Source organism: Thermoplasmatales archaeon (assembly GCA_026127925.1).
Classification (GTDB): Archaea; Thermoplasmatota; Thermoplasmata; order Thermoplasmatales; family Thermoplasmataceae; genus JAKAYB01.
Window position 1 is genome coordinate 1 of the sequence record JAJSLM010000008.1, and the last position, 49,589, is coordinate 49,589.

The window sequence follows — 49,589 nt, forward strand, 5'->3', positions numbered from 1 at the left end:
AGAGGATATTGAAGAACAGAATGGAGAAGAGAAGGAGGTTGAAAGAAAATGTCTCATAAAACAGCGGAAAAACTGTCCAAAATTAGAGGGCGCAGATCAATCCTGTTACTTATCTAATCAGCAACACAGTGGCCGATTTCGAGTGTTGTGGCATTTACTATTCCCCGTGAATTCCTCCTAATGATTCCTGCATATTTTCACTATCTTCCTTATGGTTGACCTAGCGTCATATGCGATTCATTTCTCCAGGGAGTTTTGCTATGGCACACAACATTCGAAGTGCAATTCTGAAATGGTATGTCCTTCATGTCTAAAGATCAAAAACGCGTATCCCTGACCAGTTCATGGAATCAGAACTGGCTAAAAAGAATATACAAGATCAGAGAACAGTTCCATATACCGGTTATATGTTAAATAGATCCTGGTATTCCACAACGTTAAAAAATTTTATCTAACGGATGAATACCTTCTGCATGATTCTTGCACTTGATGGAGGTTCCACTAAGACTCTGGCGGTGGTTATGGACGAGAAATCGCTCGAATTGAAAGGGGTTGGCCTCGGTGGATCAGCTAATTATACCACCGGCTCTCCTAAACATGCCAGCATTGAAATGGAAAATGCAATTAAAGGAGCTTTAAACATGTCGCATATTAAACTCTCGGAAATAAAGAAGAGAATTTTTGCAATCGCTGGAATTGGTGACTCATTAGATGCCACTAATCAAGGCAGATCGATTGTCAATGATCTTATAGGCGATAATTTCGAGGTAATGAACGATGGAATAAGTGCTTATTATCTTGGGAATCTGAATCATGATGGAATCGTGTTTGCTCCAGGAACAGGGAGTGTTGGATATGTAAAGAAAAGAGATAACATGCGCAGAATAGGAGGTTGGGGATGGGCAATAGGCGATTTTTCGGCTGCTATATGGATTGTCAAAAAAGGGATCGAGGTAGCAATGTTTGAAGAAGATTCGGGCGAAAAAGATCGATTAATCTCTAAAAGGTTAAACACTTTTTTTGGGTGTAGCTTAAGGGAATTAGTATGGAAAGTTGAAACGAAAACAATACCAAAGGATAAACTATCAAGTTTTGCTCCAGAATTAGCAAAATTAGCTAGTGAAGGCTACCCACCAGCTTTTTATATATTCAAGAAGTCAGCCGAATATATATCATCACTCACTAACGAAATAATTAACGAGTTTAGGGAGGAAGAGATAGAAGTATCACTAGTGGGTGGTACAATGCTTGCCGGAGATTTTTATTTAAATCTTCTAAAAAAGAATATGACACACAAATTTCAAACCTTTTTTGGTTATCAGGTAGTAATTGGTGCCCTAATCTACGCGCTGAGAAAATTTGATTCTGGATTGAGAGAAAGTCTCGCCAAGCAATTAGATACTATCTTATTAGCTGTCCCACAAAAAAAACTTCAAGAGTACCTTAAATTCTAGCTCTTTTTCGGTATTTGTTATTTTTTTTTGATCTCTAACCGATACCGATTCTTATTGGTACCCTTCAGGAATATCCTGCCCAATAACCAGGATATCGAAAATTTATTTTCCACACTTTGCACTTTAACGCGTTTATACATGACAACTTAAGTTACTACGCATATGTTTCTTAGTTCTTTGTTGGGTTTGAGATGTCTGTTGAATTCATCTGAAAGTGCAGTCCTTAGGTTGCTCAATAACTGGAAATACCTGTTGTGTGTTGCGTGCTTTTTTACGAGCGTCAATACCCGTTCTATTGGAGTCAACTCCGGTGAATCCGGGCCAGGAAAGAGCAGATCAATACCGGCGAGGTATGCATAATCAGTAATTAAACTGGCATGGTGGTACAGTGCGTTGTCAAGGACAAATATACAGTCCGGGAATCTTTTGCGATCCAGGGAGAGGAACTCCAGGAGTGTTAATGCATTGTACTTTTCCGTGATCTCCGACAGGGGACTGCCATCGCTTATCCTCACTGCACCGAATACACTTATTCCTTTTCTGTTTGGTTCATGCAGTACTATAGGATCTGCGTCTTCGGGCGGATACCATGCCCTTATCCTGCTTCCATGCTGGTAGAAATGGCATTCGTCAAAAAAAGCGACTTTCCTTCAAGAAGAAGAGCTACTATTTTTTTCTAAAAGACTCTCTCTTGACATCATCACCTTTTGCGATTACAGGTTTGGGTTTTCTTAGTCGAAAACCTAACTTTCAAAATATCCTCTGGCACTGTCTTGTTCCAAGAACAATACCGTATTTCTCCTTAATGTGATGGCTAAGGATTTGCCGTCCCACGGATTCTGCTTGTAACCAAGATCCATAGGATTCTTCCTCAGGTCTCTTCCTATGGCATCCAGCATGTTTGACAATCTTGGGGACCTGCCCGATCTGATTGGTTCCCTGATGCCTTTAAAACCTTCTTCCAAGAATATATTAACCCATGTCTCTACACTCTTTGGGCTGTTTCAAAGGATATCGGACACCTCATATGGACTCATCCCGTTTGCCACGAGTAGAAGCCCATGAAGCCTATGATCATACTTGGAATCATCGCTGTGTCTTATCTCCGCTATGATCTCGCTTTTTCTATCCTCAGGAATTGCTAGTTTCTTCATGGTGTAAGTAAGTGATTGAAGTATTTAAACTACCGAATTAACTTATGACGCTATGTATAATAGGATTGCCTACGAAAAAATGATTAAATAGCAACAGATGATTATACCGTGTGACGGTCAGAATTCTAGAAACAGTAGATTATTATAAAATATCAATTAATGGGTATACGCCAATTGTAAACTTTTCTTTGAATCAAGAAGAAAAGGAAATTAATAAGGACATTCAAATACTCCAAGACTATGGATTTAAGATAGACAACTCAGGAAACGATCTAGAAATATTTTTCTCATTCGAAATAGGGACTCATGTTATTGGACTCGGAGAGAAAGCCTACGGTATCGATAGGAAACGAAAAAAATTTGTTTTTATCAACACAGATCCAGCTGGTTACGTTAGGGATAAAGATCCCATATATTTGTCAATACCTTTTTTTATGCAAGTACTAAAGGGAAAAGCCTTAGGAGTTTTTGTCAATTACCCAGGAGAGGTTGCATTTGACTTTGGTGTAGAGATCTATAATGAAACTAAAATAACAATTAAAGACTCTATGGCCGAACTATTCATATTTAAATATTTTAACGTTCAACAGATATTAAAGGCTTATTTTCGGCTAACTGGAAAGCCGTTTCTCCCACCTAAGTGGAGTATAGGACATACCGTTTCCAGATACTCATATTACCCAGAATCGGAGGTTATAAAAATTCTAGATGAATATCTAAAGACAACACATGTTGAGGCTATATATTTGGATATTCATTATATGAATGCTTATAGATTGTTTACATGGAACAATGAGCTATTTGGCGATGTAAAACACTTGATAGAAGAATTGCACCGGAGAGGAATAAGGATACTAACTATAATTGACCCAAGCATAAAGTTTGATCAAAAATATAAAATATTTAAAGAAGGATTGGGGCATTACATAGAGACTAAGAATGGAGATGTTTACCATGGACCGATGTGGCCCGGAGATTCTGTTTTTCCTGATTTTCTTAATGATGCTGCAAGACAATTTTGGAAAGCAGAAATCAAAGAATGGGTCTCTCAAGGAATCGATGGCATATGGCTTGATATGAATGAACCAACTGTTTTGACAGAAAGTCATTTGTTCTCCGAAAACGCCATTCATAATTTAGACAACGGAGAAAAAATTCAACATCTAAAGGTCAGAAATTCCTATCCGTATTTTCAAAACATGGCAACATATGAAGCATTCAGTGATATTTCCAAAGAGCCATTTATTTTAACTAGATCAGGTTATGCTGGCGTTCAAAAGTATGCAGCAGTATGGACAGGAGATAATGTGTCAAGTTGGGATGACATTAAAATGCAAATTTCAATTGTGACAAGTCTCTCTATTTCTGGGATAACAGTTGTGGGGTGTGACTTGGGAGGATTTTTTGGGGATAGCTCTCCCGAGATGATTTCGGCTTATTACAAAATGGCCCTTTTTTTCCCCTTATTTAGAAATCATAAGATAATAAATGGTAATGACCAAGAAATTTTCCTGTTACCATCAACTGCAAGAAAACAGATAAAGGAGAGTGTTGATTTAAGATATGATTTTATTGATTACATATTTAGTGTGCTTTACATGTCGCACAAAGAAGGTCTACCGTCTGTAAGCCCATTGGCATATGAGTTTTCGAGTGATGATGACACGTATTATGTTGAAGATGAATATATGCTCGGGGGGGCTCTTCTTTATGCGCCACAAATATATAAAAATCAATCTTTGCGCGAAGTGTACTTGCCCAAAGGAAGGTGGATCGATTTCTGGGACAAACAAGCTATAGAAGGACCAGTATATATCAAAACCTCTGAGGACTACCCGATTTACATGCGAGAAAATTCTTGTGTTATTTATCAGAAAAAGATATTTGTTTATGGAATAGGTAATTTTCTATTATACTTGTCTGACAAAGAAGTTCATGTGACTTCAGATGGAAAGAGCATAAAGCTCAGTCCCTTTATTTCGGGTTATTCGGTTGAGCTGGTTGAGTCTGGCAGATAGACAAAATAGCCTAATGATACCGCTTCTGTAAATTTTCGAGGTTAAATGCCTCCAAAGCATCTTCTTATATTTTGTAAATTTGCACTTTGAATGGTGCTTCCTATGATATGGCGCGGGAATGAAATGTTTTTCTCAAATTTCTCATGTCGACTTAATAATTATGGGTATTCTAGGACACATGCTCTCTTCAAAGTTCTTATACCAAGTGCTTTTCTAGCTCTATGGTGGGTCGCATCAGGACCATACACAGATTACGCTCTTGCTGGGCAATTCCTGACAAGTGCACATCTTTACACGATGGCCATCGGAATGTACTACGTTTCAACGGGAACAGTGTCAATGAATTATAACGTCTTCGCAGCGTTTGCAGTATTGATGGATATTCCAGAAGTACCTTGTATCAGGATTCTCAATTGGTAAGTATAAATTAGTAAAGAAAAATACGATGCACAATCGATTTGGAACTTGCTAATGAGATTTAAATACTGTGGCTTTCAAATAAATAATACAGCAGAGCTATCACTTGTTGCCCTGTATGAATCAGTACCTTTAAGACACCCCAAGACGCTGGCACTCCTATAACGCGGCATAGAAACGCAGACATCGACCATAGTAGTATTAAGGAATTTTAGGTAATTGTTATTTAACATCTCGGGATATGTTCGATGGTGAACTTCATCAATCACTTTTTGCAGTGATATTGGTACTCTTCGTATTTAACCTCAATTCAATCATTCTGGCGTCTTCCAATCTCGCGGTTCTTCCACCAACTGAATAAATCTTATCGCGAACTTTAATGAAAAATGTGTGCCTCATACCCAATATCCTTTTGGTTCCGGTGATTATTCCGCTAAGTGTTTGCTCTCTTTTATCCATTATGCATTTCATAACTGCGTAGATATTTGATCCTTCTTTTTTGATTTGATCAATAGCTTCACATGCTAGCCAGGTTGTTGATAAAAGTACCGGTTTGGTTAGATCAAAAGCTGTTACCTGTTTTGAAGGTACCCAGATTGTGTGAAAGAAGTAATAATTGGAGATGTGGATCAGCTCACTGTCATCGAAATAAAGCGCATACTTACGATCTGAAACATCGTCTCCGACATTGAGTAAAGCAGAATTTCTGTCAACTATCAATACCTCTGAAGCAGGCGAGGGTCTAATTCTGGATACCGATCCCTTCAGTTCCAGTAATTTTTGAACAGGCGTGTCAGGAAACATGACTAAGGCAACTGTAACCCCTCTGGCAATTGCTTTTTTCAGATGTTTAAACGCCAGATCAAATGTGTCGGAGTTTGCAGAAAAAATGACTTCTGTTGAAGCAGAATCGATCATCTTTCTTATCCTTGAAGATATTTGTCTATCATCTTCCACCAGCCACACAAAAGGTGTAGGAACCCTGTTCCTGCTTTTATGCAATTCTACGAAATCATCTATTCTGGTGCTCAAGTCTCTGAGCTCATCTATTTGCCTTTTTGAAGAAACAGACAGGGGGACAGCGCGGTATATCTTTTTCTTTCCAGGGCTGACCTCTATGAATCCTTTCCGCTTGAGTGAATCAAATATATCATAGATTCTTGGTTGAGGGACCCCGGAAGCTCTAACAACCTGAGTTGAAGTCTGTTCTCCTTCTATCAACAGTGTCGAAAGAACTTTTATTTCGTACGGGGAAAGACCAAATTTTGATAGCCCTTCAAAAATATTATCCGCAGACATAAATAAGGATTCATGTAAAGTATAAAAATGATCTAATTTAATACTTCACTTCTGAGAAAATTGATATGGCGTCAGAATAGGGCTAGATTTTCCTGTCATTTCTTTTCATGAGAGCACATGAGGAATGCCTAAATAACGTGGTTTTTCATAGAACTCTGAGACACATCGGTAGTTTATAATAGTAGTGTGCATATACACTACTACAATGTCGTTCAAAAGAAGAATAAAGAGGGGTGACCGGATATATTACGACGAAGTTGAGAACGTCAGGGTCAACGGAAAGGTTGTTCAGAAGCATCTGAGATATATAGGAACCAATCCTGACGAACCCACCAACTTCCCCATCGATCATGTTCATTTTGGCTACATCGCCATGAGATTAATGCAGGGTGATCTGTCGGCGAATGAGATCCTTGACATGATAGAGAAGATGGGGCACCATGTCCTCAGGGATGACCTCGAGGCTGTCGGGATAAGGTACCGTTTTAAAAAAAAAGATATTACAGTCTCCCTTTACTACGCCAGGAAATCGAGGAGGCGCAAAGATGCAGAGAATGCGGGAAAAAACTGAAGAGTGTGAAGACACGTGAAAGGTGTGTCAGAACACTCTCAGGGGAAACACATCTCCGCTTCACACTGAAAAGATGCAGCTGTCGCGGTATCGATAACAGGCAGATCCTGAAGGCAATTGTTCCGAAAGATTCCAACTTGGACACGAAGTTGATGATCGGCATAGGCATTCTTCGGTGGATCATGGACTACCAGAGATCAGAGATACAGACACTCATGGAATCCCGTGGAGTACGTGTATCCACTGGAGAGATATCGAATATGTCAAGGGAATTCCTTCTCCGTTTTTATTGCATCCACAGAAGGCACATGAAGGATCTCCATCTGGATGAATACATCCTACACCTGTGATGCGACCCATCATTGAGCTGGAACATTATAAGGATACTTATATAGAAAAGAGGGAACAGATAGGTTTATATAGGGGGAGAGTCAAGAGAGGGGGAAATTTTAATCTCCTCCTGAATTCTCTGGAGGTGCACGCATGACAGGCAAGTTCACAGTTGAACAGAAGTACGAGATCTTGATGGAATCGCTCAACTCTGACGAATCGATAGCAGAAATATGCAGGAAACATGGGGTGGCGCCTGTGAACTTCAGGAAGTGGAGGGAACGTTTCCTCGAGGGCGGAAAGAAAGCCCTCGCAGATGGACCTTTGGGAAACGAGTACGAGAAGAAGATCGATGAGCTTACAAGGATCATAGGGGAGCAAACACTTGTTATAAACGAGTTAAAAAAACATCGGCAGGGAGGAGATCAAGATGATATTCCTTAATCTCTCTGAATTCATGACTGTGAGGGAGATTTCAAGGATATCCGGAATCCCCCTGTCCACCTATTATTATCAGCCAAGATCGAGAACAGTTAACAGGATCGATTCGGTGAGAGCCAAGAGAATCACAGATCTCGCCCTTGAGAGGCCCACATACGGCTACAGGAGAATATGGGCTGTTCTCAGGAATGAGGGGACCCGGGTCAACCGAAAGACTGTTGCGAGGATACTGAATAAAAACAATCTTTCCTTGCCGGCGGCAAAGCACAAGAATCGGACAAAGAGGAGGAATCTCTTCACTCCAGATGCTCCCGATCAATTGTGGGAGACGGACATAACCTATATCCCAACCCTTTCTGGAATGACCTACCTGATGTGCATCAAAGACTGTTTCAGCAAGGAATGGCAGGGGTATCTCGGTTCCGCGGCATGCACTGCTTCTGATGCTGTCGGATCTGTGGATGACGCTGTGTCAAGAACGTTTGATGGCAGCTTTGCATACGGCTCGCTCAGAGTTGACAACGGACCTCAATATTGCGCGCCGAGGAATATATATGACTTGCCAATGGAAGTTTGGTTTCGGAAAGTGTGGGAACATCCGAATAGCTACGGGCACGGTTATGTCCGTGAGGACATGGCTGAAGCTGCCCGGATGCAAAACCGCAGGCCGCATCAAAGGAGAACGCATACCAGCACCGTTAGGCCGTATATGGGAGAGCCGAGCAGGTTGTATGCTGCGAAGGCCATACTGCATTTCTCTAATTCCCACAGAAATGCAGCCTCCCCGGTGTCGTGGCGGTGGCATGCGGTGAAAGCGATGTGTAATAACTCGGGAGACCTTGCAGTGTCCATGAACATGCCCCGAGAGGTGGTTGAGTAATGGTAGCCCAGTCTATAACCGTAAGGGAAGTGATGGGCGAAGCACTTCAAGGAGTCGGAGGAGCCCATAGTACCGCTGATCCCGGAGACAGCACAACTCCGGAGAAGGAAAGGGGCTCTGCTTGTCTGCATGAGCATTGGGATGTCATGAGGAACTCCATTCCCCAAAGGGGTACGAGGATATGAAAAGGCTTGAAGACATTCAGAATGCCCTGTATCAGGCAGCCAAAACAGATAGGAAAAGAATATCCTATCTGCATGATGCTGCCAGATGAAGCAGCTCGTAAAGCCGTATGACGGAAAACGTCCCGTACGGTTTGATGTGGAAGGGTCTGGAGAAATCCAGACCTTTACCCTACCATCGAAGCTGTTCAGGAAGGCAATGAAACTCCTTGGAATAAGACTGGAGTATATACAGAAGCAGACACTGGAAGACAACGGCAATATCGAGTCCTTCCACAACTCGATAAAGACTGATTACATCTGGCCAGTAGACATCAGCGATTTCCAGGAGAGGAGGGACATTATCGATCATGCATTCGTGGACTATAATGAGAAGAGACCACACTCATCAATAATGTTCCTGAGTCCAAGGGCGTTCAGGAAGAGATGGGATTCTGATCCTGGATTCCGTCTTGAATACAAAAATTATGTGAAGAAGATGAAAGATAAAGAAATGGAAAGGAGAAAAAATAAAAAGAGGACGGAGGTCGAAAGAAATGGAATCTTATGAGATGCCAAAATGTTCCAGTTTTTCCTGGGTCAGATCAAATTAAACAAAGCGAAGAAACTCATAAGACCGATCCCACGAGAATCGATCATACGCAGGGACGAGAACAGGAAGCCCGTCCTTACCGCCTTTGTGAAGATTCTCGAAACGAACGAAGACCTGCCAGAGGAAGCGGTCAAAGTTTGGGTGAAGTCAACAAACATCTAACCGAATTCTGACGCCATATTTTTTGGCATAAGGTATAAAAGTTGACTTAATAAACCGGGCAAGGATAGAGATACTATTTCTCGTCTTTGACAAGTTAGCTGACACCTTTAAATGATCGTAATTTTTATTCAATTACGAGCAAACAAGATAAATAGTAGAGTCGCAGGTACGGTAGAAGATTTATATCGGATTTATGCAACTAAATCTTATACTTTCCTTCAATTTAGGCATTAAATGAATCATAAGAAATTCGGCGCCGCAGAAAAGATTCTAAGGTCTCCCATATTTATTATTGTCGTTATTCTGTAGGTACTCTTCTCCATTTCTCTAGCTGATGTACCGCAACCAGCATCATTCTATACCGATTTTATAAGTGATTCTGGAGGAGTTCCGCAGTATCAATCATCGGTTTTAACAGTCACCCACGGTGCTAACATGACCGTATATAGCCAAACATTTAACTTGTATGGAAACCCGGCCTCAGGCTGGGAAGTCAACTACAATCTCTCCCTTATTTCTCAAGGAAAAAACGTACATATTGAATCAGGTTTTGCAGGTATCACGAATAATTCGGGCATGCTGCGTTATAACTTAACTGGAGTTTTTGACTTTAACATGTACCTCCTCTCCGAAACCGTAAGTAATCATAATGGAAACTGGGCTAACTATAGCATGACAATAGTTTCCTTTTTAAATTCTGGGCCACATTATTTATATGCTAGTCTTAGCGCTCTCTCTATAACTCCAGTCCTTTCTACAAGTAACTCAAAATATTTTGCTCTTCATATATGGAAGGTCCCACAGAATGAGAGCGAAAATTATTCTATAGTTTATGGGATAGCTTCAGGTAACAGCCTTTCTACTGCTTATAACTGGACTCAAACAGGAACGTTTCCTAACAATCTTCTCAATTTCAGCATGAAAACTCAAAAGAATATTCAAACGCCCTTCGATTATGTTGGAGAGCCTTACTATTATGGAGTAGGTGTTAAAAGTGCAAACGGAAACATCGTCAGAACAGTTGTATTCGGTTCGATGGTGAGTAATCATTCCAAGATGAAAGATTATGAATTTCTCTCATTTATTTCTCTTTCAGTATTTTTAGCTTTTATAACAAGCAGTGTTAGCATTTATCTCTGTATCACGCCCAAAAATGCTCAGAAAATTGGGAGAATAAGGAAATTTTTGATCAGGGGGGTCTACAGGCCAAAGTATAGTACATCGTTAGAGAGATTTAAAGGGACTTTGTCCGCAACTTTACTTCTATCTGTTCCATTCGTCCTTATAACATCAATAGTGGTCTATGTATCTAGTAAAAATTTTTATGGCGAAGCCCCTGACATTGCCATACTTTTATCATATTCGCTCGCCGCTTTCATGACAGCAGCGTTCCCTGCTTCTTTAACAGTACTTGTCATTCAATCTAGGCTCGGCAAAATTCTAAGACTGTTTACTGATAATGTCGAGGGAAAGTCCGGCATTAAAATCCTGGCATTGATTTCCTTGTATCTTCTCACATATTTCTATTTCAGCCTTATTATGAATGCTGGATTATTATCTGCTTTTATAAGTTCTGCAAAGACAGTTGAAATACTAACGGTCATTCTTTACTCAGTGAATCCACTTTCATACCTTTGGCTACTTGGTTCATATCTAAGCAAAAGTCTTTCTTCAAATGGTTTATTCATCTTTGATCCTTCATCAATTTCCCTCAGTCCCATATACATAGCATCTATAGGTATAACCTGGATTATCTTGCTCATAGTCCTACCCTGGGCTATTTTCAAGAAGGGAGATGGACCTAAAAACACAACCACAACGTAAAATAGGTCTCGAACATGGATCGGTTCATCACAACGAAAAAATTTCACTCGCATTTAGAAGATCTCCTTTTGTTTACTGCAAATCGAGTACACTATCTGATTATATATGAAACATTACAATTTTTCGCCGATTTTTGGAAAAATTTTATACTGCAAACCATTTAGAGAATCATGATGAGTGTAACGGTATCAGGGGCGGATAGATCATCGTGATCTGGAAAATATTTTTAGAGGTAATGTTTAGGAGGTATCGTATGTAAAAGTCAATAAATCCGACAATGTAAAAGCATTGAACATGACTGGTTTAAGTTATTTCCTCAGAAGTAACGGCACAATAGGATTCATCCTTCTTTCCTTCTACAATGGTTCTGAGCAGAGGATAGATTTCGGCAGAGTAGGTGGAGGGTCGGATCTGGTTAACATAAGATGGGGTGCAGGAAATAAGATAAAAGAAAGTGTACTACAGGACATAAAGCAGGCCGCAGAAAATATAGGTGCCAATGTGACCGAATCCAGAATAGAATAAATCTCAGTGAGTGAACGATTTATCTAAGTTTTCGCAGTGAAAGCCACTGGAGGGTTTCGATCCCCCGACCTGCTGATTACAAATCAGCTGCTCTGCCAGGCTAAGCTACAGTGGCGACGTACCGTCATTCCCAAGTACGTCATAAATTTTTCAATAGAAGGCATTGGAATTCCAGCTCTTGTAGCATCGTTATTACTTTGCTGTTATCACTACAAAGGGTTTATGAAATAGGATGAATTGTTAAATTTAGAATGGAAACAACGCTAATAGATGACGTTCTACCCCCATCTGCGAGGCTTGTTTTGAATGTGCTTATGAATCGGAAGATTCTCCGATTCGAGGAAATCATGTTGCTGACAGGGTTGTCCAAGAGATCGCTACTATACGCTATAAAGGTGCTTCGTGAAAAAGGTCTTGTAGAGGTTGAGGTTTGTATGAGCGATACCAGAAGAAGATTTTACTGTCTTGAGCCCTCGAAAACATGAATGATCGAGTGAAACAAATTAATAACAATTAGTCATCGTTATCTATGGATTTTGTTTCTGAACTTAAAAAAATTCTCCCAGGGAAAGTTTTAACAGAAAAAGAGAGAAAGATACCTTATACGGCCGATGCTTCATATTTCACTGGAAACGAACCTCTCGCAGTCGCGCTGCCTGATTCTGCAGAGGAAGTATCTAAGTTGCTTAAATTCTGCTATGATAACGGAATAAACGTTGTTCCCCGAGGGGGAGGGACATCGTTGACCGGTTCTTCTGTTCCTATGAAAGATTCTGTTGTTCTGAGTATGTCGAAATTTGATAAGATCTTGGAGATCAGACCGGAAAACATGTACGTTATTGCGGAACCAGGTGTCAGGCTGGATGATCTGAATAATAGTCTCAAGAAATTTGGATTTTTCTATCCACCCGATCCTGCAAGTTCTGTTGCGGCCACTGTTGGTGGTTCGATTTCTACCAACGCAGGGGGCCTCAGAGCTTCTACTTACGGTACAACAAAAAACTGGGTACTTGGTCTTGAGGTCGTCCTTCCGGATGGCGCATTAATAAAAACTGGAGGAAAAATCCTGAAGATCTCGGCAGGTTATGATCTTACTGCATTATTTATTGGCGCGGAGGGGACTCTTGGTATTGTCACAAAGGCAATACTTAAGATATGGCCGATTCCGGAGGCTGTTGGGCGGATGCTCGCTTATTACGACTCCATAGACAAGGTTGGGAAAGCCATAGCAAAGATGAAAGAAATGGGCATAATTCCACTCATTGCTGAATTTCTTGATAGGATAACCATGGATTCCCTTGAGAGAACAAGAAAGATCGAATTCCCGAAGGATGCACAGTTTGCACTTATAGTTGATGTTTCTTCCACGACCGAAAGTATAAAGAGTCTCATGGAAAGAACTAAAAAAATTCTTGAGGATTTTCAACCGATTTCTATCACCGTTACAACCGATCCAGACGAAATGCAAAAGGTTTACGAAGCGCGGAAAGGAGCTTATTCATCCCTTCTAAGTGAAAGGAACAACGAAAATGAGAGGGTCATTATAGGTGATATTGTCGTACCAGCTTCCGAGCTGCCAATAACTCTAATCGAAGCCGAAAATCAGATCAAGGAGCATGGTCTGAAGGTTGCACTTTTTGGCCATATAGCGGATGGGAATATTCATATGAACATATACGCAGATCTGAGCAATAAGAATCAGATGGATTCTGTTGATTCTTTCCAGAGCACAATGGGCATGATTGCAGTGAAGCATGGAGGCTCTGTTTCTGCTGAACACGGTATAGGATTGGAAAAGAAAGGGTTATTGGAAATGCAGGCCAATGAAGAAAATAACGAGGGGGAGCTTCTGCTTATGAAAAATATAAAGAAGCTCATTGATCCGAAAAATATTATGAACGGAGGAAAGATTTTTGACATTTGATCTTGTGGAACTTTTAAAGGACGAAACTGGAAAATGCATAAACTGTGGCTTCTGCGAGACAGTCTGCCCTACACTTGAGCCATCGGGGTATGATTTATGGAAAGGGGCCAGAGGGCGAGTCATGGAAGCTAAGGAGCTGGTAAAGGCCGTTGAGTCCGGGACGGAGTCTCTGAGATCTGGTGACAGTTTCTATTCATGTCTTGACTGCCACGCCTGCTTTTACATCTGCCCTGCGGGTGTCAATGCAGGGATTGCAAGTCATCTTTCGAGAGAAATCATAACTACTAGGCACATAAAAAAGAATGAAAATCCGACAGCTGCCATGATGACTTCTGTTACAATGAAATACAATAACCCACTGGGTATCAGAAAAAAATGTGCGTCCTGGTCTAATGGCTTGCAATTTGACAGAGATTCCACCGATCTTCTATTTACAGGAAACATGTACCAGTTAATGTCTTACGAGAAAGGCATGAATTCTCTCAGAGGGATTATAGGCAAAGGTCTCACTCAAAGAATCGCCTCTATGGTTACAAAGCACCCCTCCCTGATAAAATTGTCTCCAAAGCCAAAAGATAAAGAACTCGATAAAAAGATGTCGACAAGCCTGAAAAACATTGTCCGCATACTCAATATGTCTGGAATTTGCCTTAATTATCTTGGCGAGGATGAACCATATCCAGGTACGTTTCTTTACGATCTCGGTTACCTCGAAGAATTCAAAGAGTATGCAAAGAGAATCTCGTATATCTTTCACAGGGCCAAAGCCAGGCGAATAATAACCGTCGATCCACACAGTTACGATCTATTAAAGAACGTTTATCCTCTGTATGTGAAAGACTTTGATTTTTCTGTTGTTCACTATCTGGATCTAATAGATGTTCCACTGCTCTTCAAGGAGAGAAATATAACCCTCCATGAGCCATGCCACTTCGCGATGAGATCACCAGAATACACTGCGGAAATAAAAATACTCAGGAGCACTGCAAATCTCGTACTTCCAGAAAGAAGTGGAAAGAAATCGAGATGCTGTGGCGGTCCAGATGAGCTTCTCTTTCCAGATATATCAGAAAAGGTATCTCAGGAAAGGTACGCTGAACTTGAAAAAACAGGAGCATCGCAGATCATAACTGCCTGCCCGATCTGTTTTTCCAATCTGGCTAAGAGCGATAAGGTAACCGATATAAGCGATTTCATCGTTCGGTCTGTGCTTTAGTGACTCTATCTACCTTTGTACTCCGGCTTTCTCTTCTGGACAAAGGCGGATATCCCTTCCTTTAGGTCATCTGTTCCAAATAGGAGTCCCATAGCCATCGATTCCATCTCAAGGCCATTGTCCGCTGGCACTTCCGATCCCTTATTCATGAGTCTTTTCGCAAGAGCGGCTGATATCGGTGCAACAGATGACGCGAGGGATGCTGCGAATTCGGAGGTCTTTTGTTCAATCTCATCCGCAGGGAAGACCTTTGAAACAAGGCCAATATTCTCAGCGTAGTTTCCATCAAACCTCTGCCCGCTGAGTATGAGATATGATGCTCTCGATAGTCCCAAAAGCTTTGCTAGTCTCTGGCTGCCCCCCCATCCAGGTACTAGGCCGAGTGTAACTTCCGGGAAACCTATCACCGCATCGGGAGTTGATACCCTTATGTCGCACCAGGTTGAAAGTTCAAAACCGCCACCAAGAACGTATCCTTTCATCTCCGCTATAGTGATCTTAGGGATCTCGGAAAGCATTCTGTAAGTTCTTTCGCCATTCCTGGACATTTCTGCAAAATCCATGGGGCCACTGACAAATTGTGTTAATTGTGCACCTGCAGAAAGGTTTTGTCCCTTGCCGCGGATCACTATGACATTGATCTCTTTGTCGTTCCACAAAGTTTCCAGATGCCCTTTTAATGCATTCATAACATCTACGCTTATCAGGTTATTTCTCGTGCTTGAAATTTCTAGATAAGCTACTCTAGCAGTGGTGTCTCTAATCAGTGAGACGAGCGATTCTTCGGATTTCGCTGTTTCAGGCTGTGCCTGTACCTTTTTCTCTGCGCTTACTGGTTTACTTGATATTATTTGTTTCAGCTTTCCATCTTCTATCGATTTTGCCGGAGAGAATATATCGGTTCCAAATTTTTTGCTTAGAGCCATAAGACGGTTCTTTACTTCGGAGTTTGTCAATCCCTCGGCGGCAGATATAGGGCCGAATGGCCTGTTCATACCCAATTTTATACCAGTCTCTATGTCATTCGGGCTCGTGATTCCCTCCTCGAGCACCTTTACTGCCTCATTAATCTCTATGCAAATTATGTCCATCATATCTATTGCTGAAGTTGGATTTGCCTGCGGTACCTTTGCGTGCCCATTTTCCCATATATAGAATCCTTTTCCTGATTTTGCGCCAAGTGTTCCGTCCTTCATGAATTTATCATAATAGCTGCACTTATTGTAATCTGGGCTCAACGTATCCCCATAATACTTTAAAGAATGGTACATCGTGTCGATTCCAACATAATCTATGAGCTCATAAGGACCCATGGGAAGACCCATCGATTTTCCCAAAGCGTCTACCTCTTCAGGTTTGGCAAAACCGTTCTGGACGACAAGACATAGCAACAGTGCTTCTGGGGCATTAATCCTGTTAACAACAAACCCGGGCGTGTCTTTTAATACACTTATTGGCGTCTTTCCTATCTTTTTGATGAAGTCAAAAGTTTCGTTGAATACTTTATCAGAGGTTTTATCAGATTTTATGACTTCAACAAGTTTCAGTACAACAGGAGGATTAAAGAAATGTGCACCGAGTATTCTTTCAGGTCCGATTGCGTCCTCTGATAGAGTTGATATAAGGATATTTGACGTATTTGATGCAATTATTGCGTCTCTCCGGCATTTTTCGCTAATTTCCTTCATTATCTTAATCTTTAAATCTGGTATTTCAGGAACTGCTTCAATGATCATGTCAGAGTCTTTAACGCTTTCACCCAGATCGCTGCTGAATCTTATATTTGACATAATTCGTTCTGATTCGCCCTGCTTTATTTTTCCGGATTTTTCAAGCCTCTGCAAACTGTTATTAATGGACGTTTCAGCTTTTTTCAGTGCCTCTGGGTATGCATCTTCTATCACAACAGGAATACCAGATATCGCTATGACTTCGCCTATGCCATGACCCATCGTTCCAGCACCGATAATGGTGATCTTTGAAATAGCCATAAAATCACCTTTTGATCTTTGATGCAAGGGTGGTGATTTTTTGGGCAGACATTATATCGCCCGATACCTTCAGTTTTCCGGACATAAAAGCAGAAACTGCGTTGAGCTGTCCTGATAGAACATCTGAAATAACTTGATCAGTCGCAGAAACTGTTGCAGATGCCCCTTGTTTCTCTCCCTTTTCAAGAACTATTTCCCCGGATTTGAACTCAACATAATATGCGGGCTGATCCGATGGCTTAAACTGGAAAGATTTATTCATACCAGATACTTCCTTCATCGCGCTTTCAGAAGCTTTTACTTTTGTCACTAAATCTTGTAACACTTCAAAAGATGTCATAGTTAGATAGCGTTACAAGAATTAAATATCTTTCTGAAAGTTATGTAGGTTGAAAATATTAGGCAATAACGATATAGTCCTTCTATCTGGATTCAACCTTTGCTAGCACAGGCAGTCCATTCGTTAGGTCGAGGTATCTTCATATAGAGGACCGCTTTCCTAGGGGATTTTAAATTTTTAGGTAGATAGAGATAAAATTGAATTAAATTGAGCGATGTTGATCGAGTATTGAAATTCTGATATCAAAGGTTAAATAATGTAAAAAAATGCACGTGTATGGCTTGGATTAAAGAAGAAGATCAAAAGTACCTGAAACAGGAGTTTGAAAAATATCTTAAGGATGACGTTGATTTGAATCTTTTCGTCTCCCGAAACGATGATTGCAAGTACTGCAAGGAAACAGAAGAGCTATTGAACGAGCTCGTTGTAATAGATAAGCGTCTGCATCTCAACGTTTATGACTACAATAATTCTCCGAAAGAAGTAAAAGAATATTCTGTCGAGAAGTATCCGGCAACGATTATTTCAAGACACGGTATTGTTGATGGAAGGATAAAGTATTACGGTATGCCCTCTGGTTATGAGTTCGGTTCATTGATAGAAGACATAAAGAATGTCTCGAAATGGGAAGTTGAGGTTTCCTCTAAGGCACTTACCTTGCTGAAGGAAGTCAAGAAACCAATAACCATCAAGGTTTACGTAACACCAACTTGCCCGTACTGCCCGAAGGCGGTAGGCACAGCGCATAAGTTTTCAATTGTGAACGAAAACATAACCAGTGAAATGATTGAGGCCCTTGAGTTTGAAGAAGAGGCTGAGGAAGTTGGGGTCTCTAGTGTCCCTCATATAACAATCAACGGAACAGTGCAGTTCGTGGGAGCCCAACCCGACGATAATTTCGCTGAATATGTATCAGAAGCTAATAGCTCCTGAGGAAACAATATTTTTCTAAATTTTTAACAAGATTTTATATTCTTTTTATTTCAGTACTATAATTATTACTGCTTCCACGACTTGGTTATTTCTGCCGATCTTGAAACAATAACTTGTGTCCTCATTACTTCTAATGCAGCTTCGTGCATATCTTTGTTGGAGGATGAAACGCAATCTTCAACCACGACAGGGTAGAATCCACGATTCCCTGCGCTTCTAGCAGATGATTCAATGCCGAATTCAGTAGCAATGCCTGTAAATATTATTGTTTCTATTCCTGCATTCCTCATCATTAACTCAAAATTTGTTCCGACAAAAATGTCTGCAGTATTCTTCGGAAGTATCAAGTCGTCCTTCTGAGGTTCAAATTCCATATAGATTTCTGCTTCTGGTGAACCAGGTTCCATAAATTTCATCTTTTTTGGATCTCTTGCGCCATACCTTTTCATTGATGAATAAAGACGATAGCCAGACTCAAACCTGAATGGGAGTGGCGTTATTTTTGTATAGGTAATTGGAACACTGTTCTCCCTGGCCTCTCTGATAAGGCCTTTCAAAGACGAAACAAAGTCATTCTTATTGAATACAGAATTCACAAGCGCATTCTGAACATCCCACACAACAAGTACAGAATGTTCAGGATTTACAATATCTTTAATTTCTTTGTAAATAACTTTTTCTTCAGTCATGATTAGTAATTACAAAATCATATTTTAGGTTACATGTCTGAAAGAGTGTGGGAAAACCTCAGTGCGCTCTAATAGAGTAAAAGCAATGCACGAAATATCTATGGGCGTAAACTACGATAGCCATAAAATGAGAAATATTAGCCTCTACGGACAGGATGCTGGGATGCATTCTTGAGTGAAAATTTAAATTGTTCGTACACCAAGGGATCCAAGTAAGACTGAGCGTTTTAAGTGATATCCATTTATTTTTTATACAAAAAGTTTTACTAATACCAAGCATTCTATTCAATATGGGTGATAGAATAAAAGTGCTAGATATTGCAATCAGGGCAATTCGTTTAACTTTTGCAGGAGGCGCTGTTGAACATGACCAAGAGAAAATTTTTGTGGGTAGTTACCGTCTTGTTTATGATACTTACCCCCACTGGTGTCTATGAGTACTATACTTTACCCTAGCCTATATCGTTAACCTCCGAGAAAACAACTTCAGGATTAATAGACAACAATTCATATTCTACAAAGGCTATAGCTAATTTGAGTGCTCTTGTACGCAGTGAATCTGTGCTTATCGGAGTCGATGAAGCCAAAAATATTGGAGTGGCTGAATACTCGGGGATATCCATATTTGTGACAAAAATATCACAGAACGTTAACTTTCCATTAACCGGTCTCAGTTACGTTGTTAACCATGTAAGTTTAAAGTATGATGATTTAAATTCTACATTGCCGTCTCCTGTTAGGACAAAATATACTGGGTCCGGTCTGGAAAATATTTACATGTACGAATATGATATACCTGGGAGTTTCACATTAACCTTCTATGTGCACATTACTCCTATCGCCGAATTAGGCATATTTCACTTTCCCTCGGAAACAGTAACTGCCAACGTATCTGTTGATGTTGCAATTAGTAGCTGAAACTTTTGATAAATTGCTCAAATTATTTTATTGGAAAGTGAATCTTCGCGTTTTGCTCTTTCTTAAGGCTTCTAGTGAAGACAATTTAATGTTAACTTCATGCTTTTTTTTGGTGAATGGAACTAAACTATCGCATCAAAGAAATAACAACTAGCTATGGTATTACATTATAATATTTCAGGAACGGTAGAAGTGTGACAACGCAAGCATGTTCAGTCGAGAAAAAGGACACTCGGATTCATGCAGACATTGATGGATTCTCTAGTTTTTGGGCGTGAAACAGATGATTACTACCAATATGGACGTTAATAGGTCCTATGAAAACCATAATCTAGAAACAATAAATAAGATGAACTGTTAACTAACACATGGTAGACAACAAGAAAAAGAAAGTCCTTATTGTGGGTGCAGGATTTGCAGGTTTGAGATTTTTTTATGATTTGATAGAAAAACTTTCTGCGGATACTGAAGTTACAGTAATAGATGAAAGAACTACAAGTTTAGAAAAGCCATCTCTTCCTGAAGTTGCTTTGGATGGAAAACCAGTATCACTTGTGCAAATCGAACTCGAGAACATAATCCATTCTCGTGGTGCCAGTTTTGTAAATAAAACTTTAGTCGAGGTTAAACCTGATGAAAACACAGTTGTCTTCTCAGACGGGCAGTCGATGAGTTACGATTACCTTGTGGTTGCAACAGGTGCAGTAAAGGATTATGATGCCATTCAAGGGTACAGAGAATTTGGTTATTCGGTATGTGACGATACCGAAGCTCCAAAACTGTGGGGTGCATTGAAATCCTTCAAAGGCGGGAAAATAGTGATCGGTTCGGCCAAAACAGACTGGAGTCCGGAAACTACTGATTTAAGGCTTGCAGCCCCTTGTGAGGGCCCCATTGGTGAGATTCTATTCATGATCGACCATTATCTTAGAGAAAAAAATCTTAGGGACAAATCATCAATAACCGTTTTCTCCCCCGGTCATATATTTTTCGAGGATGTAGGAGAAAACGTCCATTCAAAAATAGAACCTCTTCTTGCTGAGCGTGACATAAAAGTGTTAACGGACAAAGTTCTAAAAAATATAAAAGCAGACAGAGTGGGGTTCGAAGATGGTACGGATCTACAAAGCGATTTCACCATAGTTATCCCTCCATATACAGGTACGGATATCCTTAAAAAATCTGGCCTTGGAGACGAATTCGGATTTGTGAGAACAGATCTTGAAATGCGTTCCATAAAATTCAGAAATATATTCGTTATAGGTGATTCAAATGCTAACTCAATGCCAAAATTAGGGCACATAGCAATAATGCAGGCTGATGTCGCATTTTCTTCCCTTGTAAAAGAGATAAAGGGCGCTGGTTACATAAAGAAATTTAAGCCTGAAATATTCTGTATTATGAACAGGGGAGGATCAGATGCAACTCTGATACTTTCCGACGTGCTTTATGGTGGAGCAACAGATGTTACCTTGGACGGTTCTATTGCACATACAATGAAGTGGGGTTTTGATTCATATTATTATTACATGAGGGGTCGCATGCCCCCAGAAATTCTACAGGAACCGCTGGAGAGGATATTGAAGCTGGTAGAAGAAAAAGGTACATAATTCAATTTCATGCATTTGACAGGATTTCTCGCCTCTTTCGAAGATCACGCTCACATGTTGGACAACATGCGTAGTAAGTCCTGCCACCAACTTCTACTATTATCGGCTTGCCAGTTATGTCATTTCCGCAGTAGTCACAGTGTAGGTGAGCTAATCTTCCGGGGTTATCGCCCAAGACTCGTCCTCGCACTACCTTGACGTCAAGGATAGGCAAGTTCTCGACATCCAATAAATCCTCGTAATACATTACGAGCATGAAAGTCTGATCGATCAGTTCAAAGTATTCTACAATGCGGTTTAACGGAACTCCCGTTAAATCATTAACATGAACAAGAACCATGTCGCGTAGATCGTCATCAACGGTAACTGTGAAGCTCTTTATTTTTTTCTCAGCGATGAGGTTGTCCATGGCCTTCTTTGCGGTAATCCTGCTTATTCCCAGTTCTTTTGAAAGGTCAGAAATGCTCTTTCTGGAATCTTTCTTTAATATTACTATCATTCTTTGCTCTATTTCTGTAAGATTTCTTTTCATAATGTATAATTGACTTAGTCTATTAATACATTTTGTATAGTTAACTGTTATTAGCTTATAGACAATAGTGTCAATATGGCAATAGACGTTATTTGTGGAATGAAAGTGAAAGAAAGTACAGAATTTAAGAGCGAATTCCAGGGGAAAAAATTCTATTTTTGCAGTCAAAGATGTAAAGAAGAGTTTGATAAAAATCCTTTGAAGCACTCAAGATGATCTGAATGCCGACAGATCCTGTTTGTGGCATGTTTGTTTCGGAGGATTCTGATCTTTTCTTGGATGTGGATGGTCAACGGTACTATTTTTGTTCTAAAACTTGTCTTTTGAAATATTCATCCCCTGAGAAGGAGTCTCGAAGGCTTAAAAATAGGTTGATTGTCGCGTGGTCTTTGGCAATACCAATCATAATCATTACATATCTTCTACCATACACTGTTGTCTTTCGAGACTACTTGTTACTTGGATTGGCTTTACCAGTTCAGTTCTATTCAGGTTATGGATTTTACGAAGGTGCGTATCACTCATTAAAGAGCAAATCCGCGAATATGGACCTCCTTGTGTCCTTGGGTACGCTTACTGCTTTTGTATTCTCCGTGTTCGTTACTTTCTTTCCAAAGGCAATTCCATCATCAAGCGTTTATTTCGATGCCTCGTCGTTCATAATCACTCTAATACTTACAGGTAATTTCATAGAAAATCTAACCAAGATAAAAGCTAACAAAGCTGCAAGTGAACTTATAAATATAATTCCGAACACCTCACACATTATTCAGGAAAACGGCGAAATTACAGATAGAAAAACAAGCGAAGTGAAAGTCTCTGACAACATTCTCGTGAAACCAGGAGAAATCATTCCTGCAGATGGAAGAATATACGAAGGAAAGAGTGAGATTGATGAATCTATGCTCACAGGTGAGCAAGAGCCAGTTGTCAAGGCTTCTGGAAATGAAGTGTCATCCGGAACAAAGAACCTGAACGGAATCCTGAAAATAAGCGTTACCAGAACTGGAAAGGACAGCACCGTTAGCCAGATATACGAGCTTATACAAAGGGCATCGTCTGGGAGAGCAAAAATTCAAAGAGTTGCCGATGTTTTTTCATCTGTTTTTGTTCCCGTAGTCCTCGCAGCCGCTATCGCTTCTCTATTATTCTGGTATTTTTATCTCGCGAGTATTGGCAATTCCATTTCTATCGAGATAGCAATCCTAGCATTTGTCTCGGTCGTAGTCATAGCGTGCCCATGCGCCATAGGTCTGGCGGGACCAATAACGCTTTTGATTGCATCAAATATATCCTCAGAAAATGGGATTATAATAAAGAACTCAAGCGCGCTTGATAGGCTCTCCAAGATTACTAGGGCTGTTTTTGATAAAACTGGAACCATCACAGAACCCGATCCAACGGTTAACGAAGTACTGGTTACGGGTGGCAATTCTGAAGAGACTGTGCTCACTTTAGCTGCTTCAGTCGAATCATTTTCGAACCATCCCGTCGCAAAAGCGATCGTCAAAATGGCTTTAGAGAGGAAGGTGAATATACCTGAAGCAAGAGATATTAAGGAAAATCCGGGGATAGGCATTAGTGGAACTGTAAATGGAAAATCAGTTCAGATTTCCAGATCAAAGCATAATGGTGTTTCCGCGGTTTCTGTAAGCGTCGCTGGCGAACAAATAGGCTCATTTGTACTTTCATACCGCATAAGAGAAAGCGCGGCCATTGCGATAAGCGAATTAAAGGCAATGGGCGTTAAAGTCTCAATGATCACGGGTGATTCGGTTGAAGAGGCGAAGCGTATTGGAAAGATAGTAGGCATAGATGACATTCACGCAGAGGTGCTTCCTGATCAGAAATCAGAAATAATTAAACAATTTCAAATGGATGGAGACTATGTCATGTTCACTGGTGACGGGATAAACGATTCAGTTGCTCTGGAAACGGCCGATGTTGGTCTTGCTATGGGGTCCGGCACAGATATCGCGAGGGATAGCGGTGACATAATTCTTCTTAATAATGATCTAGAGAATGTCGTCAACGCTAAGATCATAGGAGAAAGGACAATAAGGAAGATAAAGCAAAATATAGGCTGGGCGTTTGGATACAATACTGTCCTGATACCTATTGCCGCAGGAGCCTTGGTACCGATATTTGGCTTCTCTGTTTATTCTATTCTCCCCATGCTAGCTGCACTGGCTATGGGAATGAGTTCCACATCAGTTGTTACGAACTCTTTACTTTTGAGAGGTAAAGTGACCCGTTCCCTAAAAAGATCATCTCAAATTAGAGCACACTCAACTGCAACGGTATAGAATCACATGAGAAGGAACAATGATGGTAAAAACGGAAACGACACGAGTCTCAGGGAAGGTACAAATATTAGAAAACTTTATTTTTACCTTTTATCCCTCTTTCTCGCTGTGATTTTGATCCTTATCTCCATCACGATTCTCGTAACCGTGATTTATTTGAATGGACATATAGGTGCAACAGCGCTTTACCTGTTGCTCGCGGTAGTGCTTTCAAACATTTCCATAGCCGGAATTTCACTGAGGGGCATAGCTATAAATTATTCCAACATACTTTTCCTGAACAAGAGGACAAATATAGTTGTAGTTCAGAACTCGGATAGTCATGTTTTTACAGAAAAAATTCCAGGTAATGAGAAATTAACAACTGAATTTTTTACAGAAACTGAGCTCGAAATAATCGATCTTCTTATGAAAAACAACAACCGAATGCTCCAGAATACCATAGTACAAAACATTGGGCTCTCAAAAGCTTCCGCTTCAAGAGCCATATCCTCCCTCGAGAACAAAGGAATCATAATCAAAACAAGAAGAGGAGTGACAAACGAAATCATACTGCCTGAAACCTATTTCAAATAGTTTCATGAAACGTGTTTCAAAGATAGATTAAGAACCTTTTCAGTATTCTTAACTTTATGGAAAACAAGATAAGGAATTTAATATTCGCGTTGGTCGGCTTGGTGGCTATAGTTGCAGTAATTTCTGTAGTAGCGTTTGTTGTATTTGGTGGGCGCTATTATAATGGGTATTACGGACCTTATGGGATGATGGGTGGCTATGGATTCTTTGGTATGGGTATCCTAATGCCTATAATAGCAGCAATAACACTTATATTCATTATACTGTTTGTATATCTCATAATTGGAGCATTTCACGAGCCAGAAAATGAGGATCGTATCACCCATTCTTCGCAGGTAAAAGATGCGGAACAGATAGCAAAACAGAGATTTGCGCGTGGAGAGATAACAGAAGAGGAATACACAAAAATAATTGAAACTCTTAGGAAATAAGCTGATTGGCCATGGGCGGAAAGAAAATCAAAATGTCTATCGGGAAAGGTAATATCTACGTTGATAAGTCAGTGGTAGAATCAGGCAATAGCCCTAATTTAATTCTCGAGCTTGAGAAAGAACGGGGACCGTGCACAGATGTATCCTGCCAGATCATTGTTAAGCTTTTAATCCATAAGGCAGATGGAGAAACGGATCCCAGCTTTGTACATATAATGAACGATTCAATATCCTTATATCTCAGTCCAGAGGTTTATGATTCTATTGACAAGGGAAGGCAGGACGTGGAGATTACTACAACACTTGGGAAAAAATTTGTAGCTAAAGGATTCATTTACACACCCTGATACTCCACGTTGAGTGAAGAGTTCAACAAGTAATTCGAGTTAATCGAATTTTGAATTGTAAAAAATTACTGAATTGCAGATTTTATTACTCATAGAACATTCTCGCATTTAATTACAAAACTAATTTATACGATCTACCCGATTATTTGCTGATGGGCTCAATTAAAAAGATTGTTTCTATAGTGATAGTCGTTGCTGTAATTGCGGTTGCTGGGTACGGTATTTACCGATTTGTTAACAACAGCAATACTTCTGTCTACAATTCTTCTCCGAAGAATTCAAGCGAATTGATAGATGTAGCACAGGTAAATTTGCCGGATGCACTTGATCCAGCTACCGGATTTGAAGATCAGGACGAGCCGGTTTTCACATCGGTATTCCAGGAGCTCGTTGATTTCAATGGAACAAACTACACGCAGATCGTTCCGGTGCTTGCATCTCACTGGACCGAAAAGAACGATCAGAATTACACTTTCTACTTGAGGCCCTACCTAAAATTCAGCAACGGTCAACCCGTTAACGCCTCTGACGTATGGTTCTCATTTTACAGGACAATAGTAATGGGGCAGGGTCCTGGGGTAACAAACTACGAGGGCATACTTTTTAACACAACAGAGTACTCAAACACATGCATACCAGTTCCATTTGGGGTGAGGCATGCTATGATCTCGGCCGGGGTTGACATCTCTGGAAACTATACTCAGCAGATCAACGAGACTGCAACGTACCTGGCCAAGATGCTATCTGATTTTAATTTTAATGCAACGGAAAAAAAGATTATGGAATATCCGGATCAAGCCGTCGAAGTAATCAACAGTACGATAGTGAAGATAAACTCTATCCAGCCTTACATGTATCTTTTGGACAGCATAGCGGGCGAAAGCTGGGGGGCAATTGTAGATCCATCCGCAATCGACAAGGAGGGAGGCGTTCAGGTCAACTCCCAAAATAGCCAGATAAACTCCAACTCGACAATCGGTACCGGACCGTACATGATAGAACACATTGGCGCAACCTTTTCAACAATCGTTCTGGTCAGGAATCCAAATTACTGGGCGAATACTGAATGGAACACCACAGGCCATGATGGCATCCCTGCTGTAGCACAACCTGCACACATAAAAACCATAGTTATAGACTATTCACTGGATCATACGGGAAGGGTATCCGAATTTATTGGAAACAGTGCCCAGATCAGCTATGTAAGTCCAGGTAGTATAACTTCAATATCTTCTGCATTTGCTAAGAGTGTTCCTTATTCCTCATATTTCAGGTCTTTCGCCAATCAACCGGGCATGAATTATCTCTCAATGAACAACGGTCGTTATCCATTGAACATAACAGCCCTAAGAGAGAGTATAGTTCATGCAATTAACTATTCCCAGTTGCTCCAGTTGTACGATGTTAACGGGAAGGCTTTAGCGAGTGAATTCCTTGGTCCAATTTCCCCAGGTTTTGGGAACTATTCGGATCCTATTGGTGTTTCAAATTACTCCTACAATATGGCACTGTCTCTTAGCTTCATGAAGGAAGCTGCTAAGGAGGGAGATTTCTCTGTAACCCTTCCGAACGGTACAAAGATCGGGACCGGAAAACAATTGCCATCAATTCCACTATATACCGAATCTCCCGTTACAACACTAAATGAAGCTGAACTTACTATGATTGCTGGCTATCTGCATAACATAGGACTCAAGACCTCTATAAAAGAGGTGTCTGCAGCGGTTACTGACACATGGACAAACTCAAGCAATACGCCACGCTTGCTTTTCTGGAACTGGGTTCCGGATTTTCCTGATCCGGTTTACCAGGAGCTCATGCCGTTGACAAACATTGTAGGTGGGGGCTACGGTGGTGATATGGCTTATGTTAACAATACAACACTTCAGAAATATTATGTGAACGATAGTCTTCCGTTCATTAATAACAAAGCTAAGCAGCTTGAACTCGTCAAGAAGGCATATCAAATCATATACGATCTGGCACCTTATGCCTGGTTGCCTTATCCTGAACAATACTATTTCTTCCAGCCATATGTCCATGGTGTTCAGTACAACTCATTTACAGGTTACATCTATAACATGATGTACTATTCACCGACGTAATCTCAACATACAAAAAAATCTTTAACATTTACTGCAATGAATTTACTTTCAAGAGAAAATTACTAAACCGAGCTAGAAATCTTTGAGGGAACAAAGAGCCTGTAAACTGTAAGGGAAAAATTGCTGTATAGAAAGGTCTTTAAAATGCAACTTTTTTTAACGCTAGTTAAATACAGTATCTATGACCGAGAAGCTGTTTTGGCCAGATATGTATCTTAAGGAGTTCGATGCTAAAGTCTTGAAGATTAATGGAAATGAGATTACTCTCGATAAGACAGCCTTTTATCCAACAGGGGGCGGGCAGCCGAATGATACTGGATCGATCGCCTCAGGTAGTCTTTCCATTAGGATAACAGATGTTAGGAAAGAAGGAGACGATGTTATTCATGTTTCCGACCAAAATGTGCCATTCAAGGAAGGCGATAATGTTCACGGCGTCGTTGACTGGGCAAGAAGATATGCCCATATGCGCTATCATTCTGCAATCCATGTTATTGATGGAATCGTATCAGTAAGGCATGGCTACTCTGGACTGCTTACAGGAAGCCAGATATACGAAGATAGAGCCAGAGTGGATATAAATATGGACAACTTTACAAAAGAATTTATAGACCAGATCATAGAAGAATGCAATGAGTTTAATTCAGAAGGGCACAGGATATATCAGAGGGAGATCAGCAGGGAGGAAGCGCTCAAACTTCCAGAACTAGCAAGGACTGAGCCCGGACGCGATCTAATCAACTCGCTCGATGTGGTAAGGACAATAGTTATAGAAGGCCTGGATGAACAATCAGACGGCGGAACACACGTAAAGGACACAAAGGAAATTGGGAAAATTGTTGTAGACAAGATAGAAAACAAGGGAAAAAGGAACAAGAGAATCAATTTCCATTTGCAATAATAATTATAAGTAAAGCCGAAGAGACATGGCAACTGGAAACTCGATCTTCATTGTACCGTTTGGACCAGTTAGCTCAATGTCGTCTGCATCTTTTATGACATAGACTTCCTGATCAGGAATTGCGCCGATGGAGGCCAGTTTCTTCAACAGGCCTATTTCCTCGAATGAAACCCTTCTTACGAGATATTTTCCGTCATCAGCAAAAGGGAGCGGTATCTCCTTGACCTTGTATTCCGGATTTATGGGGTTTCCATGCGGACATGTTTCCGGTCGTCCAAGATTCTTGTATAATGCTTCTCCCTTGTTTCCAGAGAACAGGTGCTCAAGTTCCATAACTGAAACGTGTACGTCTTCCCACGGGATTTCAAGGAATTTGTAGGCAAATACTTCAGATATTCTGTGCATTCGAATCAGCTTCAATGCAAGATTTTTTCCACTTTGGGTAAATTCTATATTCCTTCCATTTCTGCTTATTATACCCTCCTCCTGCAATTTTGTGAGATATTCATAAGCAGTCGGAGGACTTATGTGGAGTCTATTCGAGATATCTTTCTCCTGAACCTTGTCAAAAGCTTCAAGATACTCCCATATGACGAGCATGTAGTCTTCACGATTAAGCATTCATTTACAATTTTCTCTTTGTTAATAAACATTGCCGCTTAGGATCAATTCATAGATGATTTAAGTTGGGTAGCATTCTTTTCGATCTTAGGAAAGGACAGCAAAAGAAATATATCCTCAGATTGTGTATTGAATCTATGTTTACGAGAAAAGGTGATCTTGGGGCAACAGACACAGGTTTGAAAGAACGTGTTAGTAAATCGTCACCCCTTATAGATGTCGAAGGTACAATTGACGAACTTAATTCATTCATAGGTTTTGCTAAGTCGAACACCCAGTGGGATGACATAAGAAGTGATCTTGAAACATGTCAACGTGACCTCTTCCTGCTTGGTGAGCACCTCACGGCACATGCGCAGAGAAGAACAATAACGGAGGATCGCGTTACTTGGCTCGAGGAACGAACAATGGTCTACAAGAGGGAAATAGGACCACTTCGCCTTTTCGTTATTCCTGGCGGATCAAAAGAATCGACAAGCGCCCATATGGCAAGAACTGTAGCAAGACGCCTTGAAAGAGCTGTGGTAGAAGCCTCATCCGACATAGAGGTAGATAAGGTAATCCTCTCATATCTAAACCGGATTTCCTCACTCCTTTTCCAGATTGCAATAGTATCGAACAAGCGTCTTGGAATAAGTGAAGAGATCTGGGACATCCGACGGACGATCTAGCTGAATAGCTGAGTTATTTGGAATTTTCCGGAAGCAGATTATTTAAGCGATATTTGCTGAACCATATTCTTGAACTTATCAACTTCTATGAACTGGAATTCCCCAAATGATTCATTAAAACTCCTTAAGAGGGCAGATATCATTTCTTCCCTACTGGCATCAATATATCCCATGACTTCCGGATCCATACCACACGGTCTTATTTTATTAAACCCTTCAAGAACCTCGCTGGAAAGATTTATCGATATGCCATGGTAAGATATCCCCTGGTCTATAGCCATTCCGATTGATGCTACCTTCTTTTTGCTTCCGTCAACTTCTATCCATATCCCAGGTTCTTCGCCCACAAATGAATGCACCCCCAGATAGGATAACGCATTCATTATGGTCTGTTCTATTGAAGTCACAAATTTGCGCACATCAATCCTGCTCGGATCGCCAATGTGAAAAATTGGATATATAACAAGTTGTCCCGGCCCATGGTACGTTACATCACCACCTCGATCAGTTTTGACTACGTCAATACTTCCAAAATTATTCACGTCAAATTTTCTTCCCACAGTGTAAACCGGTTCATGCGTCAGAAAAAGCAGTATCCTGCTATAGACATTGCTACGTACCTTTTCAATGCACTCCTTCTGCAGAGCGAAAGCCTCATCATAACTGATCCTGTTGAGATCAACTGCGAGGTTTGAAGTGTAAGGGTTTTCCATAAACTCCCTCTGCGGATTCCTTTACTCCCTCAGATATAGTGGGGTGCGGATGTATGGTAAGTCCTATATCCATGGCGTTCAGTCCTGATTCAACGGCAAGTGACAATTCGCCCATTAGTTCAGAGGAATGCGGTGCTACCACAGCTGCGCCGGACACATTGCCCTTCTCGTCGTGGTAGATCCTGTAAAAGCCCAGTGAACTGTTCATTCCCAGAGCCCTGCCATTCGCTGCAACAGGAAAGTAGCTGAAGTTGCCTTCAAGGTTCCCTGTATATGATATCTCCGGATCGGAGTAAATTACAAATGGCATTGCCCTGTAGTCAACGATCGTATCTATGCCACATATATTGTCCGCAGCAACATCAGCATCATAGTACGCCTTATGCGCAAGCATCGGTCCACCGGAGACATCACCCACAGCGTAAACATTGCTGACGCTCGTCATCTTTCTGTTATCCGTCTTTATGAATCCGTGATCGAGCTCCAATCCCAGATTCTCAAGACCAAAACCTTCTGTGTTTGGTTTTCTGCCAACACTGAGAAGCACGTAGTCTGCCTGTAGTTTCTCCCCACTCTCAAGCGAAACCTCAAAGATCTGTCTCTTGGCTGCAGGCCCTTCCTGAGGTGCCTCATACTCTTCGTTCTTCTTAACGGACATCACCTTAGTGGAGACCCTTACATTGATACCAAGTTCCTTCAACTTTCTCTCAACCGGAACTGCAAGATCATGGTTTACTCCAGGAAGTATAGTGTCCATTATTTCTACTATCGTAACGGAAGAACCGAGTTTTGCGAATGCAGTACCAAGTTCGATTCCTATGTATCCCGCTCCAATTATTACAAGATTCTTTGGTATCTCCTTCAGATCAAGGACGTCTCTGTTTCCCAGAGCTTCGTTCATGTTATCAAAAACGCTCTGTCTGGAGCCAGTTGCTATGACAAGATTTTCGCATTCATAGTCTTTCCCGTTGACTGATACCGTTTTCTTATCCTTTATTGTCGCGTCCCCCCTTACAATCTCAACCCCGTAGGATCTGCAAAGAATTTCCACCCCTCCGGTGAGTTTGTTGATCATGGACCATTTCCACTTCTGCCATTCTGGCATATCTATATTTATTCTGGCATCGATTCCAGGCATTGAATGAAGGTAGGAAATAGAATGCGACAGTTCAATAAGCGCCTTGGATGGTATGCATCCGTAGTTGAGGCATTCCCCGCCAATCTTATCCTTTTCAATAAGCAGGACTTTTCTGCCCTTCTGGCCTAATCTAAGGGCCGTAGCATATCCACCAGGCCCAGCTCCTATTATTATTGCGTCATAGACCATATCATCACTCCACAAAAAGCATGACCGGATTCTCAAGAATGTTCTTGACCCTCACGAGAAAACGGGTTCCCATAGCACCATCAATAAGCCTGTGGTCACACGATAGCGATATGTATGTGGAGTACCTCTTTTCTCCACCAACTGTTTCTTCACTTACCTTATGCACACCTAGTATTGCGACTTCAGGGTAATTGATGATCGGAGTCGACATTAATCCACCTATAGTCCCAACGTTTGTTACAGTGAAAGTTGCATCCTGCACGTCCTGCAAAGAAAGAGTGTTGTTTCGGGCCTTTTCTGCCAGGTCACGAACTTCGCCAGAGATCTTGTTTATGCTCTTCCTATCCACGTTTTTCAAAACTGGAACAGTGAGTCCGTCAGGTGTATCAACTGCAACCCCAATATTATAGTATTTCTTCAGGGTATAATTCTTCTTACCTTCATTGTATATGGCGTTGATGTAAGGGAACTCCTTCAATGCAATTGCAGCGGCTTTAACGAAGAATGCGGTATATGTTACCTTGATCCCTGCAGCCCTGTAATCCTCAATCATTCCAGAAATCTTTGTAACGTCTGCAAGCTCCACGACGGTATAATGAGGAATCGTCTGCTTCGACTTTGTCATCTTGTCGAAGATGAGTCTCCTTAAGCCATGCATTTCCAGGATCTCTTCTTCTCCAACCAGAACAGGAGCTTCTACCTTTGGTTTCTCTACATCCACAGGAACTTCTTTCTGGGTCTCGAGGGCTTTACTCTGGTTGTCAACAAATTTCCACAGATCATCCAGCGTTACCCTTCCGTTTTCACCAGAAGCAGGAACAAGGGCAAGATCTATATCATTCTCCCTCGCAATTCTTCTCACGGCAGGACTTGCTAGAACCCTTGTCTGTGTGGTCTCATGGATATTTTGTTCCATAACCTTTGATGGTTCTTCCTTTTGTGTAATAGTTTGTTCTTTGGTCTCCTTTTCAGGCACTGATTCTGAAGTTTCTATCTCGATTATTACATCTCCAACCTTGGCCATTTGCCCCTCTTTAAATTTTAGTTCCTTAACTATTCCGCTAACAGGGGATGGTATTTTTACAGTGACCTTGTCGGTCATGACTTCGACCATGTCCTTTTCCTTCTCTATGCGGTCTCCGGGTTTGACATCCCACTTCACTATCTCCCCCTCAGAAATGCCCTCGCCAATATCTGGAAGCTTAAACTCAAACACTTCAATCACCTGTATTCCATCAGCTTGCTCGATGCATTGAGAATCCTTCTCTCATCAGGGAAATAAAGATCCTCTAACCGGTATGGGAACGGCGTGTCCAGTCCTGTTACTCTTAGGATAGGTGCGTAAAGATATTCAATGGCCCTCTCAGATATAAGTGCAGATATCTCTGCGCCCATGCCCAGTGTTCTGGGAGCTTCATGGACAATCATCACTCGGCCGGTCTTCTTTGCTGTTTTCACTATAGAATCGACGTCGAGGGGGGAGAGAGTCCGGAGATCGAGTACATCCGCATCCAGGCTGTTATTTTCAACAGTTTTCTTTACTACGGGCACCATCGATCCGTAAGTTATGATAGAAAGACTATCTCCTTCGTGTATCAGGCTGGCTTTTCCTATAGCAACATCAAATCTTTCATCCGGGACTTCTATTTTCTCAGAACGGTACAATTTTTTTGGTTCAAGGAAAATGACAGGATCGCCGTAACCTATCGAGGAGAACAGCAACCCGGCAGCGTCCAGAGGATTTGATGGCATTACAACCGTCAAGCCTGCAGTGTGAACAAAATATGATTCACCACTTTGTGAATGATAAAGCCCACCTTTTATCCCGCCACCAACTGCGGTCCTGAGGACTAGAGGTACAGTTACAGTGCCGCCAGTTCGGTACCTCATCTTCGCCATCTGATTTATTATCTGATCCATCGAAGTGAAAATAAAATCCTGGAACTGAATCTCCGGGATCGGCTTAAGACCAGAAACGGCCATACCTATGGCTGCCCCAACTATGCCAAGTTCATTCAACGGGGTATCGATTACCCTCTGTTCTCCAAATTTGGCCTGCAATCCATCAGTGACTCTGAAGACTCCACCATCTTTTCCGATATCCTCCCCAAGGAGAATGACGGAATCATCTTCCGACATAGAAAAGTCAAGGGTATGATTTATCGCCTGCACCATGTTCATGATACTCATCTGTACTCATCCTCCTCTTCATTCAGCACCCATGTTCTCTCTTTGTAAACATCATCAAACATGGTCGATCTATCCGGTGGAGGTATCTTCTCCTGTTCCTCGAATTTTTCGTTAATAATTTTTTCGCTTTCCGCCCTTATATTCGCAATCATCTGATCGTTCAGATAGCCATGCTCTTTTAGTATCTTTTCGGTAGCAACTATCGGGTCCTTCTCGGAACCTTCGGCCACAATATCTGTCTGGTATTTCTTCGGATCGTCAGAAGTTGAATGCGCGCCCATCCTGTAACACCTGACCTCAAGCAACACAGGTCCTAGACCAGATTTTATGTGCTGCACAGCTTCCTGAGCAACCTTGTACACTTCCATAATATTATTTCCGTCGGCCTTCAGACCAAGCATGCCATAGGCCTCAGCCTTCTTCCAGATCTCGACCTTTGTCTGTTTTTCAACGGGCAAAGAAATTGCCCATCCGTTATTCTCGCAGAAGAAAAGTACCGGGAGGTTGAGATCTGCCGCCAGGTTTAAAGAAGCATGAAAATCAGATGTCGATGATCCCCCATCTCCGAAGGAAGCCTCAACAATTCCACTTTTATTCCTGTATTTCTTGGCAAAAGCTGACCCGACTGCAAGTGGCAAATTTGACCCTACTGGGCTCGGAATCGACATGAAATTGTAATCAGCAGCAAGCAGATGTATTGGCATCTGCCTTCCCTTTGCTATGTCATCGCGGTTGCCGAACAGTTGATTCAATATGAGTTCTAATGGAACTCCCCTGTGGATCATCATGGGTAAGTCCCTGTAATACTCGTAGAATAGTGTGTCTTCGTCCAGAGCCATCGAGAGTCCTATTTGTGCTGCCTCCTGCCCAGAGCTCTGCATGAAAAAACCTATCCTTCCCTGCCTCTGTGCTGCCATTGCCTTCTTCTCCAGCGCCCTGTATAATACCATTGCGCTGTAGCCTCTAATAAATTTCTGTTTTTCATCCGTATCATTAATTACTTCTGTCATTGATTTCCAACCTCCTGACATAAGCCTCCGCAGCCCTGTATGAGGTTCTTACCAGAGGGCCAGAAGCCACAAAAGAGAACCCAAGTGCGTAGGCAATTTTCTCAAACTTTTTGAATCGCTCCATAGGAGAATATTCAAAAACCGCAAGTTGTTTTTTAGATGGTCTCAAATATTGACCTATTGTCACAATATCAACTCCAGCATTCCTCAAATCTGCAAGCGTATCCTCCACTTCATCATCAGATTCTCCAAGGCCAAGCATTATGGACGACTTGGTGATCTGTTTACTGTTGATGGATTTTACGTATCTCAGGACAAAAAGAGACTGATCGTATGTTGCCCTGGGGTCCCTAACCGAAGGCGTCAAACGCCTGGTGGTTTCAACATTGTGTGCTATGACATCTGGGTGTTCCGAGATTATCCTGTTTAAAAATTCAGTGTTTCCACGAAAATCCGGAATTAAGACTTCAACCTTAACCCCTGTTTTCTTTACGGAAGATATCACGGCAGCAAATTGAGCACTCCCCTGATCTGGAAGATCATCCCGGTCTACTGAAGTAATGACTGCATAATCCAAGCCCATAATTCTGACAGCTTCTGCGACCTTCTCAGGTTCTTCTGTATCGAGAGGCTTCATTCCACCGTGGGTTACGGAACAGAACCTACACCCTCTGGAGCAGTTGCCGCCGAGGATCATGAACGTAGCAGTCCCAGCTCCCCAGCATTCGGCAATGTTCGGGCACCTTGCTTCTTCACAGACAGTATAAAGCGTACGAGACCTCAGTGTACTCTTTATACTGGCATATCTCTCACCAGATGGGAGGCTAACCTTAGCATATTCCGGAATCACCTTTCCTAATCTCTTCAATATATTCTAATGTATCGTCACTTATTTTTTACGGGAAAGTTTTAAGCAAGCCTCTAAAATTCGGTCTCTAGGACCATTGTATTTTATACCAGTATAGGAAAATCTTGTTCTTCTCGATTCGATACCGAACTCCATCATCAGATATGCCATTACATCGTCTATCTTTGGTACATCTTTATGGAGATAACTCGCGACATCGCTTAATTCATAAAATAAGGGCATAATATTCTCGTATTCGGCTTCTCTTATTAATTCTATAGCATCACTGTTAACGTAATTTTCTACTATCTCGACTTCAGGCTTTACTGAGGAAATGTTCCCAAGCCATATTGGTCCTTCATCGATGTCATCGTAAAAATCCAGTAAATTCTTATTTTTGTTGTACATTGAAATTTGACCAAGTGTCCTGTCCGAAATAGATGCGCCTTTCTTCACCTGTACAATAACTCTGTAATAATGGGAATTCCAGAAAGATATTATCGGTGTTATGGCCTTGTCCTGTGCAGCAGCCCTTTTTGCTATAAATGCAATCAACAACCTTACACCCTTCTCGTGCCTGAGTCTGTCATTTATGATATGTGCCCCGTATCTCCTTAAGGTCTTCTTCTGAACCGACCCAGTAAGGGAAGACAGGTCTGTTGCAGTAAATCCTATATACCCCCCGTTCGTAGCATAGTTCAGCGACACGTCTACGTATGGCACAATGCTTCCATACGGATCAACATCTATAAAATCGAAGAACTGAGAGGATACAACGCTCTCAAACCGGCCGTTGATGACTTCAACAGATGCACTGTTGCGCTTTACGTTTTCCTCTATGATACTGATCGATTCTCTGTTGATATCTGAAACAACCGAATCTATGGAAAGCTCAAGCGCAGTCCTGATTGCTCTTATTCCGGTACCACCAAAACCATCAAGATATCGTCTTGGTTTAAGGACAGACAATAATGCCAGGGTGATATCTCTATTCAATCTCTGTTCGGCATTGTAAAATCCAGGACCTTTGACTCCTGGGCCCATGGAAGTTGTATCGCTGGAAGAATAGACGCTTGCCAATCCTTCCTTTACGATCACGTAACGCCCTCTTCTCCTTTCAATACCTTAAGAACCTTGAACGGAAGTATGTTCCTGTTTATTGGCGTTATGTCGAATACTCTTATCCCCTCCAGGCTTCGAATCTCCTGAAGGACTGGATTCCTTGATTTCTTGTGTAATGTGACTATGAGTGGTTTCTCAGATTTCAGCGTTGTCTGAATTTCGCTTCTAATGGTTTTTGTTGTATTCTCAAGTTTTCCTATCTCGTCTATTATTATCACGTCCGCTTCTTCACGAGCCTTTTTAAGGCTCGGTATAAGAATCTCTTCAAGAAGCCTGGTATCGACTCCGAGTTTATCTATCTTGACTCTTGAGACTATCGTGGCCTGCGCAAACACAATTCTCTTCTTCGTGTTTATGTCGAAAAGAGAATAGCCATACAGTTTGTTATTCTCTACAATTTCCGAAACTAAAACTCCCTGTACAATCTTTCCGTCCTTTTGAAGCATGTCTATGATCTTTGACACGGCCTCCGCTTTTATAGAACCAACGGGCCCAGTTATTCCTACCTTTACTGCCATTGCTATCCTTAATCCTCCACGTACATTAATGGATAGTCCATTTCCGGGACGTAGCGTAATCTAGCCCTTATTTCCTCATTCTTGTATTTCACTTTGAGAGAGACATCAAGCATGTTCCCGGTTAATGTTATGTACTTGTACAGACCCTTGTGTTTGTTTATCATGTTCTTGTCGATTCTGACCGTAGCTTTCTCTACGAACGGTTGAACACTTATGCTCTCTTCTATGGCCTTTTCCAGAGATTCGACGTTGGTAAGGTTCAAAGGTGCACCGATGTATTGGTGATAAACCGTTCCAAGTTTTACGCCAGCTTCGAATATTGCTCTCTCTCTGTCCGAACAGTGAAAAAATTTACTAGCAGGATCGCGCATACTTCACCGTGATTACATAAAAATGCTTAAATGTTTTTGAGTGCGTTTTTCAACATTAATGCAAATAACGAAGAAAAAGTCCCAGATTCCGAACACTTTTATATTCTGTCAAGGATCGATATAATGAAATAGATGATTTTGATAGTCCTTTCAGTACATGAACAATGACATTGAAACTTCAACAAGGCTCAGTTCGATGAAGAATCACTTCTGGGGTAGATTCATGGGATTTGGATTATTAGCAATAGGTGTGGCATTCTATCTCTACTGGTCGATTCTGTATAACACGTGGGCCGATGTTGGGGTAACGAGTTTTGTGATCGTTCTTATTGTCTTCGGTATTTTGGAGCTTCTTCTCGTACAGGCAAAGATTTCAGAAGAAAACGCAGAGCATTAAGAAGACAATATTCTCCTTTCCTCAGAAGTTGATAGGACCCTTATCTTTTTAACATCTTTTCCACTGGACAATACGCATTCGGAAAAAGAATCCGTTTTTCCTCCGAGAAGGGAATGTACAGGGGCAAAATCAAAATCTTCCAGTTTCAGGACAGTGTTATGTTCAGTCCTCATGCTCCTTGTCCTGAATACAAAAATTCTGTTGCTGTTATAGGCTATCGAGGCGAGCTCCGGCCTTAGGAAATCATCTACATTCTGCGATATATCCACAATCGATGCGTTATAATGCCTTGAGTGTCTGACCATGGAATTCAGTGCATTGAATCCTGCAGGCATCGACGTGATGATATGGCACTCGTCGAATATGAGCATCTTCTTCTCGTTTCCAGCAGCCATAAATTGGTTGGCAAGTTTGAGCATTGATGTTATTGCGCGTTCGTTAAAATCAACCCCATCTGATGGCCTAACAATAACAACATCCTGATCGCCGGACAAATTTCCCTTTGATTCATCATTCCAAAATCCATTATGGTCTATAGATGGAAGGATTTTACCCTCTGCGTCTATATACAGAAAGATAGCCTTTCCACCAAATATCTTGGAGGGATATTCATTTAGAGGATCGAATATGAAAAACTTTTCACATACGTGTTTTGTCATCAGTCTGTGAATCAGGAGTTTAACAAGAAACGATTTGCCAGATCCAGTTTCTCCAATAATAAGCATGTTGTGTGAGTTCTCGATGAAAGGATCTATGTACACCGGTTTCTCATTAATGTCATCGATTCCAACAAGAATGCCTTGAGGAAGAATTTTTGGTGTAAAGTATATCGGGATGATGCTTGATAAGGACTTGGAATTCAACAGGTATTTCCCGCCCTTGGAGATGGGTAGAGGGTAATGGCGATTTGAAACGAGTCTGCCTGTATCATTTTTGATTTCCATCCCCAGATACCCTAATGTTTCGGAAAGGCGATCAAAACGGTCCTTAAGCTCAACAGGATGTTCAGAGGTTATCTTGATATGCATAGATGCGTTGAACAATTTCGAATTTTCAGCATCGAGTTCTTGAAGGATTCTCTCAGCATCTTCTACCTGTTTCATCAGGGTGGATTTCTCGCCATTCTTCTGATTAATTGAAGTGTGAAATTCAGTTTTCCGTTCGGCTATGATCTTCTTTATCATCTTTCTCTGAAGATTAGGATTCAGCTTTCGTATACTGAACGCTAACGTTATTGGGAAATCCAGACTCTCAATCATATTTATGTAATACGGACCAAACTCGTAATCCGCATCATATAGTACGCCGTCTGTCGAGTTTCTGTTTGTCTCAATATATTTTTTCTTTAACTTGAAATCTATTTTTAATGTCCTTTTCATTGGATCGTACCTAACCAAGCCACTCGTTCAAATTTGAGAATGCTACATTTTCGTCATCAACAAAAGACACGTTAATTCCGCTGCTTGATAGCGTGGAGATCAGTGTGCTCCCCTCCGAAATAAGATGATTTTTCATTTTATCGTCGCTATCGTTCCTACCAGGAAAAGACAGGAGGATCATGATGGAGTAGCTGTAGTTGTTTTCAACGACGAATCTATCGATCTCGTTATCCCTTTCCAGATCGGTCGGTGGTATTGCTTCGGGTAAAACTACAACATCAATGTCGGCATCAATAGAATCAAGGATTGAGCGCACTGTTTTAAGCAGTTGATTCTGATCTTTGTGGCTTATTTCAAGGAAATTTGTTCCTGAACACAACATCATGACGTATATTCTCGACGAAAGGAAAAATAAAGTTCTTTCATTGTGTTTTGAAAAATGGATGTCAATTTCTATTGTGCCCCTCTTTTTTGTGAAAAGATAGCGAATGTTAATGAATATTAAATCCGAAAGTGGCTCGCCCCCTATCCTCATGAACATAACCAGGAATACCGCAAGTAGTACAAGCAGCACTGCTAAAGGATTGATCCTTATAATGAGGATACAAACAGAAGCAAATCCGAAAAAGATCAACAATCTTTTCAGCTCTATCCCGAACATCGTAGGCTTGAAATTGTACAGATTTGATGGTATCCTATATTTCATAATTCACTATCTGGCTTCCTGTATTTCATTTCCTCATCCAGGATCTGTTTCCATGGAAGTGAGTTATCCGGCGATCTCTTCATACTCGCTGTTTTTTGCGGGATTCTATCTTGCAGGGGAGAAAGAGCCATGGTCTTCACGCTCCCTCCGATCGAATCAGATAACACTGTCCCCCCCAACCCTGATGTCAGACCGATCCCCCTCGAAACTGCTGTGCCCATTGTTAATCCCCCGACGAAACTGAGAAGTGGAAGGGAGGTGAGTCCTCTGCCAGAGAAGAAGAGTATTGCCGGTATCACTATCGGTACGAACAGGAAAGCAAGCTGAAGAGGAATGTTGGCAGAAAATATAGATGCCATGTACAGGGAAAGGAGCACAAGAAAAGGATATACCATCATCTCTGCTATAAATTCCCAAACAATCTTCGCATATTTTTTTCCTATGTTTAAAGAGAATAATATAGTTGTGAATGGGAGGATCAGAATCATCAATATCATAAGTGCCTGGCGCATCATTAGCACTCCAAAAAGAGATATGACTGCGATAAAATATGCAGATAATACGAGAAATTGAAGGACTTCCTGATTCGTGGAACTTATCGGGTGCGAAACTGAGAATTTTGCAAATCCTCCAGAGAAATTATAGAAACTATACCAGTTTAACCCTATGTTTTTGAACAGGTAATCAAAACTATATTGTAACTCCATGAGAATGCTCTCCACTATCAAAAGAGAGAGGGCGGCTATGGAAATTGCCGCGACCAACTTCATAAGGTTATAGCCGGGATTTAGGGGCTTATAGAAGGCGTTGTAGAAAAGGACGGCCAAGGACGATACGATTATTGCTACAGCGGAAATTGGCAGGAACGCTGATTTAAAAAGCATATTATAAAGATTCAAGAACGACTGGTTCTTCAGGTCCGGAATAAGAAATGCGTTGCTGGGGGAAAGCCCATATGAAATCGTGTTATACCAAAAGTATTGTATCAACGTCTTATAGAGCAGATTTATTGCATCTATTATGTAATACAGTATCCCAGTTGCGATCTTTAGTGAGATCATCTTCATGAGCCCGTGATTATGAATGTTACAACGGTGTATAGAATTCCACTAACTGCTATGACGTAAATAAACGTCCCTATGAGAGCATTTTTCATTCTTGCTTTTGCCTCGTACCTCCGATTCTCGTCTGCACCAAAAAAGCTTATTGCAATAGGTATCCAAAGAATTGCTATTATTATGGCTGATACCGAGGCAACTATCTCATATATCCTTCCGGTTATGCCTGAAATTTGCGATGGAAGGGACGAAGTAAATGGTCCGAACAATATTGCACTTATTGTAGTAAGTTCCATTGTTTAATTACATGCATTAGTTGTATAAATTATATTTCTTTTGGTACCTTCTTTTTTGCCTCTTGCAGGTTTATCAATCTGGCTTCGCTTCTCTTTTTTCCCTCGTTAAACCGTCGAATGGTATCCTCCTCATCAAGGACCAATGGAGGCACTTCTGTTGGTTTACCATCCTGGGTAATTGCCACGTAGGTAAGGAAACAAGTTGTGGTGAATTTCTTGTCTCCCGTTAAGCTGTCCTCGGCATAAACATCTACTTCCACTTCCATAGTACTTCTGGTCACATAATTTAGTCTGGATGCTAAATGTACTATGTCCCCAAGATGAATGGGAGAAAGGAAAAAGAGGCTGTCTATACTCCCTGTAACATTTCTTCTTCTGGAATGCCGTGCAGCCGTTATTGAGGCAACATTGTCTATCCATTCGACTAAACGTCCTCCATAAAGATCATTTATCGGATTCGTGTCTGTAGGCAGCACAATACGTTCAAGCTCGGCGAAGGAATCCTTCCAAGATTTACTTTCCATGAGGACTGTTATGGTCTTTTTTGTAATAACATTTCTTATTGTTTAATAATATTTTCTAAGTTGTTAAAAATATCTAAAGTTCTTCGTCTAATATTAAATCTAAGAAACATATTATATTTCAAAAAATAACCATGGACAAAAAACTTAATAATAACTTATTCGTTAATGTCTGACAATGAATGCTATTCTGAAATTTATCTTGCTTGCTATACCGTATTTTTTTATGGTACTTGGAATAGGTATTTACGACCGAGTAAATCCAACGCTTGGTGGGTGGCCATTTTTTTATTGGTACCAGCTAGTGTGGATATTTATAGCAGCGATTTTGATCTCCATGGTGTATTTGTTAGAAAGAAAGGACAAGAACCTTGGAGCAGGTGGTGCATAAATGGGATCATTTGCTCTTGGAGATTACGTCATATTCTTTGTAATAGTAATCGGTGTGCTCGTAGCTGGTTTTCTTGCCTATTTCTGGAGAAAGCCAAAAACAATGGAAGATATCTCTGAATGGGGTATCGGAGGGCATAGGTTTGGAACGGTTGTCATCTGGTTCCTGCTGGGTGGGGATCTCTATACTGCGTATACCCTAGTCGCAGTTCCTGGACTTGCTTCATCCTCTGGTGCTCTCGGAATGTATGCCATAACTTATGGGATTATGATCTATCCAATAGTTTATGCTACGATGCCTAGGATGTGGAATGTTTCAAAGAGAAGGGGTTACATCACGGCTGCGGATTATGTGAAGGACAGATTTTCCAGTAGATCGTTGGCTATGATCATTGCCCTGACTGGCGTCGTCGCTGAAATCCCTTACATTGCATTGCAAATCGTAGGCATAAAATTCGTCATGGAATCCCTGGCCATTCCTGCGACAATTGGCCTATCGATTGCATTCCTCCTTGTAGCCGGCTTTACTTTTTTCAGTGGTTTGAGAGCACCTGCACTTACAGCTATAATAAAGGACGCAATAATATGGGCTGCAGTGATTGTGATAGTCATTTACGTCCCGATAAAGCTGGGTGGATTTGCACATATGTTTCAGAGCGCTGCTGCAATAAGCCCTATAACAGTAAAATTAAGCCCGTCCCTTGAGCTCGGATATGTTACACTTGCCCTAGGATCTGCACTGGCACTTTTCCTTTACCCACATGCAATAACCGGAACACTTGGTGCAAAGAACACCAAGACAATTCGTAGAAATTCAGCCCTTTTGCCTCTATATAACGTTCTTCTTCTTTTTGTGGCAATTATCGGGATAGCCGCCGTTGTTCAACGTGGCTCTCTCTACCCATCGAACCTCAGTAGTCTTGCATTTCCGGATGTGGTGCTGAAAATGTTTCCATCAGCATTCACCGCATTTGCTTTCGCTGCAGTTGTTGTTGGAAGTATAGTTCCAGCTTCCATAATGGCGCTTGGATCGGCGAACTTACTTACAAGAAACGTTTACTACGAGTACATAAATCAGAAAGCATCTTCTAAGACACAGTCATGGCTATCTAGATTCCTTGTCATAGTCATAATCGTGCTTGCGCTCTTGTTTTCATTCATTCCGGTTGCTTCTAAGGACATAATATTCCTGCAGACGTTTGGTGGTGCATTTATCCTGCAAACTCTGCCTGCGGTCTTTATCTCACTCTATACCAGAAAATTGAACAAGTGGGCTGTTGCTGCGGGATGGTTGGTCGGACTGGGATCGGCCCTCTATTTCCTGTTCGAGATTTCGTTCGCATCTAGTCTATATAAACCGTTAGACTTCATCTACATAGGTATTTTTTCGCTGGTCTTGAATCTCGCAACGGTCGGAATAGCTATGCTGATATTTTATCTTACGGGAAAGGTGAAGAACGAGGGAATAATTTGGGACTCAGAATTCCAAGATTTCGAAAAATAATTTTTTTCTAATTTTTTTAAAAACCTTCACTAATTCTTAATTTTCAGTTTGTTTTACATTCCTTAAATATGGCCTATATTCTTTTTCTTCGGGCTACATGAAGCTCAATTAAAAATAACATTCCTATGGCTCCCCTAATTGTATCACATATCAAATATGTGAGCCGAAAACCACCAGCAATTAAAAAATAATACATGCTATTACCGAATGTGTCTATCGAGGGGATTGATGCTGAGAAATCGTTGGCTGCCAAGGAAGCTGTGGATCTAGTTAGGGAGAACACAGTGGTCGGACTAGGTACGGGGTCTACGGTGGCATATTTTATAAAACATCTTGCCGAAAAGGTTTCTGGTGGTCTAAATATAAAATGCGTTGCCACATCGACAGACACAAAAACTATGGCAAGAAAACTTGGAATAAAAGTTGTCGAAAGCATACCTGATGGTATTGATTTAGATGTGGATGGAGCAGATGAGATTGATCTACGTGGAAATATGATAAAAGGTGGGGGCGGCGCTCTTCTGAGAGAGAAGATTGTCGCCAGCAGGAGCAAAAAAATCTGTATCATCATCGACAGTTCTAAACTAAAATCTGCAGGTATCGGTAAATTCACTGTACCTATAGAGATATTCCCTTTCCTAAGAAACACAACCGTTGAGATGCTGGAGAATATGGGTGGCAAGTGCACATTACGTGATAATGGCACGTTCAAGACAGATAACGGAAATCACATAGTTGATTGCGATTTTGGAATCATAACGAATCCAAAAATTCTGGAAAGGAAAATAAAAATGATTCCTGGGGTTGCGGAAGTCGGAATTTTCACAAACTTGTGCGATCTTATAATTATTGGTGAAAAAAATAAGGTTAAAAAAATTGAGGTAAAAAGGTCTAAACGCGGAATCCTTTGATTCTGCTGATATTCTCGTTTATCTCGTTAATTTTGTTTGCCTGTGTTTGAATGATTTCATCGAGAATCTCATTGAAGCTCTTTGAAAGCTTGTATCCGTGTATTGGTCTGCCTTTTCCTTCTCTTTTTAAGTTCCTTTTGGTTATCCAATTCTTTCGTCTCAACCATTGCATTGCAACAGAAACCTCAGGCTGCCTTAGTCCGGTTTCTCTCTCTATCTCCACACTAGTTACCTCATCTTTGTCCCTGATGTAAACAAGCGTGTAGGCTACGCTACGCGGGATATCCGAAAGGATGAGATACTTTGCCAGTTTATCACTTAATTCCGAAAGTGTCATACGATCTATCCCTAATATTATAATTATATATATATGTAACTATATTGAATAATTACTTGTATATTTCTTTTACGGAAAACGGAAATTTAAAAAATTTATTGGGATTTAGCCAACGCTTCCAACTTGCTTATAACGGTATAAAGAGCAGCCCTGCCATGAGAAGGTACATTTGGATCATTCGCCATTTCCTCAAGTACCGACACAGCAGACGCGCACTTAATATCAAGACTTTCCCTTCCCGTCATAAGCCTGTTCTTTGAATCTGTCGCGTTTCTTCTCACATTCCTTGGAACTGTAGTATCTTGCGACAATTCATCCAGAAGGAACAGAACCTCATCATATAACTGTTTATCCATAGTATCACGCTCCAATCCTCCTTCCCATCTCCTTCTTTATGGATAGTACCATCATTGTCTTGGATTTCTTAACCCCTTCAACATTTACAACCTCTTTGACCAAGAAGTCCTGAAATTCATTGTAATCTGGAAATCTCACCTTTAGCATTACATCATAATCCCCCGTAACAATAAACACGTCCTCAACGTGCTTCATTGTGGAGAATTTCTCTCCGACTGCGTCTACCATATCCATGTCAGCCTCGATGCCTATCAAGGCGGTTACTATTCTTTCTCCGTAATACTTTTCCATTGAAACAGAAAGCTCTTCAGAATCCATATATATCACTTCAGAAACATACCAACGTTAGTTAAAGGGTATCGAACGATCCGTTTTAACATTTTGTTAATGTTCCGGCTTGACCGGTTTTAATGTCAATATTTTTAAGGTGTATGAATATTCACGGTTTACAAAACCCGGCTTAGCTCAGTTGGTAGAGCGGCGGACTGTAGAGGGAATCCACGGCTGGAAAACCGCCGTAATCCGCAGGTCTCTGGTTCAAATCCGGAAGCCGGGATATGTGATCATATACGCAGAGCCTGATATCTTTTGTATCTCGCATATATTTTTCTTGGCCCATTGATGTTGGTCTACTTCGCAACGTGCATCCCATGTTACACGAAGAGTTCACGTAAGGTCATGTCATTTCCTAAGAATACGTTTAATAACATGCCATGAACAACGAGACTTCAAACATAAACGGTGAATGTTGGCATCATTCACAATCTATGCAGGGATTTAATTATCATGTATCCGACTATGTATGATATAGCTGCCATATGGCCTGCAATTAGGACTACAACAGTGGCCAGTATGTTTAAATCTCCTCGAATGTAAAAGAAGAAAAAAATTACATAATAGATTGAAAGCGCTATAAGCGTCCAAATAACGTTTTTCTTAAGACCGGATTTAGAACGTGTCAGTGTTATTTTCGCTCTATTTTGGATTATAGTTCCCAGGCCAAGGCACACCGGGCAAACATCCTGATGTGAGTTTTCGTCGGTAACAAATCCTGTCCCGTTGCATCTCTCACATATGACCTCTTCTTTTTTATCCAACGATTAACAATAGATCATCTTACAATATAGAATTTGTCAAATATCTCTCATGGCGACAACACATCAATCAAAAACGATTCCACTCAATCTCACTGCAAAAACAAGAAACGCAGTATGTCCTATCATGTTGTTGTCCGGTCTTACCGCGGATTCCCTGACCAAGAGATTCCTTTTCACGATCTCGAATGTTTCAAGATAATAAAATCCAAATTTGTGCAGGGATAGTACTGTTTTCTCAACCTGGTTGAAAGTTGGAAGATAACACGAAACAATAGATCCAGGCCTGACATACCTGGAGAGATTTTCGATACTATTCCAAGGCTCCGGAATATCCAGGACTACAGCATCGAATTTGCGATCTAATTTTACAGTGGCAATGTCTTCGTTAACTAATGTCCAGTTGTTGAAATCGGAAATTGACGACAGATTCTTTTTTGCAAGTTCAATATATTTCTGTTCCTTCTCAACTGTCACAAGTGTCCCATTATTTCCTAATGCTGTGAGTATAGAATAGCTCAGCGCTCCAGAACCGGCCCCAGCTTCCAAGACATTCATTCTAGGACTAATTTTGCAGTATCCTATTATAATAGATGCATCCCAGGCCTGTATGATCTGCGCTCCACGTTCAGCAAAGTCCTTGAAGTAGACGGGACCAGGTGGCATAGCTATGAATTGATCTCTACCAATCGAAATTGTATCGCCCGGAGAAATTGCAAGATTCGAATCCAGCTGCACTTTTTTTCCCCTTATTATCGCAAGATTTGTCTCCGTATACAATAAGCCGGAAGCGTCATCTGATTTTAAAAGGAGGATCCTCCCTTTGCTGTCTATTTTAGTATTTTCCGCCATAATAACCAATCATTATGTCTGATACATTATTTTCTGTGAAGCCAGTGATTATTGCAGACCTTCTTTTGTTTAGGAGATTGTAGGTATCATTTTTCTTAAGAGATTCATCCATCTCAGCTTTTGAAGTTTCTTTCACAAATTCTTTATCAACAATACCTCCCATTGCAGGGGAAATCCCATCGATACCGTCTGTACCTATGCTTGAAAACATGAATTCGTCATCCTTATCCATCAACCTTGCCACTCTGACTGAAAGCTCGCAATTTCTCCCTCCTATCCCATTGCCACGAACATCTACAGTTGTTTCGCCCCCTCCAATAACATAGGATGGGCCCAACATGGAACAGGCTTTCTTCATTCGCTCCACAAAGTACTCACTGGCATCCTTTACATTGCCCTGGATGTTTGATCCCAAGTCTACAACGGAATCCCCATCATTTCTTAGTTTGTCAACAAAGAATTGAACAATATCATGGTTTTTCAGAATGATTTTTTGCTTAACTCTCTCAAACGATTCATGATGTGCCTTATAATCTATATATCTATCATCTATCTTATTCAGGTCTGGGCAGAAAAGCTCAAATTTTCTAATAATGTTCTTTCTTTCTTCTTTCGTTGTTTGTGCCATAACGAGTGGACCTGAAGCTATAATGTCTTCCCTATCGCCTGGTACGTCTGATATTACAAACGAAAAAACTCTGGAAGGATATAGCATACCTGCGAGTTTTCCTCCCTTAACCTTCGAAATGGATTGCCTTACAGCATTCAGCTCGTCAATGTCTCCACCATTGTTCATTATGCACTTTGAAATGGAAGCAATGAAATCATAAGTGATCCCATCTTCAGGGATCTCAAAGAGTGCAGAACCGCCACCCGAAATAAGTACAATGACAGTATCATCTTCGGACAATCCGCTCAATTTGGAAAGAAGTTTTCTTGAGGAGACCTCAGTATCCATTCCTATGATAGGATGATTTCCCTTCAAAACCTCAGGGCGTCCTCCGTAATCTCCAGTTTCAAGATTTTTTGGAACAATTACCCCACTGTATTCTGCCCGTTCCGTTAACGAATCTGGTAAACCCTTGAACATTGACAGAGAGCATTTACCAAATCCTATTATGAAGAGTCTTCTCATATTTTGAAATTCAGTTTCTAGTGCACCAATTTCCTTGTTCATTATTGTCGCAGGATAGAATTCGGAGATTGAGCGATCAATCAGATCAAGGATTTTCCGGCGTAGGTTTGAAGTTCCGATTTCTTCGTAATTTTGGATGAGAGATTTTGAATTAGACATTCATGATCATAAAAGATAATTAATTGTAGGATAAATAAGGTGGTAAGAGAGGAACATTGGATTGGAATTGATGCCACATAGCCAGGTCAAATTCTATATGGTATCTTAAAATTACTGGTTATGAGCTTAGATCGTTTCTTCTATCCAGAAAGTGTAGCAGTGGTTGGTGCTTCTAGCGATGAGACAAAGATTGGTTACGAGATAGTTAAAGACCTAAAGGATGGTGGTTTCAAGGGTAAAATAATCCCGATAAACAAAAAGGGTGGCGAAATTCTTGGGCTCAAAGCATATCCGTCTGTCCTTGATTACTCTGATAAGATAGATATCGCAATACTTTCTGATCTGCGCCCTCTAATTTTGGACAGTTTTTCCGCTGTTTTATGAGACATTTTCTTTCAACCTCCTTCTCTTCTCCATTCTGTTCTTCAATATCCT

At 41.0% G+C, this 49,589-nt stretch carries 60 protein-coding genes and 2 tRNA genes; 32 read left to right on the forward strand and 30 right to left on the reverse strand.

The features are described 5' to 3' along the window. Positions 1-473 precede the first annotated feature (473 nt). Positions 474-1,454, forward strand: coding sequence for an N-acetylglucosamine kinase (locus LVQ96_07270; GenBank protein ID MCW6170956.1), 981 nt, complete (start codon positions 474-476; stop codon positions 1,452-1,454). A gap of 146 nt (positions 1,455-1,600) precedes the next feature. On the opposite strand, the gene LVQ96_07275 is transcribed toward LVQ96_07270, so the two are convergent. The 3 genes from LVQ96_07275 to LVQ96_07285 form a co-directional block, all read right to left on the reverse strand. Then, positions 1,601-2,053, reverse strand: a complete 453-nt coding sequence (locus LVQ96_07275) for a transposase (GenBank protein MCW6170957.1) — start codon at positions 2,051-2,053, stop codon at positions 1,601-1,603. Between the two features lie 144 nt (positions 2,054-2,197). Beyond that, positions 2,198-2,419 carry a hypothetical protein gene (locus LVQ96_07280; protein MCW6170958.1) on the reverse strand — a complete coding sequence of 74 codons (222 nt, stop codon included), beginning with the start codon at positions 2,417-2,419 and terminating at the stop codon, positions 2,198-2,200. Positions 2,420-2,458: 39 nt separating this feature from the next. Beyond that, on the reverse strand, positions 2,459-2,608 hold the full coding sequence (locus LVQ96_07285) for a hypothetical protein (protein ID MCW6170959.1): 150 nt from the start codon (positions 2,606-2,608) through the stop codon (positions 2,459-2,461). 110 nt (positions 2,609-2,718) lie between these two features. Between LVQ96_07285 and LVQ96_07290 the strand changes: the two genes are divergently transcribed. Together LVQ96_07290 and LVQ96_07295 are read left to right on the forward strand one after the other, a co-directional pair. After that, a complete protein-coding gene (locus tag LVQ96_07290) occupies positions 2,719-4,626 on the forward strand; it encodes a hypothetical protein (GenBank protein ID MCW6170960.1) in 1,908 nt (635 codons plus the stop codon). 102 nt (positions 4,627-4,728) lie between these two features. Beyond that, on the forward strand, positions 4,729-5,046 hold the full coding sequence (locus LVQ96_07295; protein ID MCW6170961.1) for a hypothetical protein: 318 nt from the start codon (positions 4,729-4,731) through the stop codon (positions 5,044-5,046). A 258-nt stretch (positions 5,047-5,304) separates the two neighbouring features. Here the strand turns inward: LVQ96_07295 and LVQ96_07300 are convergent, their stop codons facing one another. Further along, positions 5,305-6,342, reverse strand: a complete 1,038-nt coding sequence (locus tag LVQ96_07300) for a TrmB family transcriptional regulator (GenBank protein MCW6170962.1) — start codon at positions 6,340-6,342, stop codon at positions 5,305-5,307. Positions 6,343-6,547: 205 nt separating this feature from the next. Between LVQ96_07300 and LVQ96_07305 the strand changes: the two genes are divergently transcribed. From LVQ96_07305 to LVQ96_07345, 9 genes are all read left to right on the forward strand, one after another. After that, entirely contained in the window at positions 6,548-6,913 is a 366-nt protein-coding gene (locus LVQ96_07305; protein MCW6170963.1) for a hypothetical protein, read from the forward strand. 5 nt (positions 6,914-6,918) lie between these two features. Then, the gene (locus LVQ96_07310) at positions 6,919-7,263 is read left to right on the forward strand and encodes a hypothetical protein (protein MCW6170964.1); all 345 of its coding nucleotides are present in this window, start codon (positions 6,919-6,921) and stop codon (positions 7,261-7,263) included. Between the two features lie 133 nt (positions 7,264-7,396). Continuing rightward, entirely contained in the window at positions 7,397-7,687 is a 291-nt protein-coding gene (locus LVQ96_07315; GenBank protein MCW6170965.1) for a transposase, read from the forward strand. Continuing rightward, positions 7,674-8,564, forward strand: coding sequence for an IS3 family transposase (locus LVQ96_07320; protein MCW6170966.1), 891 nt, complete (start codon positions 7,674-7,676; stop codon positions 8,562-8,564). The genes LVQ96_07315 and LVQ96_07320 overlap by 14 nt, the downstream gene beginning before the upstream one ends. Next, a complete protein-coding gene (locus tag LVQ96_07325; GenBank protein ID MCW6170967.1) occupies positions 8,564-8,749 on the forward strand; it encodes a hypothetical protein in 186 nt (61 codons plus the stop codon). Before LVQ96_07320 ends, LVQ96_07325 begins: the two co-directional genes overlap by 1 nt. A gap of 85 nt (positions 8,750-8,834) precedes the next feature. Further along, positions 8,835-9,296 carry an integrase core domain-containing protein gene (locus LVQ96_07330; GenBank protein ID MCW6170968.1) on the forward strand — a complete coding sequence of 154 codons (462 nt, stop codon included), beginning with the start codon at positions 8,835-8,837 and terminating at the stop codon, positions 9,294-9,296. 9 nt (positions 9,297-9,305) lie between these two features. Continuing rightward, complete coding sequence (locus tag LVQ96_07335; protein ID MCW6170969.1) at positions 9,306-9,500, forward strand: hypothetical protein; 195 nt, start codon at positions 9,306-9,308, stop codon at positions 9,498-9,500. 435 nt (positions 9,501-9,935) lie between these two features. Beyond that, on the forward strand, positions 9,936-11,324 hold the full coding sequence (locus LVQ96_07340) for a hypothetical protein (GenBank protein ID MCW6170970.1): 1,389 nt from the start codon (positions 9,936-9,938) through the stop codon (positions 11,322-11,324). A 294-nt stretch (positions 11,325-11,618) separates the two neighbouring features. Next, positions 11,619-11,849 (forward strand): hypothetical protein, encoded by a 231-nt coding sequence (locus LVQ96_07345; GenBank protein MCW6170971.1) that lies wholly within the window; start codon positions 11,619-11,621, stop codon positions 11,847-11,849. A 41-nt stretch (positions 11,850-11,890) separates the two neighbouring features. On the opposite strand, the gene LVQ96_07350 is transcribed toward LVQ96_07345, so the two are convergent. Further along, a tRNA-Thr gene (locus tag LVQ96_07350) sits at positions 11,891-11,964 on the reverse strand. 136 nt (positions 11,965-12,100) lie between these two features. Between LVQ96_07350 and LVQ96_07355 the strand changes: the two genes are divergently transcribed. From LVQ96_07355 to LVQ96_07365, 3 genes are read left to right on the forward strand one after another with little or no spacing between them, the layout of a single operon-like run. Beyond that, positions 12,101-12,334, forward strand: coding sequence for a MarR family transcriptional regulator (locus LVQ96_07355; GenBank protein MCW6170972.1), 234 nt, complete (start codon positions 12,101-12,103; stop codon positions 12,332-12,334). A 44-nt stretch (positions 12,335-12,378) separates the two neighbouring features. Further along, entirely contained in the window at positions 12,379-13,773 is a 1,395-nt protein-coding gene (locus tag LVQ96_07360) for an FAD-binding oxidoreductase (protein ID MCW6170973.1), read from the forward strand. Then, positions 13,763-14,989: a (Fe-S)-binding protein gene (locus LVQ96_07365; GenBank protein MCW6170974.1), complete on the forward strand. Its 1,227-nt coding sequence runs from the start codon at positions 13,763-13,765 to the stop codon at positions 14,987-14,989. Before LVQ96_07360 ends, LVQ96_07365 begins: the two co-directional genes overlap by 11 nt. 5 nt (positions 14,990-14,994) lie before the next feature. Here LVQ96_07365 and LVQ96_07370 read toward each other — a convergent pair whose 3' ends face one another. Both LVQ96_07370 and LVQ96_07375 read right to left on the reverse strand, forming a co-directional pair. Next, a complete protein-coding gene (locus LVQ96_07370; protein MCW6170975.1) occupies positions 14,995-16,980 on the reverse strand; it encodes a 3-hydroxyacyl-CoA dehydrogenase/enoyl-CoA hydratase family protein in 1,986 nt (661 codons plus the stop codon). A gap of 4 nt (positions 16,981-16,984) precedes the next feature. Then, on the reverse strand, positions 16,985-17,290 hold the full coding sequence (locus LVQ96_07375) for an SCP2 sterol-binding domain-containing protein (GenBank protein MCW6170976.1): 306 nt from the start codon (positions 17,288-17,290) through the stop codon (positions 16,985-16,987). Positions 17,291-17,596: 306 nt separating this feature from the next. Here LVQ96_07375 and LVQ96_07380 point away from each other — a divergent pair, with 306 nt between their 5' ends. Then, a complete protein-coding gene (locus LVQ96_07380) occupies positions 17,597-18,253 on the forward strand; it encodes a thioredoxin family protein (protein ID MCW6170977.1) in 657 nt (218 codons plus the stop codon). A gap of 65 nt (positions 18,254-18,318) precedes the next feature. Here the strand turns inward: LVQ96_07380 and LVQ96_07385 are convergent, their stop codons facing one another. Next, positions 18,319-18,942: a cysteine hydrolase gene (locus LVQ96_07385; GenBank protein MCW6170978.1), complete on the reverse strand. Its 624-nt coding sequence runs from the start codon at positions 18,940-18,942 to the stop codon at positions 18,319-18,321. A 534-nt stretch (positions 18,943-19,476) separates the two neighbouring features. On the opposite strand from LVQ96_07385, the gene LVQ96_07390 reads away from it, so the two are divergent. Further along, positions 19,477-19,860 (forward strand): hypothetical protein, encoded by a 384-nt coding sequence (locus LVQ96_07390; GenBank protein ID MCW6170979.1) that lies wholly within the window; start codon positions 19,477-19,479, stop codon positions 19,858-19,860. Positions 19,861-20,228: 368 nt separating this feature from the next. Continuing rightward, positions 20,229-21,470, forward strand: a complete 1,242-nt coding sequence (locus LVQ96_07395; GenBank protein MCW6170980.1) for an FAD-dependent oxidoreductase — start codon at positions 20,229-20,231, stop codon at positions 21,468-21,470. 7 nt (positions 21,471-21,477) lie between these two features. Here LVQ96_07395 and LVQ96_07400 read toward each other — a convergent pair whose 3' ends face one another. Then, the gene (locus LVQ96_07400; GenBank protein MCW6170981.1) at positions 21,478-22,002 is read right to left on the reverse strand and encodes a TRASH domain-containing protein; all 525 of its coding nucleotides are present in this window, start codon (positions 22,000-22,002) and stop codon (positions 21,478-21,480) included. Positions 22,003-22,077: 75 nt separating this feature from the next. Between LVQ96_07400 and LVQ96_07405 the strand changes: the two genes are divergently transcribed. From LVQ96_07405 to LVQ96_07435, 7 genes are all read left to right on the forward strand, one after another. Then, complete coding sequence (locus tag LVQ96_07405; protein ID MCW6170982.1) at positions 22,078-22,218, forward strand: YHS domain-containing protein; 141 nt, start codon at positions 22,078-22,080, stop codon at positions 22,216-22,218. Positions 22,219-22,223: 5 nt separating this feature from the next. Next, positions 22,224-24,308, forward strand: coding sequence for a cadmium-translocating P-type ATPase (cadA, locus tag LVQ96_07410; GenBank protein ID MCW6170983.1), 2,085 nt, complete (start codon positions 22,224-22,226; stop codon positions 24,306-24,308). A gap of 6 nt (positions 24,309-24,314) precedes the next feature. Then, the gene (locus LVQ96_07415; protein ID MCW6170984.1) at positions 24,315-24,884 is read left to right on the forward strand and encodes a winged helix-turn-helix transcriptional regulator; all 570 of its coding nucleotides are present in this window, start codon (positions 24,315-24,317) and stop codon (positions 24,882-24,884) included. A gap of 56 nt (positions 24,885-24,940) precedes the next feature. Further along, positions 24,941-25,315 carry an SHOCT domain-containing protein gene (locus LVQ96_07420; GenBank protein MCW6170985.1) on the forward strand — a complete coding sequence of 125 codons (375 nt, stop codon included), beginning with the start codon at positions 24,941-24,943 and terminating at the stop codon, positions 25,313-25,315. 11 nt (positions 25,316-25,326) lie between these two features. Continuing rightward, positions 25,327-25,662, forward strand: coding sequence for a hypothetical protein (locus LVQ96_07425; GenBank protein ID MCW6170986.1), 336 nt, complete (start codon positions 25,327-25,329; stop codon positions 25,660-25,662). Positions 25,663-25,814: 152 nt separating this feature from the next. Continuing rightward, positions 25,815-27,767 carry an ABC transporter substrate-binding protein gene (locus LVQ96_07430; protein ID MCW6170987.1) on the forward strand — a complete coding sequence of 651 codons (1,953 nt, stop codon included), beginning with the start codon at positions 25,815-25,817 and terminating at the stop codon, positions 27,765-27,767. Between the two features lie 181 nt (positions 27,768-27,948). Next, positions 27,949-28,668, forward strand: a complete 720-nt coding sequence (locus LVQ96_07435) for an alanyl-tRNA editing protein (protein ID MCW6170988.1) — start codon at positions 27,949-27,951, stop codon at positions 28,666-28,668. 3 nt (positions 28,669-28,671) lie between these two features. Here LVQ96_07435 and LVQ96_07440 read toward each other — a convergent pair whose 3' ends face one another. Then, the gene (locus LVQ96_07440) at positions 28,672-29,289 is read right to left on the reverse strand and encodes a metal-dependent transcriptional regulator (protein MCW6170989.1); all 618 of its coding nucleotides are present in this window, start codon (positions 29,287-29,289) and stop codon (positions 28,672-28,674) included. Positions 29,290-29,426: 137 nt separating this feature from the next. On the opposite strand from LVQ96_07440, the gene LVQ96_07445 reads away from it, so the two are divergent. Continuing rightward, positions 29,427-29,960 (forward strand): cob(I)yrinic acid a,c-diamide adenosyltransferase, encoded by a 534-nt coding sequence (locus LVQ96_07445; protein MCW6170990.1) that lies wholly within the window; start codon positions 29,427-29,429, stop codon positions 29,958-29,960. A 38-nt stretch (positions 29,961-29,998) separates the two neighbouring features. On the opposite strand, the gene lipB is transcribed toward LVQ96_07445, so the two are convergent. Genes lipB through LVQ96_07490 form a run of 9 tightly spaced genes read right to left on the reverse strand, consistent with a single transcriptional unit; the run spans position 29,999 to position 38,058 of the window. Continuing rightward, positions 29,999-30,673: a lipoyl(octanoyl) transferase LipB gene (gene lipB / locus LVQ96_07450; protein ID MCW6170991.1), complete on the reverse strand. Its 675-nt coding sequence runs from the start codon at positions 30,671-30,673 to the stop codon at positions 29,999-30,001. Then, complete coding sequence (lpdA, locus tag LVQ96_07455) at positions 30,639-32,000, reverse strand: dihydrolipoyl dehydrogenase (GenBank protein MCW6170992.1); 1,362 nt, start codon at positions 31,998-32,000, stop codon at positions 30,639-30,641. Before lpdA ends, lipB begins: the two co-directional genes overlap by 35 nt. A 4-nt stretch (positions 32,001-32,004) precedes the next feature. Continuing rightward, complete coding sequence (locus tag LVQ96_07460) at positions 32,005-33,216, reverse strand: 2-oxo acid dehydrogenase subunit E2 (protein ID MCW6170993.1); 1,212 nt, start codon at positions 33,214-33,216, stop codon at positions 32,005-32,007. A gap of 5 nt (positions 33,217-33,221) precedes the next feature. Next, positions 33,222-34,190 (reverse strand): alpha-ketoacid dehydrogenase subunit beta, encoded by a 969-nt coding sequence (locus LVQ96_07465; protein MCW6170994.1) that lies wholly within the window; start codon positions 34,188-34,190, stop codon positions 33,222-33,224. Further along, complete coding sequence (locus LVQ96_07470) at positions 34,187-35,200, reverse strand: thiamine pyrophosphate-dependent dehydrogenase E1 component subunit alpha (GenBank protein ID MCW6170995.1); 1,014 nt, start codon at positions 35,198-35,200, stop codon at positions 34,187-34,189. The genes LVQ96_07465 and LVQ96_07470 overlap by 4 nt, the downstream gene beginning before the upstream one ends. Next, on the reverse strand, positions 35,184-36,050 hold the full coding sequence (gene lipA / locus LVQ96_07475) for a lipoyl synthase (GenBank protein MCW6170996.1): 867 nt from the start codon (positions 36,048-36,050) through the stop codon (positions 35,184-35,186). Before lipA ends, LVQ96_07470 begins: the two co-directional genes overlap by 17 nt. A 39-nt stretch (positions 36,051-36,089) precedes the next feature. Continuing rightward, the gene (locus LVQ96_07480; protein ID MCW6170997.1) at positions 36,090-37,145 is read right to left on the reverse strand and encodes a N2,N2-dimethylguanosine tRNA methyltransferase; all 1,056 of its coding nucleotides are present in this window, start codon (positions 37,143-37,145) and stop codon (positions 36,090-36,092) included. Beyond that, positions 37,142-37,687, reverse strand: a complete 546-nt coding sequence (locus LVQ96_07485) for an NTPase (GenBank protein ID MCW6170998.1) — start codon at positions 37,685-37,687, stop codon at positions 37,142-37,144. Before LVQ96_07485 ends, LVQ96_07480 begins: the two co-directional genes overlap by 4 nt. A gap of 8 nt (positions 37,688-37,695) precedes the next feature. Continuing rightward, the gene (locus tag LVQ96_07490) at positions 37,696-38,058 is read right to left on the reverse strand and encodes a dihydroneopterin aldolase family protein (GenBank protein MCW6170999.1); all 363 of its coding nucleotides are present in this window, start codon (positions 38,056-38,058) and stop codon (positions 37,696-37,698) included. 157 nt (positions 38,059-38,215) lie between these two features. Here LVQ96_07490 and LVQ96_07495 point away from each other — a divergent pair, with 157 nt between their 5' ends. After that, positions 38,216-38,455, forward strand: coding sequence for a hypothetical protein (locus tag LVQ96_07495; protein MCW6171000.1), 240 nt, complete (start codon positions 38,216-38,218; stop codon positions 38,453-38,455). Here the strand turns inward: LVQ96_07495 and LVQ96_07500 are convergent. From LVQ96_07500 to LVQ96_07520, 5 genes are read right to left on the reverse strand one after another with little or no spacing between them, the layout of a single operon-like run. Then, positions 38,452-39,834, reverse strand: a complete 1,383-nt coding sequence (locus LVQ96_07500) for an ATP-binding protein (protein MCW6171001.1) — start codon at positions 39,832-39,834, stop codon at positions 38,452-38,454. The two genes, LVQ96_07495 and LVQ96_07500, sit on opposite strands and share 4 nt — an antisense overlap. Before the next feature lie 10 nt (positions 39,835-39,844). Beyond that, entirely contained in the window at positions 39,845-40,540 is a 696-nt protein-coding gene (locus LVQ96_07505) for a hypothetical protein (protein ID MCW6171002.1), read from the reverse strand. Next, complete coding sequence (locus LVQ96_07510; GenBank protein ID MCW6171003.1) at positions 40,537-41,601, reverse strand: hypothetical protein; 1,065 nt, start codon at positions 41,599-41,601, stop codon at positions 40,537-40,539. The genes LVQ96_07505 and LVQ96_07510 overlap by 4 nt, the downstream gene beginning before the upstream one ends. A 2-nt stretch (positions 41,602-41,603) precedes the next feature. Next, positions 41,604-41,894 (reverse strand): hypothetical protein, encoded by a 291-nt coding sequence (locus tag LVQ96_07515; GenBank protein MCW6171004.1) that lies wholly within the window; start codon positions 41,892-41,894, stop codon positions 41,604-41,606. 29 nt (positions 41,895-41,923) lie between these two features. Next, a complete protein-coding gene (locus LVQ96_07520; GenBank protein MCW6171005.1) occupies positions 41,924-42,418 on the reverse strand; it encodes an acyl-CoA thioesterase in 495 nt (164 codons plus the stop codon). Between the two features lie 175 nt (positions 42,419-42,593). Here LVQ96_07520 and LVQ96_07525 point away from each other — a divergent pair, with 175 nt between their 5' ends. The 3 genes from LVQ96_07525 (at position 42,594) to rpiA (ending at position 45,220) form a co-directional block, all read left to right on the forward strand. Continuing rightward, positions 42,594-42,806 carry a DUF3311 domain-containing protein gene (locus tag LVQ96_07525; GenBank protein MCW6171006.1) on the forward strand — a complete coding sequence of 71 codons (213 nt, stop codon included), beginning with the start codon at positions 42,594-42,596 and terminating at the stop codon, positions 42,804-42,806. After that, entirely contained in the window at positions 42,807-44,309 is a 1,503-nt protein-coding gene (locus LVQ96_07530) for a sodium:solute symporter (GenBank protein ID MCW6171007.1), read from the forward strand. 209 nt (positions 44,310-44,518) lie between these two features. After that, the gene (gene rpiA, locus LVQ96_07535; protein MCW6171008.1) at positions 44,519-45,220 is read left to right on the forward strand and encodes a ribose-5-phosphate isomerase RpiA; all 702 of its coding nucleotides are present in this window, start codon (positions 44,519-44,521) and stop codon (positions 45,218-45,220) included. Here the strand turns inward: rpiA and LVQ96_07540 are convergent. From LVQ96_07540 to LVQ96_07550, 3 genes are all read right to left on the reverse strand, one after another. Continuing rightward, positions 45,201-45,557 (reverse strand): ArsR family transcriptional regulator, encoded by a 357-nt coding sequence (locus LVQ96_07540; protein ID MCW6171009.1) that lies wholly within the window; start codon positions 45,555-45,557, stop codon positions 45,201-45,203. The two genes, rpiA and LVQ96_07540, sit on opposite strands and share 20 nt — an antisense overlap. A gap of 95 nt (positions 45,558-45,652) precedes the next feature. Further along, positions 45,653-45,913 carry a UPF0147 family protein gene (locus tag LVQ96_07545; protein MCW6171010.1) on the reverse strand — a complete coding sequence of 87 codons (261 nt, stop codon included), beginning with the start codon at positions 45,911-45,913 and terminating at the stop codon, positions 45,653-45,655. 4 nt (positions 45,914-45,917) lie between these two features. Continuing rightward, positions 45,918-46,232, reverse strand: a complete 315-nt coding sequence (locus LVQ96_07550; protein ID MCW6171011.1) for an Lrp/AsnC ligand binding domain-containing protein — start codon at positions 46,230-46,232, stop codon at positions 45,918-45,920. Positions 46,233-46,368: 136 nt separating this feature from the next. On the opposite strand from LVQ96_07550, the gene LVQ96_07555 reads away from it, so the two are divergent. Beyond that, positions 46,369-46,470: transfer RNA gene (locus tag LVQ96_07555), tRNA-Tyr, on the forward strand. Between the two features lie 202 nt (positions 46,471-46,672). Here LVQ96_07555 and LVQ96_07560 read toward each other — a convergent pair. From LVQ96_07560 to LVQ96_07570, 3 genes are all read right to left on the reverse strand, one after another. Continuing rightward, entirely contained in the window at positions 46,673-47,011 is a 339-nt protein-coding gene (locus LVQ96_07560) for a hypothetical protein (protein MCW6171012.1), read from the reverse strand. Between the two features lie 63 nt (positions 47,012-47,074). Further along, on the reverse strand, positions 47,075-47,860 hold the full coding sequence (locus LVQ96_07565) for a methyltransferase domain-containing protein (GenBank protein MCW6171013.1): 786 nt from the start codon (positions 47,858-47,860) through the stop codon (positions 47,075-47,077). Continuing rightward, positions 47,844-49,154, reverse strand: a complete 1,311-nt coding sequence (locus LVQ96_07570) for a DUF4147 domain-containing protein (protein ID MCW6171014.1) — start codon at positions 49,152-49,154, stop codon at positions 47,844-47,846. The genes LVQ96_07565 and LVQ96_07570 overlap by 17 nt, the downstream gene beginning before the upstream one ends. Positions 49,155-49,274: 120 nt before the next feature. Here LVQ96_07570 and LVQ96_07575 point away from each other — a divergent pair, with 120 nt between their 5' ends. After that, complete coding sequence (locus LVQ96_07575) at positions 49,275-49,538, forward strand: CoA-binding protein (protein ID MCW6171015.1); 264 nt, start codon at positions 49,275-49,277, stop codon at positions 49,536-49,538. Positions 49,539-49,589: the final 51 nt, after the last annotated feature.

Bases quoted from the DNA above. Each gene is read 5' to 3' on its own strand.
- LVQ96_07270 (MCW6170956.1), top strand. From the start codon at position 474: ATGATTCTTGCACTTGATGGAGGTTCCACTAAGACTCTGGCGGTGGTT.
- LVQ96_07285 (MCW6170959.1), bottom strand. From the start codon at position 2,608: ATGAAGAAACTAGCAATTCCTGAGGATAGAAAAAGCGAGATCATAGCG.
- LVQ96_07295 (MCW6170961.1), top strand. From the start codon at position 4,729: ATGATATGGCGCGGGAATGAAATGTTTTTCTCAAATTTCTCATGTCGA.
- LVQ96_07300 (MCW6170962.1), bottom strand. From the start codon at position 6,342: ATGTCTGCGGATAATATTTTTGAAGGGCTATCAAAATTTGGTCTTTCC.
- LVQ96_07305 (MCW6170963.1), top strand. From the start codon at position 6,548: ATGTCGTTCAAAAGAAGAATAAAGAGGGGTGACCGGATATATTACGAC.
- LVQ96_07315 (MCW6170965.1), top strand. From the start codon at position 7,397: ATGACAGGCAAGTTCACAGTTGAACAGAAGTACGAGATCTTGATGGAA.
- LVQ96_07320 (MCW6170966.1), top strand. From the start codon at position 7,674: ATGATATTCCTTAATCTCTCTGAATTCATGACTGTGAGGGAGATTTCA.
- LVQ96_07325 (MCW6170967.1), top strand. From the start codon at position 8,564: ATGGTAGCCCAGTCTATAACCGTAAGGGAAGTGATGGGCGAAGCACTT.
- LVQ96_07330 (MCW6170968.1), top strand. From the start codon at position 8,835: ATGAAGCAGCTCGTAAAGCCGTATGACGGAAAACGTCCCGTACGGTTT.
- LVQ96_07335 (MCW6170969.1), top strand. From the start codon at position 9,306: ATGTTCCAGTTTTTCCTGGGTCAGATCAAATTAAACAAAGCGAAGAAA.
- LVQ96_07340 (MCW6170970.1), top strand. From the start codon at position 9,936: ATGACCGTATATAGCCAAACATTTAACTTGTATGGAAACCCGGCCTCA.
- LVQ96_07345 (MCW6170971.1), top strand. From the start codon at position 11,619: ATGACTGGTTTAAGTTATTTCCTCAGAAGTAACGGCACAATAGGATTC.
- LVQ96_07355 (MCW6170972.1), top strand. From the start codon at position 12,101: ATGGAAACAACGCTAATAGATGACGTTCTACCCCCATCTGCGAGGCTT.
- LVQ96_07360 (MCW6170973.1), top strand. From the start codon at position 12,379: ATGGATTTTGTTTCTGAACTTAAAAAAATTCTCCCAGGGAAAGTTTTA.
- LVQ96_07370 (MCW6170975.1), bottom strand. From the start codon at position 16,980: ATGGCTATTTCAAAGATCACCATTATCGGTGCTGGAACGATGGGTCAT.
- LVQ96_07380 (MCW6170977.1), top strand. From the start codon at position 17,597: ATGGCTTGGATTAAAGAAGAAGATCAAAAGTACCTGAAACAGGAGTTT.
- LVQ96_07385 (MCW6170978.1), bottom strand. From the start codon at position 18,942: ATGACTGAAGAAAAAGTTATTTACAAAGAAATTAAAGATATTGTAAAT.
- LVQ96_07395 (MCW6170980.1), top strand. From the start codon at position 20,229: ATGGTAGACAACAAGAAAAAGAAAGTCCTTATTGTGGGTGCAGGATTT.
- LVQ96_07400 (MCW6170981.1), bottom strand. From the start codon at position 22,002: ATGAAAAGAAATCTTACAGAAATAGAGCAAAGAATGATAGTAATATTA.
- LVQ96_07405 (MCW6170982.1), top strand. From the start codon at position 22,078: ATGGCAATAGACGTTATTTGTGGAATGAAAGTGAAAGAAAGTACAGAA.
- cadA (MCW6170983.1), top strand. From the start codon at position 22,224: ATGCCGACAGATCCTGTTTGTGGCATGTTTGTTTCGGAGGATTCTGAT.
- LVQ96_07415 (MCW6170984.1), top strand. From the start codon at position 24,315: ATGAGAAGGAACAATGATGGTAAAAACGGAAACGACACGAGTCTCAGG.
- LVQ96_07420 (MCW6170985.1), top strand. From the start codon at position 24,941: ATGGAAAACAAGATAAGGAATTTAATATTCGCGTTGGTCGGCTTGGTG.
- LVQ96_07425 (MCW6170986.1), top strand. From the start codon at position 25,327: ATGGGCGGAAAGAAAATCAAAATGTCTATCGGGAAAGGTAATATCTAC.
- LVQ96_07430 (MCW6170987.1), top strand. From the start codon at position 25,815: ATGGGCTCAATTAAAAAGATTGTTTCTATAGTGATAGTCGTTGCTGTA.
- LVQ96_07435 (MCW6170988.1), top strand. From the start codon at position 27,949: ATGACCGAGAAGCTGTTTTGGCCAGATATGTATCTTAAGGAGTTCGAT.
- LVQ96_07440 (MCW6170989.1), bottom strand. From the start codon at position 29,289: ATGCTTAATCGTGAAGACTACATGCTCGTCATATGGGAGTATCTTGAA.
- LVQ96_07445 (MCW6170990.1), top strand. From the start codon at position 29,427: ATGTTTACGAGAAAAGGTGATCTTGGGGCAACAGACACAGGTTTGAAA.
- lipB (MCW6170991.1), bottom strand. From the start codon at position 30,673: ATGGAAAACCCTTACACTTCAAACCTCGCAGTTGATCTCAACAGGATC.
- lpdA (MCW6170992.1), bottom strand. From the start codon at position 32,000: ATGGTCTATGACGCAATAATAATAGGAGCTGGGCCTGGTGGATATGCT.
- LVQ96_07465 (MCW6170994.1), bottom strand. From the start codon at position 34,190: ATGAGTATCATGAACATGGTGCAGGCGATAAATCATACCCTTGACTTT.
- LVQ96_07470 (MCW6170995.1), bottom strand. From the start codon at position 35,200: ATGACAGAAGTAATTAATGATACGGATGAAAAACAGAAATTTATTAGA.
- LVQ96_07485 (MCW6170998.1), bottom strand. From the start codon at position 37,687: ATGGCAGTAAAGGTAGGAATAACTGGGCCCGTTGGTTCTATAAAAGCG.
- LVQ96_07490 (MCW6170999.1), bottom strand. From the start codon at position 38,058: ATGCGCGATCCTGCTAGTAAATTTTTTCACTGTTCGGACAGAGAGAGA.
- LVQ96_07495 (MCW6171000.1), top strand. From the start codon at position 38,216: ATGAACAATGACATTGAAACTTCAACAAGGCTCAGTTCGATGAAGAAT.
- LVQ96_07500 (MCW6171001.1), bottom strand. From the start codon at position 39,834: ATGAAAAGGACATTAAAAATAGATTTCAAGTTAAAGAAAAAATATATT.
- LVQ96_07505 (MCW6171002.1), bottom strand. From the start codon at position 40,540: ATGAAATATAGGATACCATCAAATCTGTACAATTTCAAGCCTACGATG.
- LVQ96_07510 (MCW6171003.1), bottom strand. From the start codon at position 41,601: ATGATCTCACTAAAGATCGCAACTGGGATACTGTATTACATAATAGAT.
- LVQ96_07515 (MCW6171004.1), bottom strand. From the start codon at position 41,894: ATGGAACTTACTACAATAAGTGCAATATTGTTCGGACCATTTACTTCG.
- LVQ96_07520 (MCW6171005.1), bottom strand. From the start codon at position 42,418: ATGGAAAGTAAATCTTGGAAGGATTCCTTCGCCGAGCTTGAACGTATT.
- LVQ96_07525 (MCW6171006.1), top strand. From the start codon at position 42,594: ATGAATGCTATTCTGAAATTTATCTTGCTTGCTATACCGTATTTTTTT.
- LVQ96_07530 (MCW6171007.1), top strand. From the start codon at position 42,807: ATGGGATCATTTGCTCTTGGAGATTACGTCATATTCTTTGTAATAGTA.
- LVQ96_07540 (MCW6171009.1), bottom strand. From the start codon at position 45,557: ATGACACTTTCGGAATTAAGTGATAAACTGGCAAAGTATCTCATCCTT.
- LVQ96_07545 (MCW6171010.1), bottom strand. From the start codon at position 45,913: ATGGATAAACAGTTATATGATGAGGTTCTGTTCCTTCTGGATGAATTG.
- LVQ96_07550 (MCW6171011.1), bottom strand. From the start codon at position 46,232: ATGGATTCTGAAGAGCTTTCTGTTTCAATGGAAAAGTATTACGGAGAA.
- LVQ96_07565 (MCW6171013.1), bottom strand. From the start codon at position 47,860: ATGGCGGAAAATACTAAAATAGACAGCAAAGGGAGGATCCTCCTTTTA.
- LVQ96_07570 (MCW6171014.1), bottom strand. From the start codon at position 49,154: ATGTCTAATTCAAAATCTCTCATCCAAAATTACGAAGAAATCGGAACT.
- LVQ96_07575 (MCW6171015.1), top strand. From the start codon at position 49,275: ATGAGCTTAGATCGTTTCTTCTATCCAGAAAGTGTAGCAGTGGTTGGT.